Annotated in this window: 55 protein-coding genes and 1 riboswitch (2 of these 56 only partly in view); of the genes, 33 read left to right on the top strand and 22 right to left on the bottom strand. The window is 60.0% G+C overall.

Annotated features, from left to right (window positions below; translation table 11 throughout):
• From rpsE to rplQ, 9 genes are all read left to right on the top strand, one after another.
• Nucleotides 1-206: the end of a 30S ribosomal protein S5 gene (gene rpsE, locus GSF67_RS08805; RefSeq protein WP_003495208.1), read on the top strand. The gene continues 364 nt to the left of window position 1, outside the view; 206 of the gene's 570 nt are visible here — the last part of the coding sequence; its start codon lies beyond the left edge, outside the window; its stop codon occupies nt 204-206.
• Nucleotides 207-217: 11 nt separating this feature from the next.
• Nucleotides 218-424, top strand: coding sequence for a 50S ribosomal protein L30 (gene rpmD / locus GSF67_RS08800; RefSeq protein ID WP_003495212.1), 207 nt, complete (start codon nt 218-220; stop codon nt 422-424).
• A gap of 16 nt (nt 425-440) precedes the next feature.
• Complete coding sequence (gene rplO, locus GSF67_RS08795) at nt 441-920, top strand: 50S ribosomal protein L15 (RefSeq protein ID WP_006313981.1); 480 nt, start codon at nt 441-443, stop codon at nt 918-920.
• Between the two features lie 333 nt (nt 921-1,253).
• A complete protein-coding gene (secY, locus tag GSF67_RS08790) occupies nt 1,254-2,594 on the top strand; it encodes a preprotein translocase subunit SecY (protein WP_006313982.1) in 1,341 nt (446 codons plus the stop codon).
• Nucleotides 2,591-3,181: an adenylate kinase gene (locus GSF67_RS08785; protein WP_006313983.1), complete on the top strand. Its 591-nt coding sequence runs from the start codon at nt 2,591-2,593 to the stop codon at nt 3,179-3,181. Before secY ends, GSF67_RS08785 begins: the two co-directional genes overlap by 4 nt.
• A 303-nt stretch (nt 3,182-3,484) precedes the next feature.
• Entirely contained in the window at nt 3,485-3,853 is a 369-nt protein-coding gene (gene rpsM, locus GSF67_RS08780; protein ID WP_006313984.1) for a 30S ribosomal protein S13, read from the top strand.
• 138 nt (nt 3,854-3,991) lie between these two features.
• Complete coding sequence (gene rpsK, locus GSF67_RS08775; RefSeq protein ID WP_003495225.1) at nt 3,992-4,381, top strand: 30S ribosomal protein S11; 390 nt, start codon at nt 3,992-3,994, stop codon at nt 4,379-4,381.
• A gap of 195 nt (nt 4,382-4,576) precedes the next feature.
• Nucleotides 4,577-5,587, top strand: a complete 1,011-nt coding sequence (locus GSF67_RS08770) for a DNA-directed RNA polymerase subunit alpha (protein ID WP_003516121.1) — start codon at nt 4,577-4,579, stop codon at nt 5,585-5,587.
• Nucleotides 5,588-5,705: 118 nt separating this feature from the next.
• Nucleotides 5,706-6,131: a 50S ribosomal protein L17 gene (rplQ, locus tag GSF67_RS08765; RefSeq protein ID WP_006313985.1), complete on the top strand. Its 426-nt coding sequence runs from the start codon at nt 5,706-5,708 to the stop codon at nt 6,129-6,131.
• Nucleotides 6,132-6,286: 155 nt separating this feature from the next.
• Here rplQ and GSF67_RS08760 read toward each other — a convergent pair whose 3' ends face one another.
• Nucleotides 6,287-7,159, bottom strand: coding sequence for a DUF817 domain-containing protein (locus GSF67_RS08760; protein WP_035215929.1), 873 nt, complete (start codon nt 7,157-7,159; stop codon nt 6,287-6,289).
• A gap of 57 nt (nt 7,160-7,216) precedes the next feature.
• Here GSF67_RS08760 and GSF67_RS08755 point away from each other — a divergent pair, with 57 nt between their 5' ends.
• Nucleotides 7,217-7,645, top strand: coding sequence for a DUF2809 domain-containing protein (locus GSF67_RS08755; RefSeq protein WP_006313987.1), 429 nt, complete (start codon nt 7,217-7,219; stop codon nt 7,643-7,645).
• Here GSF67_RS08755 and msrQ read toward each other — a convergent pair.
• Nucleotides 7,599-8,246 carry a protein-methionine-sulfoxide reductase heme-binding subunit MsrQ gene (gene msrQ / locus GSF67_RS08750; protein ID WP_006313988.1) on the bottom strand — a complete coding sequence of 216 codons (648 nt, stop codon included), beginning with the start codon at nt 8,244-8,246 and terminating at the stop codon, nt 7,599-7,601. The two genes, GSF67_RS08755 and msrQ, sit on opposite strands and share 47 nt — an antisense overlap.
• Before the next feature lie 2 nt (nt 8,247-8,248).
• Entirely contained in the window at nt 8,249-9,190 is a 942-nt protein-coding gene (gene msrP, locus GSF67_RS08745; protein WP_006313989.1) for a protein-methionine-sulfoxide reductase catalytic subunit MsrP, read from the bottom strand.
• Nucleotides 9,191-9,498: 308 nt separating this feature from the next.
• Between msrP and ilvD the strand changes: the two genes are divergently transcribed.
• Nucleotides 9,499-11,334, top strand: a complete 1,836-nt coding sequence (ilvD, locus tag GSF67_RS08740; RefSeq protein WP_035215829.1) for a dihydroxy-acid dehydratase — start codon at nt 9,499-9,501, stop codon at nt 11,332-11,334.
• Between the two features lie 434 nt (nt 11,335-11,768).
• Entirely contained in the window at nt 11,769-12,770 is a 1,002-nt protein-coding gene (locus tag GSF67_RS08735; RefSeq protein WP_035215931.1) for a serine hydrolase, read from the top strand.
• A gap of 15 nt (nt 12,771-12,785) precedes the next feature.
• Here GSF67_RS08735 and GSF67_RS08730 read toward each other — a convergent pair whose 3' ends face one another.
• On the bottom strand, nt 12,786-13,136 hold the full coding sequence (locus tag GSF67_RS08730) for a lysozyme inhibitor LprI family protein (protein ID WP_006313992.1): 351 nt from the start codon (nt 13,134-13,136) through the stop codon (nt 12,786-12,788).
• Between the two features lie 172 nt (nt 13,137-13,308).
• Here GSF67_RS08730 and GSF67_RS08725 point away from each other — a divergent pair, with 172 nt between their 5' ends.
• The gene (locus tag GSF67_RS08725) at nt 13,309-14,715 is read left to right on the top strand and encodes a DegQ family serine endoprotease (protein ID WP_006313993.1); all 1,407 of its coding nucleotides are present in this window, start codon (nt 13,309-13,311) and stop codon (nt 14,713-14,715) included.
• Nucleotides 14,712-16,028, top strand: coding sequence for a replication-associated recombination protein A (locus GSF67_RS08720; RefSeq protein WP_006313994.1), 1,317 nt, complete (start codon nt 14,712-14,714; stop codon nt 16,026-16,028). The genes GSF67_RS08725 and GSF67_RS08720 overlap by 4 nt, the downstream gene beginning before the upstream one ends.
• A 106-nt stretch (nt 16,029-16,134) precedes the next feature.
• On the opposite strand, the gene GSF67_RS08715 is transcribed toward GSF67_RS08720, so the two are convergent.
• Nucleotides 16,135-16,449: a DUF1883 domain-containing protein gene (locus tag GSF67_RS08715; RefSeq protein WP_006313995.1), complete on the bottom strand. Its 315-nt coding sequence runs from the start codon at nt 16,447-16,449 to the stop codon at nt 16,135-16,137.
• 242 nt (nt 16,450-16,691) lie between these two features.
• Between GSF67_RS08715 and GSF67_RS08710 the strand changes: the two genes are divergently transcribed.
• From GSF67_RS08710 to GSF67_RS08690, 5 genes are all read left to right on the top strand, one after another.
• The gene (locus GSF67_RS08710) at nt 16,692-18,506 is read left to right on the top strand and encodes a methyl-accepting chemotaxis protein (protein WP_035215831.1); all 1,815 of its coding nucleotides are present in this window, start codon (nt 16,692-16,694) and stop codon (nt 18,504-18,506) included.
• 348 nt (nt 18,507-18,854) lie between these two features.
• On the top strand, nt 18,855-20,168 hold the full coding sequence (locus GSF67_RS08705) for an extensin family protein (RefSeq protein WP_006313997.1): 1,314 nt from the start codon (nt 18,855-18,857) through the stop codon (nt 20,166-20,168).
• 452 nt (nt 20,169-20,620) lie between these two features.
• Complete coding sequence (locus tag GSF67_RS08700; RefSeq protein WP_006313999.1) at nt 20,621-21,442, top strand: sulfite exporter TauE/SafE family protein; 822 nt, start codon at nt 20,621-20,623, stop codon at nt 21,440-21,442.
• 104 nt (nt 21,443-21,546) lie between these two features.
• A complete protein-coding gene (locus GSF67_RS08695; RefSeq protein WP_006314000.1) occupies nt 21,547-22,473 on the top strand; it encodes an ABC transporter ATP-binding protein in 927 nt (308 codons plus the stop codon).
• Nucleotides 22,470-23,231, top strand: coding sequence for an ABC transporter permease (locus GSF67_RS08690; protein WP_006314003.1), 762 nt, complete (start codon nt 22,470-22,472; stop codon nt 23,229-23,231). Before GSF67_RS08695 ends, GSF67_RS08690 begins: the two co-directional genes overlap by 4 nt.
• A 152-nt stretch (nt 23,232-23,383) precedes the next feature.
• Here the strand turns inward: GSF67_RS08690 and GSF67_RS08685 are convergent, their stop codons facing one another.
• The 5 genes from GSF67_RS08685 to GSF67_RS08665 all read right to left on the bottom strand — a co-directional run bounded on the left by GSF67_RS08685 (nt 23,384) and on the right by GSF67_RS08665 (nt 28,529).
• The gene (locus GSF67_RS08685; RefSeq protein WP_006314004.1) at nt 23,384-24,169 is read right to left on the bottom strand and encodes an SDR family oxidoreductase; all 786 of its coding nucleotides are present in this window, start codon (nt 24,167-24,169) and stop codon (nt 23,384-23,386) included.
• Between the two features lie 24 nt (nt 24,170-24,193).
• Nucleotides 24,194-25,153: a sugar-binding transcriptional regulator gene (locus GSF67_RS08680; protein ID WP_006314005.1), complete on the bottom strand. Its 960-nt coding sequence runs from the start codon at nt 25,151-25,153 to the stop codon at nt 24,194-24,196.
• 20 nt (nt 25,154-25,173) lie between these two features.
• Nucleotides 25,174-26,643 carry an FGGY family carbohydrate kinase gene (locus GSF67_RS08675; RefSeq protein ID WP_006314006.1) on the bottom strand — a complete coding sequence of 490 codons (1,470 nt, stop codon included), beginning with the start codon at nt 26,641-26,643 and terminating at the stop codon, nt 25,174-25,176.
• A 120-nt stretch (nt 26,644-26,763) separates the two neighbouring features.
• A complete protein-coding gene (locus GSF67_RS08670; RefSeq protein WP_006314007.1) occupies nt 26,764-27,720 on the bottom strand; it encodes a transketolase family protein in 957 nt (318 codons plus the stop codon).
• Nucleotides 27,720-28,529 (bottom strand): transketolase, encoded by an 810-nt coding sequence (locus tag GSF67_RS08665; protein ID WP_006314008.1) that lies wholly within the window; start codon nt 28,527-28,529, stop codon nt 27,720-27,722. The genes GSF67_RS08670 and GSF67_RS08665 overlap by 1 nt, the downstream gene beginning before the upstream one ends.
• 440 nt (nt 28,530-28,969) lie before the next feature.
• Here GSF67_RS08665 and GSF67_RS08660 point away from each other — a divergent pair, with 440 nt between their 5' ends.
• The 4 genes from GSF67_RS08660 to GSF67_RS08645 all read left to right on the top strand — a co-directional run bounded on the left by GSF67_RS08660 (nt 28,970) and on the right by GSF67_RS08645 (nt 33,413).
• Nucleotides 28,970-29,950, top strand: a complete 981-nt coding sequence (locus GSF67_RS08660; protein ID WP_006314009.1) for an ABC transporter permease — start codon at nt 28,970-28,972, stop codon at nt 29,948-29,950.
• A gap of 132 nt (nt 29,951-30,082) precedes the next feature.
• Complete coding sequence (locus tag GSF67_RS08655; RefSeq protein ID WP_006314010.1) at nt 30,083-31,012, top strand: sugar ABC transporter substrate-binding protein; 930 nt, start codon at nt 30,083-30,085, stop codon at nt 31,010-31,012.
• A 119-nt stretch (nt 31,013-31,131) separates the two neighbouring features.
• On the top strand, nt 31,132-32,610 hold the full coding sequence (locus tag GSF67_RS08650; RefSeq protein ID WP_006314011.1) for a sugar ABC transporter ATP-binding protein: 1,479 nt from the start codon (nt 31,132-31,134) through the stop codon (nt 32,608-32,610).
• Nucleotides 32,611-32,624: 14 nt separating this feature from the next.
• Nucleotides 32,625-33,413: an SDR family oxidoreductase gene (locus GSF67_RS08645; RefSeq protein WP_006314013.1), complete on the top strand. Its 789-nt coding sequence runs from the start codon at nt 32,625-32,627 to the stop codon at nt 33,411-33,413.
• Nucleotides 33,414-33,726: 313 nt separating this feature from the next.
• On the opposite strand, the gene ribB is transcribed toward GSF67_RS08645, so the two are convergent.
• The 4 genes from ribB to GSF67_RS08625 form a co-directional block, all read right to left on the bottom strand.
• Entirely contained in the window at nt 33,727-34,368 is a 642-nt protein-coding gene (gene ribB, locus GSF67_RS08640; protein ID WP_006314017.1) for a 3,4-dihydroxy-2-butanone-4-phosphate synthase, read from the bottom strand.
• Between the two features lie 120 nt (nt 34,369-34,488).
• Nucleotides 34,489-34,639: riboswitch (FMN riboswitch) on the bottom strand.
• A gap of 161 nt (nt 34,640-34,800) precedes the next feature.
• Nucleotides 34,801-35,508 carry a TIGR02281 family clan AA aspartic protease gene (locus GSF67_RS08635; RefSeq protein ID WP_006314021.1) on the bottom strand — a complete coding sequence of 236 codons (708 nt, stop codon included), beginning with the start codon at nt 35,506-35,508 and terminating at the stop codon, nt 34,801-34,803.
• Nucleotides 35,505-35,696, bottom strand: a complete 192-nt coding sequence (locus GSF67_RS08630) for a DUF1289 domain-containing protein (RefSeq protein WP_006314023.1) — start codon at nt 35,694-35,696, stop codon at nt 35,505-35,507. Before GSF67_RS08630 ends, GSF67_RS08635 begins: the two co-directional genes overlap by 4 nt.
• A 19-nt stretch (nt 35,697-35,715) precedes the next feature.
• Nucleotides 35,716-36,501, bottom strand: a complete 786-nt coding sequence (locus GSF67_RS08625; protein WP_035215933.1) for an adenosylcobinamide-GDP ribazoletransferase — start codon at nt 36,499-36,501, stop codon at nt 35,716-35,718.
• Between the two features lie 152 nt (nt 36,502-36,653).
• Between GSF67_RS08625 and cobT the strand changes: the two genes are divergently transcribed.
• Nucleotides 36,654-37,688 carry a nicotinate-nucleotide--dimethylbenzimidazole phosphoribosyltransferase gene (gene cobT, locus GSF67_RS08620; protein WP_006314026.1) on the top strand — a complete coding sequence of 345 codons (1,035 nt, stop codon included), beginning with the start codon at nt 36,654-36,656 and terminating at the stop codon, nt 37,686-37,688.
• An 8-nt stretch (nt 37,689-37,696) separates the two neighbouring features.
• Nucleotides 37,697-38,101, top strand: coding sequence for a diacylglycerol kinase (locus GSF67_RS08615; protein WP_006314027.1), 405 nt, complete (start codon nt 37,697-37,699; stop codon nt 38,099-38,101).
• A gap of 13 nt (nt 38,102-38,114) precedes the next feature.
• Here GSF67_RS08615 and pdhS2 read toward each other — a convergent pair whose 3' ends face one another.
• Nucleotides 38,115-39,650 carry a two-component system sensor histidine kinase PdhS2 gene (gene pdhS2 / locus GSF67_RS08610; RefSeq protein ID WP_006314029.1) on the bottom strand — a complete coding sequence of 512 codons (1,536 nt, stop codon included), beginning with the start codon at nt 39,648-39,650 and terminating at the stop codon, nt 38,115-38,117.
• A 107-nt stretch (nt 39,651-39,757) separates the two neighbouring features.
• On the opposite strand from pdhS2, the gene GSF67_RS08605 reads away from it, so the two are divergent.
• The 4 genes from GSF67_RS08605 to GSF67_RS08590 all read left to right on the top strand — a co-directional run bounded on the left by GSF67_RS08605 (nt 39,758) and on the right by GSF67_RS08590 (nt 42,806).
• On the top strand, nt 39,758-40,351 hold the full coding sequence (locus GSF67_RS08605) for a thermonuclease family protein (protein ID WP_035215837.1): 594 nt from the start codon (nt 39,758-39,760) through the stop codon (nt 40,349-40,351).
• Nucleotides 40,344-40,997 carry a uracil-DNA glycosylase family protein gene (locus GSF67_RS08600; protein WP_176072022.1) on the top strand — a complete coding sequence of 218 codons (654 nt, stop codon included), beginning with the start codon at nt 40,344-40,346 and terminating at the stop codon, nt 40,995-40,997. The genes GSF67_RS08605 and GSF67_RS08600 overlap by 8 nt, the downstream gene beginning before the upstream one ends.
• A 70-nt stretch (nt 40,998-41,067) precedes the next feature.
• Nucleotides 41,068-41,556 carry an Lrp/AsnC family transcriptional regulator gene (locus GSF67_RS08595; RefSeq protein ID WP_003507846.1) on the top strand — a complete coding sequence of 163 codons (489 nt, stop codon included), beginning with the start codon at nt 41,068-41,070 and terminating at the stop codon, nt 41,554-41,556.
• Between the two features lie 284 nt (nt 41,557-41,840).
• Complete coding sequence (locus tag GSF67_RS08590) at nt 41,841-42,806, top strand: aliphatic sulfonate ABC transporter substrate-binding protein (protein ID WP_035215936.1); 966 nt, start codon at nt 41,841-41,843, stop codon at nt 42,804-42,806.
• A 139-nt stretch (nt 42,807-42,945) separates the two neighbouring features.
• Here GSF67_RS08590 and GSF67_RS08585 read toward each other — a convergent pair whose 3' ends face one another.
• From GSF67_RS08585 to GSF67_RS08565, 5 genes are all read right to left on the bottom strand, one after another.
• Nucleotides 42,946-43,770 carry a class I SAM-dependent methyltransferase gene (locus GSF67_RS08585; RefSeq protein ID WP_006314054.1) on the bottom strand — a complete coding sequence of 275 codons (825 nt, stop codon included), beginning with the start codon at nt 43,768-43,770 and terminating at the stop codon, nt 42,946-42,948.
• An 84-nt stretch (nt 43,771-43,854) separates the two neighbouring features.
• On the bottom strand, nt 43,855-44,121 hold the full coding sequence (locus GSF67_RS08580) for an usg protein (protein WP_003516070.1): 267 nt from the start codon (nt 44,119-44,121) through the stop codon (nt 43,855-43,857).
• Nucleotides 44,122-44,290: 169 nt separating this feature from the next.
• Complete coding sequence (locus tag GSF67_RS08575; protein ID WP_006314056.1) at nt 44,291-45,121, bottom strand: ABC transporter permease; 831 nt, start codon at nt 45,119-45,121, stop codon at nt 44,291-44,293.
• Nucleotides 45,118-45,921: an ABC transporter permease gene (locus tag GSF67_RS08570; RefSeq protein WP_006314057.1), complete on the bottom strand. Its 804-nt coding sequence runs from the start codon at nt 45,919-45,921 to the stop codon at nt 45,118-45,120. Before GSF67_RS08570 ends, GSF67_RS08575 begins: the two co-directional genes overlap by 4 nt.
• A gap of 112 nt (nt 45,922-46,033) precedes the next feature.
• Nucleotides 46,034-46,807, bottom strand: a complete 774-nt coding sequence (locus tag GSF67_RS08565) for an ABC transporter substrate-binding protein (protein WP_006314058.1) — start codon at nt 46,805-46,807, stop codon at nt 46,034-46,036.
• 345 nt (nt 46,808-47,152) lie between these two features.
• On the opposite strand from GSF67_RS08565, the gene GSF67_RS08560 reads away from it, so the two are divergent.
• The gene (locus tag GSF67_RS08560; RefSeq protein ID WP_035215939.1) at nt 47,153-49,381 is read left to right on the top strand and encodes an OmpA family protein; all 2,229 of its coding nucleotides are present in this window, start codon (nt 47,153-47,155) and stop codon (nt 49,379-49,381) included.
• A gap of 282 nt (nt 49,382-49,663) precedes the next feature.
• On the opposite strand, the gene GSF67_RS08555 is transcribed toward GSF67_RS08560, so the two are convergent.
• Nucleotides 49,664-50,587 (bottom strand): pseudouridine-5'-phosphate glycosidase, encoded by a 924-nt coding sequence (locus GSF67_RS08555; protein ID WP_006314061.1) that lies wholly within the window; start codon nt 50,585-50,587, stop codon nt 49,664-49,666.
• Between the two features lie 28 nt (nt 50,588-50,615).
• Nucleotides 50,616-51,557, bottom strand: a complete 942-nt coding sequence (locus tag GSF67_RS08550; RefSeq protein WP_006314062.1) for a carbohydrate kinase family protein — start codon at nt 51,555-51,557, stop codon at nt 50,616-50,618.
• 246 nt (nt 51,558-51,803) lie between these two features.
• Here GSF67_RS08550 and recA point away from each other — a divergent pair, with 246 nt between their 5' ends.
• The 3 genes from recA to GSF67_RS08535 form a co-directional block, all read left to right on the top strand.
• Nucleotides 51,804-52,895 (top strand): recombinase RecA, encoded by a 1,092-nt coding sequence (gene recA / locus GSF67_RS08545; RefSeq protein WP_006314063.1) that lies wholly within the window; start codon nt 51,804-51,806, stop codon nt 52,893-52,895.
• Between the two features lie 230 nt (nt 52,896-53,125).
• Nucleotides 53,126-55,789: an alanine--tRNA ligase gene (gene alaS, locus GSF67_RS08540; protein ID WP_010971929.1), complete on the top strand. Its 2,664-nt coding sequence runs from the start codon at nt 53,126-53,128 to the stop codon at nt 55,787-55,789.
• A 112-nt stretch (nt 55,790-55,901) separates the two neighbouring features.
• Nucleotides 55,902-55,964 carry the beginning of a VOC family protein gene (locus tag GSF67_RS08535; RefSeq protein ID WP_006314065.1) on the top strand. Its footprint extends 321 nt past the window's final position, so the window shows 63 of its 384 coding nt (coding positions 1-63); its start codon is at nt 55,902-55,904; the stop codon falls past the right edge of the window.

Raw genomic sequence — 55,964 nt, 5'->3', positions numbered from 1 at the left:
CGATGCGCGCCGTTTTCGAAACGCTCGGCGTTCATGACGTTGTTGCGAAGTCGACCGGTTCGTCGAACCCGTACAACATGGTTCGCGCCACGTTCGACGCTCTGAAGCATCAGGTTCATCCGAAGGACATCGCTGCACAGCGTGGCCTGAAGTATGCGACCCTTCAGGCTCGCCGTGCCGCTTCCGGCAACGCTTCTGAAGAATAAGGAGCTGGATCATGGCCAAGAAAACTACTGAAGCCAAGAAGACTGTCACGGTCGAACAGATCGGCAGCCCTATTCGCCGCCCGGCAATCCAGCGTCAGACGCTGGTCGGTCTGGGTCTCAACAAGATGCATCGTCAGCGCACCCTGGAAGATACTCCGGCGGTTCGCGGCATGATCCGTGCGGTCCAGCATCTCGTTCGCGTCGTTGACGAGAAGTGAGACGGAGTAACCTATCATGAAACTCAATGAAATCAGAGATAACGAAGGCTCCTCCAAGGACCGTATCCGCGTAGGTCGCGGTATCGGTTCCGGCAAGGGCAAGACCGGTGGTCGCGGTGTGAAGGGCCAGAAGGCTCGTTCGGGCGTCGCCATCAACGGTTTTGAAGGCGGTCAGATGCCTATCTACCGTCGCCTGCCGAAGCGTGGCTTTAACAACATTTTCGGTTCCGAATTTGCTGTTGTGTCGCTCGGCCGCATTCAGACCGCCATCGACGCCAAGAAGCTTGATGCTTCCGCAACGATCGATGCTGCTGCTCTCAAGGCTGCCGGCGTCATCCGTCGCGTCAAGGACGGCGTACGCATTCTCGCTGACGGCGAACTGACGAGCAAGGTTGCTTTTGAAGTTGCCGGCGCTTCCAAGCCTGCACTCGAAAAGATTGAGAAGGCTGGCAGCTCTATCAAGCTTCTCGCAGTTGCAGTTGAAGCTTCCGAGTAATATATAGACTTCAGACGCCCGGGGCATAGTCGCCCCGGGCGTTTGCGCTCCCTGGCTTATGGTGCTGTCGATTTAAATCGATTTATGGTGGCATCGTGGCAAACTCTTCGCGGTGCAGCTGTTATGCGCGCCACATGCGGCATAAAGTGCCGCAGGGAGAGCCTCACAGTTCTTGAACTTCCCTAGGGGAGGGGATAGGACATAAAAAAACAGGGTGAGGCATGATGGCGGCGCAAAGCCGTATTCGTCCGAAGCCCGTTTTTGAACCGGTATTTTTAGACCTTTCCGCATTGGCCGGTTTCGCTGGCCGGCAAGGGTCATTCGGAGAAATTTATGGCTTCAGCAGCGGAACAACTGGCTTCGAACCTGAATTTTTCGACCTTCGCTAAGGCGGAGGATCTGAAAAAGCGTCTCTGGTTTACTCTTGCCGCACTTCTCGTCTACCGTCTCGGCACCCACATTCCGCTTCCGGGTCTGAACCCAGAAGCCTATGCGCAGGCCTTCCGTGGCCAAGCCAACGGTATTCTCGGTCTTTTCAACATGTTTGCGGGTGGCGCCGTCGAACGCATGGCGATCTTCGCCCTCGGCATCATGCCTTACATCTCCGCTTCGATCATCGTGCAGCTCATGACCTCGGTCGTGCCCTCGCTCGAAGCGTTGAAGAAGGAAGGCGAAGCCGGCCGCAAGATCATCAACCAGTACACCCGCTACGGCACGGTGCTGCTCGGCACGCTGCAGGCCTATGGCATTGCGGTCGGCCTTGAAAGCGGCAACGGTCTCGTGGTCGATCCGGGCATGTTCTTCCGCGTTTCCACCGTCATCACGCTGCTCGGCGGTACGATGTTCCTGATGTGGCTCGGCGAGCAGATCACCTCGCGCGGTATCGGCAACGGTATTTCGCTGATCATCTTCGCGGGCATTGCCGCAGGCCTGCCCAAGGCTCTGGCCGGCACGCTGGAACTTGGCCGCACCGGCGCGCTGTCGACCCCGCTCATCCTGATGGTTGTCATCGTGGCGATCGGCGTCATTGCCCTCATCGTCTTCGTGGAGCGCGCCCAGCGCCGTCTCCTCATACAATATCCGAAGCGACAGGTCGGCAACCGGATGTTCCAGGGCGATACCTCGCACCTGCCGCTGAAGCTCAACACGGCCGGCGTCATTCCCGCGATCTTCGCATCGTCGCTGCTGCTTCTGCCGGCAACGGCTGCAGGTTTTGCCGGTAACACCAACCTGCCGACCTGGGCGACCTCGATCATCGCGTCGCTGCAGCACGGCCAGCCGTTGTTCATGGCGCTCTACGGTCTGCTGATCGCGTTCTTCGCGTTCTTCTACACGGCAATCGTGTTCAATCCGAAGGATACAGCCGATAATCTCAAGAAGCATGGTGGCTTCATTCCGGGTATCCGTCCGGGCGAGCGCACCGCGGAGTACATCGATTACGTTCTGACCCGCATTACCGTGGTCGGCGCGATTTATCTGGTCTTCGTGTGTATCCTTCCTGAGACACTTATTGCACGTACGGGCATTCCGTTAGCCCTTGGTGGTACTTCGCTTTTGATCGTTGTCAGTGTAACTCTGGATACGGTTGCGCAGATTCAGGGTCACCTGATCGCCCAGCAATATGAAGGTCTGATCAAGAAGTCGAAGTTGCGTGGAGGAAAGAGGGGACGATGAGACTGATATTTTTGGGTCCGCCGGGTGCGGGCAAGGGAACCCAGGCCAAGCGGCTGACTGACAAGTACGGGATCCCGCAGCTTTCCACCGGTGACATGCTTCGCGCTGCGGTCAGCGCGGGCACCGAAATCGGCAAGCGCGCCAAAGCCGTCATGGACGCCGGCGGGCTCGTTTCCGACGATATCGTCAATCAGATCGTTTCCGAACGCATCGAAGCACCGGACTGTGCCAAGGGCTTTATTCTCGACGGCTATCCGCGCACCGTTCCGCAGGCCAAGGCGCTTGCGGACAATATGCGCAAGAAGAATCAGGTCCTGGATGCCGTCATCGAACTGAAGGTGGATGAAGAGGCGTTGATTCGCCGAATCGAAAACCGCGTGGCTGAGACCATTGCCGCCGGCGGCACGGTTCGCTCGGATGACAATCCGGAAGCTTTCCGCAAGCGTCTGACAGAATATCGCGAAAAGACCGCGCCGCTGTCTGCCTATTACAGCGAACAGGGCGAGCTGGTGACGCTTGATGGCATGGCTGATGTCGATGCCGTCACTGAGGCCATTGAGCGCGTTCTCGAGAAAGCCTCTGCCTGATCGACGGAGCGGATGGGCAGGCGCTGTTGCGTTCTTGCCCATATCGCGCTTCCGCATGACGGCTGATCCTCTGGATCGCAAAAGAATCTTGGCGGAGCCGGTTGCTTTTTTGCGCTGATTCCGTTAAACACCGCGCCAACTCGCGACATCCCAAGCGACTGGCGCGGATTTCCCTCAGGGAAGGGAGATCCGGGTTCGGTCGTTTTGACTTGTCACGGACATCAATTTGAACTGGCGGTCTTGTTGGCCGCTCGAATGGAATCACCACTTGCCGGATGGCAACTGGAACCAAGGAGAAAAGACGTGGCACGTATCGCTGGCGTCAACATCCCGACTGCAAAGCGCGTTGTTATTGCGCTGACCTACATTCACGGGATTGGTCCGAAATTCGCGCAGGAAATCATGGACAAGGTCGGTATTCCGGCTGAAAAGCGCGTTCATCAGCTGACGGATGCTGAAGTTCTTCAGATCCGCGAAGCCATCGACCGCGACTACCAGGTCGAAGGTGACCTGCGTCGTGAGACCTCGATGAACATCAAGCGTCTGATGGACCTCGGTTGCTACCGTGGCCTGCGTCACCGTCGTGGCCTTCCGGTCCGCGGTCAGCGCACGCACACCAACGCCCGCACCCGCAAGGGTCCGGCGAAGGCTATCGCTGGTAAGAAGAAGTAATTTTCCGGTTCTCCGGAAAGGGGAGGCTGGTGCAGTCCGCGCCAGCCTTTCTGAGTTTGGCGAAAAGCTCGGCTACGAGCTGATTGCCGGTGTAGCCGCTGGTGTTACGGCGGTGAAGAGATCAATGAAAGGTATAAAATGGCCAAGGAAGCCGCACGCGTCCGTCGTCGCGAACGCAAAAATATCACGTCTGGCGTCGCGCACGTCAATTCGACCTTCAACAACACGATGATCACCATCACCGACGCACAGGGCAATGCTATTGCCTGGTCGTCCGCTGGTGCCAAGGGCTTCAAGGGTTCGCGCAAGTCGACCCCGTTCGCTGCCCAGATCGCTGCTGAAGATTGCGCGAAGAAGGCTCAGGAACACGGCATGAAGTCGCTTGAAGTCGAAGTTTGCGGTCCGGGTTCCGGTCGTGAATCGGCACTTCGCGCTCTGCAGGCTGCCGGTTTCATGATCACTTCCATTCGCGACGTGACGCCGATCCCGCACAACGGTTGCCGTCCGCGCAAGAAGCGCCGCGTCTGACGCGACCGTGGTTCGGAAATTCCGCCTTTCCTTCGGTCTGGCGGAATTTTCGTGTATCTGGCGTGTGCGCGTCGATTTCGATCGACGGACTTGCGCTCAAGAACCCACTGATGAACCACTGAATTAGGTTCCTCTCGGTGTTTTCATGCTCGGTCCGTCACGATTGGATGGTGGCGGCGAACGGAAGGTTTAAAGATGATTCAGAAGAACTGGCAGGAACTTATCAAGCCGAACAAGGTCGAGTTCACCTCGTCCAGCCGCACCAAGGCAACTCTGGTTGCCGAGCCGCTGGAGCGTGGTTTCGGTCTTACCCTCGGCAACGCGCTGCGCCGCGTTCTGTTGTCTTCTCTGCGTGGCGCCGCTGTAACGGCCGTGCAGATCGACGGTGTCCTGCACGAATTCTCCTCCATCCCCGGCGTTCGGGAAGATGTGACGGATATCGTGCTCAACATCAAGGAAATCGCCATCAAGATGGATGGTGACGATTCCAAGCGCATGGTCGTGCGCAAGCAGGGTCCTGGTTCGGTAACCGCTGGTGACATCCAGACGGTTGGCGACATCGAGATCCTGAACCCCGACCACGTGATCTGCACGCTCGATGAAGGCGCTGAAATCCGCATGGAATTCACCGTCAACAACGGCAAGGGTTACGTACCGGCTGAGCGCAACCGCGCGGAAGATGCCCCTATCGGCCTCATTCCGGTGGACAGCCTCTATTCTCCGGTCAAGAAAGTGTCCTACAAGGTGGAAAACACCCGTGAAGGTCAGGTTCTCGACTATGACAAGCTGATCATGACGATCGAGACCAACGGTTCGGTTTCCGGCGAAGACGCCGTTGCCTTCGCCGCTCGCATTCTTCAGGACCAGCTGGGCGTCTTCGTCAACTTCGACGAGCCGCAGAAGGAAGCAGAAGAAGAATCGGTTACTGAACTCGCGTTCAACCCGGCGCTTCTCAAGAAGGTCGACGAGCTCGAACTGTCCGTTCGTTCGGCAAACTGCCTGAAGAACGACAACATCGTTTATATCGGCGACCTGATCCAGAAGACCGAAGCCGAAATGCTCCGCACGCCGAACTTTGGTCGCAAGTCGCTGAACGAAATCAAGGAAGTTCTCGCTTCCATGGGTCTGCACCTCGGCATGGAAGTGCCGGCATGGCCGCCTGAGAACATCGAAGATCTCGCCAAGCGTTACGAAGACCAATACTAACAAACAAGAAGGCAGACCTTAAAGACTGCCTTTCCCCGTCAAACAGCAGATAAGTCATCTGCATGTGCCAGGAAACGGCAGGCCTTAAAGAAGGCACCTGCGTAGAAGGAGAATAGCAATGCGCCACGGTAATTCAGGCCGCAAGCTCAATAGAACCGCCAGCCACCGCAAGGCAATGTTTGCCAACATGGCTGCTTCGCTCATCACCCATGAGCAGATCGTCACCACCCTTCCGAAGGCGAAGGAAATCCGTCCGATCGTCGAGCGTCTCGTGACGCTGGGCAAGCGCGGCGACCTGCACGCTCGTCGTCAGGCGATCTCGCAGATCAAGGATCAGGACGCCGTTCGCAAGCTGTTCGACGCGATCGCTTCGCGTTACGCAACCCGCAATGGCGGCTACCTGCGTATCATGAAGGCCGGCTACCGCCAGGGCGACAACGCGGCTCTCGCCGTCGTTGAATTCGTCGAGCGCGACGTTGACGCCAAGGGCGCAGCCGACAAGGCTCGCGTTGCCGCTGAAGCTGCTGCTGCCGAAGCCGCATAAGGTCTGACGCCTTCAGGCGTCATAAGTTAAAAAGCCGGGTGAGAGATCGCCCGGCTTTTTTTGCGTTTGGGTATTGGGAAATTGAGCAGGCGAGGTGCTACCTCTGCAAATCCTTTGGCGTGCCTGCCAGACGCTCGGCTGAAGTTCTACTTCTCTCACTCCGGAACGTGAATACGGGCCTTGATGTGCTTGAGCTGCGCGACGATCGTAAACGTCATGATGACCAGCAGCGACCAGGAACTCCACTTGCCGATATGCACCACGGACCAGGCGCCGATCTGATCGGGGTATTTCCAGATACCGAAGAATGTGGAGATGTTTTCCGCCAGCCAGACGAAAAACCCTATAAGGACGAATGAGAGAAGCAGCGGCATCTTTCGGTCGCGGTCATAGGGGCGATAGACCACCGTTGCGCGGGAATAGAGGCCGATGGCGCAGGCGGCGATGTACCAGCGGTAGTCACCGATAAAGTGGTGGGTGAAGAAGTTGGCGTAGATGGCGATGCCGATCAGCGTTGCCATCCAATAGGTGGGATAATGGCGAATGCGCACATCCAGCAGGCGCCACGCCTGAATGATGTAGCTGCCGACGGCGGCGTACATGAAACCGGAAAAGAGCGGCACGCCGAGGACCTTGCTATAGGCAAAATCGGGGTAGGACCAGGACTGGATGGCGCTTGACGTCTTGAACACCTCAAGCGCGAAACCGACGATATGGAACAGCAGGATGGCCTTGGCCTCGTCAAGCGTTTCCAGCCTGCTCCAGATCATGAAGAACTGGATGCCGAGCGCGATGATCAGCAGCACGTCGTACCGCGGAACGCCAAATAGCCCACCATGCGGCACCACGAAGATGGAAATGAAGAACAATCCCGCAAACAGGCAGGCACGGGCTTCCTTGATGCCGAAATAGAGAAATTCGATAACAAAGCGCCTGATGCCCTTGAGTTCGCCCCAAGGATAGGTATCGCACAGAAGATTGTCCAAAACCGAGAGGCGGGTTGCGGCTGGGCCTGTTGCTGTGCTCATGTTCGCGCCTCGATTTACATCCATTAAATTTTCATACGAAAACCGGAAGGAACTCGCATGGGTCCGTCACGCCTTTCCCCGCCTTATTTTGCCCGCATCCGGCTTTTGGCGGCGGCCGTGATGGTGATCATTGGCGGTCTTTGCTTACGGGCGTTCGGCTACGAGGTGGGATTGCCGTTCGTGGCGGTGAAATACGGCGGATCCGTGCTCTGGGGGGCGATGGTCTATCTGCTGCTTGCGGCCATCCTCCCGTCCCGCTGGCACGGCTATGAGGGTCACATCGCCGTCGTCGTCGTTGTCGTCGTGGAACTGATCCGGCTCGTTCATTTCCCGGCGCTGGACGCGTTTCGCGCAACGGCGGCCGGAGCTTTGCTGCTCGGCCGCGTTTTCTCCGTGTGGAATATCGTCTGTTATATCGGCGGGATCGCGGTGGCGTCCTTTACGTCCGGACGGGCCTTGCGCGCTTATTCCTCTTCATCGTCATGATCGAGGGCCGCACCAGCCGATAGCCCAGCAATACAACCATGGTGCTGATATAAAATACCGGCTCCAGCGTGATCGATTTCCGGGCCAGCACGAAATGCAGCACGCCGACGATGAGGACGAGATAAACGAGCTTGTGCAGTGTGTTCCAGCGACTACCGAGCTTGCGGATGGACCAGCGGTTAGAGGTCAGCGCCAGCGGAATGAGCATGATGAGCCCCGCCATGCCGAGCATGATGTAGGGGCGTTTGAGAATGTCGCCGGCGATGGAGCTGAGGATCAGGCCACGATCCAGCACCAGATAGACGGTGAAGTGGGCGAGCACATAATAAAAGGCGATCAAGCCCAGCGCCCGGCGATAGGCGATGAGGTTGATATTGAACAGATCGCGCAGCGGCGTCACCAACAGGCCGAGGCACAAAAACCGCAGCGCCCAGATGCCGAGCAGGTGCTCGAAATCCTTGACCGGGTTGAAGCCGAGGCCGCCGGTTGCGGCGAGGTAAAAATACCAGAGGCCGGGACAGAGGCCGATGACATACAGCGACCAGATGGCCGCCGGCTGGTAACGCTTGGGCAGCGACGGAAGCGACAGGGCAAAGGCCATGATCAGTAATTCGCTTTCAGATCCAGCCCGGTATAGAGGCTCGCGACGTCGTCATAACCGTTGAACATCAGGGTAGGGCGGTTTTGCGTGCCGAAAAAGCCTCCTTCGCCGATGCGCTGTTCCGTCGCCTGGCTCCAGCGTGGATGGTCCACATGCGGATTGACGTTGGAATAGAAGCCATATTCGCGGGCGTTGGAGTTCTTCCACGTCGTTTCCGGCTGTTTTTCCACAAGCGAAATCCGCACGATGGATTTGATGCCTTTGAAACCGTATTTCCACGGCACGACAAGCCGGATCGGTGCGCCGTTCTGGTTCGGCAGGGTTTCTCCGTAAAGCCCGACGGCGAGGATGGTCAGCGGATGACGGGCTTCATCGAGGCGCAGGCCTTCTACATAGGGCCAGGACAGAGGCTGGAACAGGCCGCTCTGACCGGGCATTTCCTCCGGGCGGACGACCGTCTCGAAGGACACGTATTTCGCGCTGCCAAGCGGCTCCACCTTGTCGAGCAGGGCAGACAGCGGAAAACCGATCCAGGGAATGACCATCGACCAGCCTTCAACGCAGCGCATGCGATAGGTGCGCTCCTCAAGCGGATATTTCATCAGCTCTTCGATACCGAATTCCTGCGGCTTGGAAACGAGGCCATCCACCTTCACAGTCCAGGGCGTTGGCTTGAACTTGCCTGAATTTTCCTTCGGGTCGGACTTGCCGACACCGAATTCGTAGAAATTATTGTAGCTGGTGACGGCGTCGAGCGGGGTAAGTTTCTCATCCAGCTTGTATGCACCGGGCTTGGCGGAGAGTGGTGCGGCAATGGCTTCGCGTCCGGCCAGCCCTATGGCAGCAAGGCCAGCCGCCGTTCCGAGGAAGTTGCGTCGGGACAGGTAGAAGGATTTGGGCGTTATCTCTGAAGACGCGATATGGGGCGGACGATAAGCGGGCATAAAAACCTCCACAAAAGCCGGGTGCATCGGCGATAAATCGATTATGATAGCCAATACGGTCGCTGCACAGATATGTTTCAGCACTCTGCGGAAAAACAACGATGAACCGCTGATAATCGCGCATTTGTGATGGCGTGTCCTTTAAAGATGGCGCTGAATAGAAAGCGTACCGTACCGAACCGTACTGTTTTGCCTGAAGGTGACAGTGACAGCGTGTGCGGTTTGCGCTAGAAAAACTGCAAAATGGGGAAAGGCGGTTTGTCTGTGTTGTGGACAAACGCCTTCGCCGAGAGATCGAGGAAAACACCATGCCAGCCTATCGCTCCAGAACGACAACCCACGGCCGCAACATGGCGGGCGCGCGCGGCCTTTGGCGCGCCACCGGCATGAAGGACAGCGATTTCGGCAAGCCGATCATCGCGGTGGTCAACTCCTTCACGCAGTTTGTGCCGGGCCATGTGCATCTGAAGGATCTCGGCCAGCTGGTTGCCCGCGAAATCGAGGCGGCCGGCGGCGTTGCCAAGGAATTCAACACGATTGCGGTCGATGATGGCATCGCCATGGGCCATGACGGCATGCTCTATTCGCTGCCATCGCGCGAGATCATCGCTGACTCGGTCGAATATATGGTCAATGCCCATTGCGCCGATGCGATGGTCTGCATTTCCAACTGCGACAAGATCACGCCCGGCATGCTGAATGCCGCGATGCGCCTCAACATTCCCGCCGTTTTCGTGTCCGGTGGTCCAATGGAAGCGGGCAAGGTGGTTCTGCACGGCAAGACCGTTGCGCTCGATCTGGTCGATGCGATGGTGGCTGCTGCCGATGACAAGATTTCCGATGAGGATGTCAAGATCATCGAGCGTTCCGCCTGCCCGACCTGCGGTTCCTGTTCCGGCATGTTCACGGCAAATTCCATGAACTGTCTGACCGAGGCGCTCGGCCTGTCATTGCCCGGCAACGGCTCGACGCTTGCCACCCACTCCGATCGCAAGCGCCTGTTCGTTGAAGCCGGTCACCTGATCGTCGATCTGGCCCGCCGTTATTACGAGCAGGACGACGAGACCGTTCTGCCGCGCACCATCGCCAACAAGGCGGCATTTGAAAACGCCATGTCGCTGGATATTGCCATGGGCGGCTCCACCAACACGGTTCTGCATATTCTGGCCGCAGCCCACGAGGGCGGCGTCGATTTCGGCATGGAAGACATCGACCGGCTCTCCCGCAAGGTTCCCTGCCTTTCCAAGGTCGCGCCTGCCAAGCAGGACGTGCACATGGAAGACGTGCACCGCGCCGGCGGCATCATGCGTATTCTCGGTGAGCTGGAGCGTGGCGGTCTCATCAACCGCGATACCTATACCGTACACGAAGCGACGCTTGGCGATGCCATCGACCGCTGGGACATCACGCGCACCAACAGCGAAACGGTGCGGCAGTTCTTCAAGGCCGCTCCGGGCGGCGTACCGACACAGGTGGCCTTCAGCCAGTCCTCGCGCTGGGATGATCTGGACACCGACAGCGACAACGGCGTCATTCGTTCGGTCGAGAAGCCTTTCTCCAAGGATGGCGGTCTGGCCGTGCTTTACGGCAACATCGCACTTGATGGCTGCATCGTGAAGACGGCGGGTGTTGATGAATCCATCCTGAAATTCAACGGATCGGCAGTCGTTTACGAAAGTCAGGACGCGGCCGTGAAGGGCATTCTCGGCAACGAGGTCAAGGCGGGCGACGTCGTCGTCATCCGCTATGAAGGACCGAAGGGCGGCCCGGGCATGCAGGAAATGCTCTATCCGACCAGCTACCTCAAGTCCAAGGGCCTCGGCAAAGCCTGCGCGCTCATCACCGATGGTCGCTTCTCCGGTGGCACGTCAGGCCTATCCATCGGCCATGCCTCGCCGGAAGCGGCGCAGGGCGGCGCCATCGGCCTCGTGCGTCAGGGCGACCTGATTGAGATCGATATTCCGAACCGTACCATCAACCTCAAGGTTTCCGATGCGGAACTAGCCGCGCGCCGGGCCGAGCAGGAAGAAAAGGGCTGGAAGCCGGAAGCACCACGCAAGCGCAATGTCACGACGGCACTGAAGGCCTATGCGGCCTTTGCGTCAAGCGCGGACAAGGGTGCTGTGCGGATACTGCCGGAGTAAGCTGTCGCAGAGTGGGGTGGGAGTTAATTAACCGCCCCGTTTGCGCTGTGGCTGGAGCTTGCTGACCAGAACCGAAAAGCTCTCATCCGTCATGCTCGGGCTTGTCCCGAGCATCTGCAACCGACCGATACGACGCGACGTGGATAGATCCTTGGGACAGGCCCGAGGATGACGTCGAGAGTGATGTGCGATCTGCAATTGTTCGATCAGCCGCCCTTTGGGGCGGCTTTTTGCTGTCTGAATTTGGTGTGAAGCCCAGCTCATAAACAGATTCAATTGCCTCACAGGGTGATTCTTCTACCGCCTTCAACATTCTGTTTTTCCATCGGAAATACGAAACTACTTACAGGCTGCTTCCTATCCAGCAGTCACATTGGAGTGATGTTCGTCCAGCGACCCTTTTCCAGAGCGCGGCGATGCCTAACTTCATCACCATGAAAAGACGAACCGCACTCGCCCTCATCGCCTCGCTGCCTTTTGCTCCGCTGGCCCGCGCGCAAAGCGCCGGCAACAACATCCGTTTCGATCCGTTGCTGAGGCAGGCGGATGCACTTTCCAGCCTCAAGGCGGTGATTGTCAGCATCGATGGCGAGGAAGTCGCCAGCCGCGCTTATCATGGTGCCAGCCTCAACGGTTCCACCAATATCAAGTCGGCGTCGAAGTCGGTCATTTCGGCGCTGGTGGGCATGGCGATCGATCGCAAGATCATTGAGGGCGCAGATCAGCCGATCGCGACCATCCTGCGCGGTGATTTTCCGCCTAACCCCGATCCGCGGCTGGAGCGGATTACCGTGGGCAATCTTCTTTCCATGCAATCCGGTCTGGAGCGCATGTCCGGCCCGAATTATGGCCGCTGGGTTGCCAGCCGCAACTGGGTAAGAATGGCGCTGGGGTCCGGTTTCGCGGGCGAGCCTGGTGGCGGCATGCTTTATTCCACGGCCTCCACACATCTGCTCTCGGCGATATTAACGAAGGCATCCGGCCGCTCGACGCTTTCTCTTGCCCGAGACTGGTTCCGCCCGCTGGAAGGGTTCTCCATTGGCGGCTGGGAGCGTGATCCGCAGGGCATCTATCTCGGTGGCAACCAGATGGCGATGACGGCGCGTTCCCTGTTGGCCTTTGGTGAGCTCTATCGTCTTGGCGGCGTGACGCCTGATGGTGAGCGGCTTATTTCTCAGGAATGGATCAGCCAGTCCTGGCAGCAGCGCACCAATTCCGTCTTCAACGGCGATGGTTACGGCTATTGCTGGTTCATCAAGGAAATGGCGGGGGAGACGGTCTATTACGCCTGGGGTTACGGCGGGCAGATGCTCTATATCGTGCCCGCCAGACGGCTTTCAGTGGTCATGACCTCGCGTGAGGATGCGCCGTCGGCCAGAACCGGGTATCGCGACCAGCTGCATGGCCTCATGGAAAACATCATCCGTGCGGTGTGAGGCAGGCGATAACGCTCAGAGCGGACGGTTGATGCTCTGGAACGCTTCGCCGAGGCGCTTCATGCGTTCCTCATAGGCGCCCGTCAGGCAGGCGACATCGGCTGCGCATTCCTGACGTTTCTTCAGCCATTTGCTCTGTTCGTCGCGCAAGGTGTCGCGTGCGCCCATCGCCATCAGCTGGGTCAGAATATCGAAGGTGGTGGCCATCTTCACATCCTGATCGTTCAGCGCGCGGTTGTCGCAGATCGCTTTTTCATCGGCTGCCAGATCGGTCTTGGCGCAATCGAAGCTTGCGGCGCTGGCCGGTGAAGCGAGGGAGGTGGCGAAAAGGATGCCAGAGGCGAGGAGGGTGGGTTTCAGATGCATGGATCGTCTCTTCTAAGGACACTCTTGTCGGCTGAAACCAAAAATGGATGCTGTTGGTTCCAATTGCGCCGGCCGATCTCTACCGGGATAAGTGTGGCCATCATCTTGCCGCTCTTTGCTTTACAGGCTTTGGCGTTATAACTCCATCATACTGATGACGATGAGGAATCACATGCGAAGCGTGTTGAAGTATCTCTCCACCGGCTTTCTTGCTGCGCTCGTTCTCCTGCCCGTGGGCGCAAGAGCGCAGGACAACAAGACCGTGCCGGCAAGCCACACGGAAATGCAGCTCTCCTTCGCGCCGCTGGTGAAGCGCACCGCAGGTGCTGTGGTGAATGTCTATGCCGAGCGCGTCGTGCAGCGGCGTGTTTCCCCTTTTGCCGGTGATCCCTTCTTCGAGCAGTTTTTCGGCCAGCAGATGCCGAACCGCACGGAAAAGCAGTCATCGCTCGGTTCGGGCGTGATCGTAACGGCGGGCGGCCTCGTGGTGACGAACAATCACGTCATCGACGGCGCTGATGACATCAAGGTGGCGCTGGCGGATGGTCGCGAGTTTTCCTCTAAGGTGCTGATGAAGGACGATCGGGTTGATCTCGCCGTGTTGCAGATTGACGCCAAGGAGCAATTCCCCGTGCTGTCGCTCGGCGATTCCGACAAGATCGAGGTTGGTGATCTGGTGCTCGCCATCGGCAACCCCTTCGGGGTCGGCCAGACGGTGACGAGCGGCATCGTCTCCGGTCTAGCGCGCAACCAGGTGACGCAGGGTGATTTCGGCTTCTTCATCCAGACCGACGCCTCCATCAACCCCGGCAATTCCGGCGGTGCGCTGATGAACATGGCGGGCGAGCTGATCGGCATCAATACCGCGATCTTTTCCAAGGGCGGCGGGTCGAACGGCATCGGTTTTGCCATTCCTGCCAATCTGGTTCGGGTTTTCGTGGCGGCCGCGGAACGTGGCGACGCTAACTTCCAGCGGCCCTATATCGGTGCGACGTTCGATCCGGTTACATCAGATGTCGCGGAAGCGCTCGGCTTGCATCGCGCGCGCGGCGCCCTCGTCGTCGGCGTCACCAAGGGTGGTCCGGCGGAGAAGGCTGGTATCGAGCCCGGACAGGTGGTGACTGCGGTCAATGGCCTGGAAGTGGAGCATCCCGATGCGCTGGGTTATCGCCTGACGACGGCCGGCATCGGCAAATCGGCCGAATTGACGGTGGTGGAAAAGGGCAAAGAAAAGAAGCTGACTATCGCTCTCAATACGGCACCGGAAACCGCGCCGCGTGACGAACGGCTGCTCGAAGGCCGCAATCCCTTCGCAGGTGCTACCGTCGCCAACCTCTCGCCGAAGCTTGCGGATGAATTGCGCATGCCTTCGCAGGTGACGGGTGTCGTCATCACCGATGTAAAGCGTGGCTCACCGGCCTATCGCGTCGGTTTCCAGCCAAAGGATGTCATCCTGTCGCTGAATGGTGCGGATATCGGCTCCACCGCTGCGGTTGAAAAGGCGCTGGACGACAATCCCGGCTTCTGGCGCGTGGAAATCCTGCGTGACGGGCAGCGTATCCGGCAGTTCCTGCGATGAGCGACGACCTCTTCGCCCCACAAGTGCCTGTCGAGGTCGCCAACCGGCGGCCTCTTGCCGATCGTCTGCGTCCGAAAACGCTGGCGGAGGTGAGTGGGCAGCCACATCTGACGGGCGAAGAGGGCGTTCTGCGCCGCATGATCGACAGCGGCTCGCTCGGATCGATGATCTTCTGGGGGCCGCCAGGGACGGGCAAGACCACGGTTGCCCGCCTGCTGTCTGGCGAGGCAGGGCTGGCCTTCGAGCAGATATCGGCGATCTTTTCCGGTGTCGCTGACCTCAAGAAGGTATTCGAGGCAGCGCGCACGCGCCGGATGAATGGCCGGCAGACGCTGCTTTTTGTTGACGAAATCCATCGTTTCAACCGCGCCCAGCAGGATAGTTTCCTGCCGGTCATGGAAGACGGCACCATCATTCTCGTCGGCGCCACCACCGAAAACCCGTCCTTCGAGCTAAACGCCGCTCTTTTGTCGCGCGCACGTGTCCTGACATTCGGTTCGCACGACGAGGATAGCCTGAGCGAACTTCTGAAGCGCGCCGAGGAGGCCGAGGGTAAACCACTGCCGCTGACGGAAGAGGCGCGCGCAAGCCTCATCCGCATGGCCGATGGCGATGGCCGCGCCGTGCTGACGCTTGCCGAAGAGGTCTGGCGGGCGGCGCGCAAGGATGAGACCTTCGATACCGAAGGGCTGACCCGCATCGTGCAGCGCCGCGCCCCGGTTTACGATAAGGGCCAGGACGGCCACTACAATCTCATTTCCGCGCTGCATAAGTCCGTACGCGGTTCGGACCCGGATGCGGCACTTTATTATCTCGCCCGCATGTTCGATGCCGGTGAAGACCCGCTTTATCTCGGGCGGCGGCTGGTGCGCATGGCGGTGGAGGATATCGGCCTTGCCGACCCACAGGCGCTAGCGGTCTGCAATGCGGCCAAGGATGCCTATGATTATCTAGGCTCGCCGGAAGGGGAACTCGCGCTGGCGCAGGCCTGCGTTTATCTCGCCACCGCACCGAAATCGAACGCCGTTTATACCGCCTTCAAGGCGGCGATGCGGGCGGCCAAGGAGAACGGCTCCCTGGTGCCGCCGAAACATATTCTCAACGCACCGACCAAGCTCATGAAGGGCGAAGGGTATGGCGACGGTTACCGTTATGACCATGACGAACCCGAGGCCTTTTCCGGGCAGGATTATTTCCCGGAGAAAATGGGACGTACGACCTTTTACGATCCGCCGGACAGGGGTTTCGAGCGGGAAATACGCAAACGTCTCGACTGGTGGGCGAAGCTGCGCCGCGAGCGCGGGTCGCGCTAGTCTCTATGCGGCCGGGGGTACATGCTTCGGTGATCTTGAGAAAAAGAATCAAGCCTCTGGCAAAGTGAATCGCGAAATCGCGGCAACACACTGTTTTTAAAAGAAATCAGGATGCCTTGCGAGTGAGTGTTGCCTGCGGCTGCGCCGGTAGCATCTTGACCGAGGATTCTGCCAGGCCGCTATGACCCTCGGCATCGATGATCAGGTGCCAGTGCATGGTTTCCGGAACGGCGATGCGGATCGGTGATTTTTTGGCGACGCCGCCGAGGTATTTGAAGTCGAGCAATTCAGTGAAACGCTGGAAATTTGCGCCTGTCATCAGCCGGACATTGTTGACGGACGACAACGATATTTCAAGCGTGGTGCCAGCCCGCAATTCCTTCAGGTCATAATGCGTATAGCGGAAATTCGGCCGGGCCATCGCGCGCCTCCCTGTAGAGTCATTTCGGACAGGAAGGATAGGGGCGGCACGGTTAACGCTGTCTTTAAATGACGGTGGCGGGTCTGAAATTTCACGCCTGATGTCGTAATTCGGAACGATGGAATGATGTTTTCATCGAGCCATGGGATAAGACCATCGTATAATATTCGTATTTAATAATAATAAATTTCTTGCCTTTAACATCGCCTGGTCGAAGTGCATTCGGCGATGTTGGGGGGAACATGAAAAACGTAACAATTTCTATGCGCCTTTATGCGCTCGTCGCATTGTTTCTGGCAATACTGGCCGCGGCTCTCACATTCAGCCTGTTTGAAAGTTATCGCGAGATGGAGCGCGAGCGCAAAGCCGGGCTGGCAGCGATGAACGAGACGGCCGTCGCCATTATCAAGCAATATTACCAGCTGGAGCAGGGCGGAAGCCTGACGCGGGAGGCGGCGCAGCAGCAGGCGAAAACAACGATCGCGGCGATGCGTTATGGCAACGGCAGCGGCTATTTCTGGATCAACGACATGCATCCCACCATGGTGATGCATCCGATCAAGCCTGAAATGAACGGCACGGACCTCACCGCTAACAAGGATCCGAACGGCAAGGCGCTGTTCGTGGAATTCGTGAATACGGTGAAGGCGGGCGGTCAGGGTTTTGTCGATTATTACTGGCCGAAGCCCGGCGCGCCAGATCCGGTCGAGAAATTTTCCCACGTCGCTGGCTTCGCCCCCTGGGGCTGGATTGTCGGCACCGGCATTTATGTCGATGACCTCGAGGCTGTATTCTGGCGTGACGCGTATTTTAACGGTGGCCTTTGTGTCGTGGTGGGCCTTCTGGTCGTTGGCGTCGCCGCCTTCGTGGTGCGAAGCGTGACGCGGCCGATCGATCTTATCCGCCAGAGCATGAAGCGGATCGCCGACGGTGACGGCGCGGCCGAAATCCAGTTTGCTGACCGCGGCGATGAAATCGGTGCGATTGCCAAAACACTTCTGGTATTGCGTGACAGCGTCAATGAACGCAGCGCGCTGCAGGCCCGCGAGGCCGATCAGCAGCGGGCGCTGGAGGAGGCGCGACACGGCAACGAGATGGTTCTGCGTTCCGCATCCGAGCGCCAGGCCCATGCCATGGAGCGGCTTGGCCATGCGCTCGAGGCGCTGGCCAATGGCGATCTGACGGTCGAGCTTGCCGATATAGGCTCGGACTATGAAAAACTGCGTGTGGATTTCAATCGTGCCGTCGGCGCGCTGCATGGCGCGATCGAGGCGATTGCGAGAACCGGCCACGTCGTCAATGACAGCGCCTCCGACATCAGCGGTGCGACCGGCAATCTTTCCCGCCGCACCGAACAGCAGGCGGCGGCGCTGGAAGAGACGGCGGCCGCTCTCGATGAGATCACCGCGACGGTACGCACCGCCTCCGAGCGCGCCAATGAAGCCCGGCAGATGGTGCAGGACACAAAAACCAGCGCCGGCCGTTCGGGTGAGATCGTCCGCAACGCCGTCGACGCCATGGGACGTATCGAGGATTCCTCGAAACGCATCGGTCAGATCATCTCGGTCATCGACGAAATCGCTTTCCAGACCAACCTTCTGGCGCTGAATGCCGGTGTCGAGGCGGCGCGTGCCGGCGAGGCGGGGCGCGGTTTTGCCGTGGTGGCGCAGGAGGTGCGTGAACTGGCGCAACGCTCTGCCAATGCCGCCAAGGAGATCAAGACCCTTATCAACCGCTCGGCCGAGGAAGTTGGCGGCGGCGTGGCGCTGGTGCGTTCCACCGGCGATGCGCTGGACGAGATCGTGGCGCTGGTCAACCGCGTCGATGGCCATGTGAACTCCATCGCCACAGCGGCGCGGGAACAGGCGACCGGCCTGCAGGAGATCAACACCTCCGTCAACCACATGGATCAGATGACCCAGCAGAATGCCGCCATGGTGGAAGAAACGACCGCGGCCAGCCAGACGCTCGCCGAAGAAAGCCAGCAGCTGCGGGCGCTGCTTTCACGCTTCGAACTGGGGCAGGGCGCAGGACGCGCGGTTTCGCGGGCGGCTTGATTTGATCCGTTTTGAATAAGTGGAGGGCGCGGCTTTGGCTGCGCCCTTTGCGTGTTGACGGACCTTCACCCACACTCGACGTCATCCTCGCGCTCGTCCCGAGGCTCCAACCATGCCTCGTAAAATCAATCGGTTGCAGATGCTCGGGACAGGCCCGAGCATGACGGCGGGGAGGTCTTCAAACTTTCTCCTCTCCACGGATGCGGCTGGGCCGGGCTTTTGCATCAGATGGACCGCAAAACTTGCCATTCGTTATTTCCCGCAACCAATAAGGTTTCATTTACCTCATTTCTTTAAAATTTGTCCTGTATTGCCGCGATTGCGGCCGCTGAAGGTACAGGTTCTCGTATGGCGTATGTTTCCCTTCCGCGTCGTCTTGTGACGTTGCTGATGATTTCCACGGTCATGGTGTCGTGTTCGGCGGAGGGTCTCGTGCCTCCGGCCGAGGTGGACGGCACCACGCGCGTCAGTGCCATTCGCTCGTCGCGGCAGCAGGGCTACAGCGCTCCATCAGGCGCGGTCAATCAGGTCGAACGAGCCGGGCAGGGCACCGATTACCCCTCCACCATGTCGCAGCCGATGCCGGAACCTTACGCCTCGCAGGATCCGCTGCTGCAATCGCCGCAGGGCGGGCAGGGGTATTCCACGCTCGATTCTCAGCATCAGGCGCGCATGGCGGCCAGCGGTCATACCAATATGCCGGCGCAACCCATGCAAAGCCAGACCATGCAGAGCCAGACCATGCAAGCCCAGACCATGCCCGGGCAGCAGATGGCCAGCAACCAGAACGCCGAAGGCGAGGGCGGCGTGAACATGGATTCCATGCTGGGCGTGGAGCCGGTTCGCGGACTTGCCGAAGAACAGGATGCGGATATTGCCGAAGGCGCTTCGGCACAGCCTGTGGTCGACGGCATCGGCACCGATAATCCGATTGCCGTCTCTCCTCCTCGCCGGCAACAGGGCGCCAGTCAATCGCGGCTGATACCGCCGCCGCCAGTTGGCTCCTCTTCCCGCCGCCAGCCGGTGGAGGAAGTCGCAATGCTGATGCCGAACGATCCGATGGCGGGTGGCCCGATGCAGAGCAACCGGTCGATGCCGCCAGGCGTCATGCCATCTTCTGAAGTTGCCTGCCGCAGCGAATTGCGCCGCCTCGGTGTCGCCTTCCGCGACGTCGCACGTATTGCCGACGGCCCGACCTGCGGCATCGATTATCCGATTGAACTTAGCGGTCTTGCCAGTGGCGTTGCCATTCGTCCGGCGGTGAAGCTCAATTGCCAGGTCACGCTTGCCTTCGCCAAATGGGTGAAGTTCGAACTCGTGCCGTCCTCGCGCTTCCGTTATCTCTCCGGCGTTGGCCGCATCACGCCGATGGGCGGTTATTCCTGCCGCAAGATGAATTCGCGTTCCAGCAATCCATGGTCCGAACATGCGCGCGGCAATGCCATCGATATCGGCACGATCACGCTGAAGAACGGCAAGGAGATCGACGTCCGCAGCAAGAGCTTCTTCGCCTTCCGCGAAAAGGCACTGCTGAAGGCGGTGAGGTCCGACAGCTGCAAATATTTCTCCACCGTTCTCGGGCCGGGCAGCGATCCCAATCACTGGAACCATTTCCACTTCGACCTGCGCACCCGCAAGTCCGGTTACAGGCATTGTGACTAAGTCGCGTCGGTGGAGGTTTTCGGCTGGGTTTGAAAGTGTTTCCTCCGTCATGCTCGGGCCTGTCCCGAGCATCTGCAACGTCGCGATGGGCGTTACGTTGACAGATCCTCGGCACAAGGCCCAGGATGACGTTGAGTACGGAGAGCGGCTTTTTATCAACTTGCTGCCGCTGGCTGTGGATCCCGGGCGCGCCAGCGATAGCCGCTCGTACCACGCCCACAAAAAAAGACCGGCCCGAAGGCCGGTGAAGAAGACGGCCTTATCGGGGGGATATCGGCGTCTTTGCAAGGGCATGCAATGGGAAAACGATCCCACGGAGTGGTCCATCCGGCGCGGATATGCGGCAAAAGACATCGCGCCGTACTGACCTGCGGCCAACATGGCTTGCCGCGCTTTTCTGATACGCTATGAGCGTCACATGTTTGTGACAACGGCCCCCGGAGACCGCTCTCATGCCCCCTGTTTCAGAGATACTGGTCTTTGCCGCCGCCCTAGCGGCCGCGGGTGTTGTGGCCGGACTTCTGGCAGGGTTGTTCGGCATTGGCGGCGGCGCGGTGCTGGTGCCGGTCTTCTATCATGTCTTCGGGCTTCTGGACGTGCCGGAGGCGGTGCGCATGCATCTTTCGCTAGGCACCTCGCTTGCCATCATCGTGCCGACCTCCATCCGTTCTTTCCTGACGCATCGCCAGAAGGGCGCGGTCGATATCGATCTGCTGAAGGGGTGGATTATCGCCGTGCCGCTCGGCACCATCCTCGCCTCCGTTGTGGCGGCATATGCTTCCAGCGTCGCGTTGCGGCTGATCTTCGCCTTCATCGCACTCGCGCTCGCCTTCCGGATGATCGTCAACCGGGCGAGCTGGCAACTCGGGTCCGACCTGCCGAAAAACCCGGCCCGGTTTCTGGTCGGCACGGGCATCGGCCTTCTGTCCGGCCTGATGGGCGTGGGCGGCGGGGTGATGAACAATACCTTCATGACGCTTTACGGGCGAACGATCCATCAGGCCGTCGCCACCTCCTCCGGCGTCGGTGTGCTGATCTCGCTGCCGGGTCTTCTCGGTTACGTCTGGGCCGGCTGGGGTGATGCGGGCCTGCCGCCGTTTTCGACCGGTTTCATCAACTGGATCGCCGTGGTGCTGCTCATTCCCATCACGCTTCTCGTCGCCCCCTATGGCGCGCGGCTTGCCCATGCACTCAGTAAAAAGCAGCTGGAACGGGCCTTCGGCGTGTTTCTGGTCTTCGTCGCCGCGCAGTTTTTCTATAGCGTTTACGGCTGATTTTCCGTCTGTGCCGAACGCAGTGTTCAGTCCACCGGGCTGGCTTTTGCAACCTCTGCGGCCTATATGGCGTTCATCTCACTCGATTTCCAAAAGAGTTCGTCATGAATGCCATTGTTTCCATACGGAATCTGACAAAATCCTACGCAAATGGCTTTCAGGCGCTCAAAGGCGTCAGCCTCGATATCAAAGAGGGGGAAATCCTTGCCCTTCTCGGCCCGAACGGTGCCGGTAAGACGACGCTGATTTCCATCGTCTGCGGTCTTGTCAATCCGGGGGAAGGTTCGGTGCTTGTAGGCGGCCACAATGTGGTGAAGGATTTTCGGCAGACCCGCGCGCTTATCGGCCTCGTGCCCCAGGAACTGACGACGGACATGTTCGAGACCGTGTGGAACACGGTCAGCTTCTCGCGCGGCCTGCACGGGCAGAAGAAGAATCCGGCGCTGATCGAAAGCATTCTGAAGTCCCTGTCGTTGTGGGACAAGAAAGACAACATGCTGCGGGAGCTTTCCGGCGGCATGAAGCGTCGCGTGCTGATCGCCAAGGCGCTTGCGCATGAGCCTAAGGTGCTTTTCCTGGATGAGCCGACCGCCGGCGTGGACGTGACCTTGCGCCGCGACATGTGGAATGTCGTTTCCGAGCTGCGCGCCAAGGGCGTCACCATCATTTTGACGACGCATTACATCGAGGAGGCGGAAGAAATAGCCGACCGGGTGGGTGTCATCAACGGCGGCGAATTGCTGCTGGTGGAAGAAAAGACCGCGCTTATGAAGAAGCTCGGCCGCAAACAGCTCTTTCTTGAACTGGCGCAGCCGGTGGAACGGTTGCCTGATAGTCTCGCCCCGTTTGCCCTGACGCTTTCGGACGACCGCAGCACGCTCACCTACGAAATCGAGGGAAATGGCGAGCAGGGACGCATCGCCGATCTCCTGGGCGCTCTTTCCGCCGCCAACATCCATTTCAAGGATATTTCGACGCGGCAAAGCTCGCTCGAGGATATCTTCGTTTCGCTGGTCGGAGGCCAGAAATGAATTTCGAAGCCATCAAGTCCATCTACCTGTTCGAAATGGCACGCACCCGCCGCACCCTGCTGCAGAGCGTGGTGTCGCCGGTTATTTCAACCTCGCTTTATTTCATCGTGTTCGGAACGGCGATCGGTTCGCGGATTCAGGAGGTTGGCGGCGTTTCCTACGGTGCGTTCATAACGCCCGGCCTCATCATGCTGACCCTTCTGACGCAATGTATCAGCAACGGCTCCTTCGGCATTTATTTCCCGAAGTTCACCGGCACGGTCTACGAGATATTGTCGGCGCCCGTGTCGATGACGGAAATCGTCGCGGGTTATGTCGGCGCTGCGGCGACCAAGGGGCTGATGATCGGCACGATCATCCTGATAACCGCGTCATTCTTCGTGGATATCACCATTGCCCATCCGTTCATGATGATCCCGTTCTTCGTGCTGACGGCTGTCAGTTTCAGCCTGTTCGGCTTCATCATCGGCATCTGGGCGACGAATTTCGAGCAGCTGAACCTCATTCCCATGCTGGTGGTACCGCCGCTGACCTTCCTTGGCGGCAGCTTCTATTCCATCGACATGCTGCCGCCCTTCTGGCAGACGGTCAGCCATTTCAATCCGGTGCTTTATCTCATCAGCGGCTTCCGCTGGAGTTTTTATGAGATCGCCGACGTCAATCCGGTGATCAGCCTTGCGATGATCACGCTGTTTCTGGCGGTTTGCCTCGGTGTTGTCGCCTGGATGTTTAAGACGGGTTATCGGTTGCGCAACTGACGGCTCAAATCGTCAGAGATCGCGGGAAGCTTTCCTCATACGCGACGTCATCCTCGGGCTTGTCCCGAGGATCTGCAACCGATTGATTTAATTGAACGTGATTGGATCCTCGGGACAAGCCCGAGGATGACGAAGGAGAGGCTAATAAGCCCTCAAGACATGATCAACCCGCCATCGACGTTGATCGTCTGGCCGGTGATATAGGCCGCATCCTCTGATGCCAGAAATGCCACCAGCGCCGCCACTTCGGCGGGCGTTCCGGCGCGACGCATGGGGATGTTGCGCACCCATTCGGCCATCAACTCGCCGGGCTTGTAGTCGCCCAGCATCTGGCCCCATACGCGGTCGTTATAATCCCACATTTCGGTGTGGATGATGCCGGGGCAAATGGCGTTGACGGTGATGCCCTCCGGTGCCAGTTCCTTTGCAAGGCTTTGCGTCAGGCCGACAACGCCGAATTTGGAGGCGGCGTAATGCGGTGTGTAGATGAAACCCTGCCGTGCCTGACCGGAAGCGGTGTTGACGAGGCGGCCTTTCGTGCCGCTTGCGCGGAAGCGACGGATTGCCTCCTGGCAGCAGAGGAACGCGCCCTTGGTGTTAACGTCGAGGTTCAAATCCCACTGTTCCTGCGTCAGATCCTCGATCTTTGAGATAGTGATGACGCCGGCGTTCTGGACGGAGATGGAAAGCGCGCCGATCGCCTCTTCCGCAGCGCCATAGGCGTCGCGCACCGCCGCCGCATCCCGCACATCGAGGATGACGCCATGGGTGACGGTGCCGGTTTCGTCCGCCAGTTTTTTCGCGGCGTCATGGGTGTCCTTGTCGACAGAGGCGATGGCGACTTTCGCGCCTTCCTCGGCAAAACGGCGGGCGATGCCGTAACCGATGCCCTTATTGCCTCCGGTCACGAATACGGATTGACCTTCAAAGCGCCTCATGTCTCCTCCTTTATGGGATTTTGGCTATGTTTCCTGGCCGACCAGTCGTTCGGCGGTGAATTTATCGGTGACGAGCACGTCGATGACGCCGGTGCGGAGCGCGCCGGCAATCGCCTCGGTCTTCTTCAAGCCGCCGGCGAGCGCAATGACGCGATCGACATTCGAAAGGTTTTCCAGCGGCAGGCCGATGACCCGATCATCGAGCGGCGTCTTGACCGGCTTGCCGTCCTTGTCGAAGAACCGCAGCGATATGTCGCCCACCGCACCCGCCTGTGCGAGATCGGCAAGCTCCTTGGCAGAGAAGATGTTGCCGGACCGGGCGAGAAGCTCCGACGGTTCGACTGCGCCGACGCCGACGATGGCGAGCGTGATGGAGCCGAAGAGATCGATGGTTTCGCGCACGAAGGGATCGGCCAGCATCAGAAGCTTGGCTTCCCGCGATGTGGCGACGCCCGGCACCGGCAGCAGCTTCGGTTCGGCCTCGGTGAGCCGCGCCAGCCGGGTGGTGATCTGGGTCGCATGCGTCTGCACGGAAGGATCGCCCATGCCGCCCAGTGTCTGGACGATATAGCGCGCCTTGGCTCCCTTCAGCGGATGGATGTTTTCCACCATCTTGAAGATCGTCTGGCTCCAGCTGGATACGCCGATAATCTCGTTCTGCGACAGGGTCACCTCGAGAAAATGTGCGGCAGCCTCACCGATGCGGGCCATGATCGCGCCGTCGCGATCCTCGCTGCAATCAACGACGATGGCTTCCGGCAGGTCGAAACGCTCGCGCAGCTGCGCTTCCAGATCGCTATAGGTGCCGGGTGGGGGGATGATGCTGGTGCGGACGATGCCTTCCGCCTCCGCACGTTTCAGCATGCGCGAGACGGTGGCCTGCGACAGGTTGAGATGCTGCGCAATTTCCGCCTGCCGTTTGTGCTCGCTGAAATACATCTGCGCCACGCGGGATATCATCCGAAGTTCGTTGATCCTGCCCATAAGCCCTCCATGGTGAATTTTTATTCACCATTACCCGAGGTTACGGGCAAGGTCGAGCGGGCAATCGCATCGCGCCAGATGCCGAGGCGCTGGCTTTCATCGCCGTTCGAAGGTGCGATGGCATTACCATGGTTATTCAACGCTGCAATGGCGTCGAGGCCGATCCAGAGGCCAAGTGCAAGGCCGGCGAGATAGGCAGCACCCAGCGCGGAAGCTTCCGGCGCATCGCGCTGAATGACGGGGTGTTCCAGCATATCGGCGACGCATTGCATCAGGAAACGGTTCTGGCTCGGCCCGCCATCCACGAAGAGGCGCCCGAAACCGGAAGGCGACTGCGCGCGCATGGCGGCGAAGACGTCGCGGACCTGAAAGGCGATGGAATCGGTGACCGCCCGGGCCATCTGGGCGCGGGTGGTGCTGAAATTGATTTGCGAAAACAGCGCGCGCGCGTTGGTATCCCAATAGGGTGCGCCAAGGCCGACAAAGGCCGGCACGAAACCGGGGCCGTTTGGCTCGGCAGTGGCGGCGAGTTCCACCAGCGCGGCGACATCCGGCAAGCCGAGAATGTCCGTCATCCATGGCAGGGAGGCTGCCGAAACGAGAATATTGCCTTCAAAGGCGAAGGTCGGTTTGCCGCCTAGTCGCCACGCAACGGTGGTCGTGATGCCACGCTCAGGCGCGATGAAATGCGGCAGCGTCGTCATGACCGACGAGCCGGTGCCGAAGGTCACTTTACCGTCTCCGGGGTTGAAAGCGCCATGGCCGAAGAGGGCGGCGTGGCTGTCGCCGATGGCCGCGAGGATCGGCGTGCCATCCTTGATGCCGGGAACGCCTGATGTCACGCCGAAGTCGCCGCTGCTGTCGCGCAGGTCCGGCAGGGCATTGATATCGATGCCGAAGAGGTCACAGAGCTCGTCGCTCCAGACCTGCCGGTTGAGATCGAGCACCTGGCTGCGGGCTGCGTTTGAGGCGTCGCAGGCATGAACCTTGCCGCCGGTGAAGCAATGGATGAGCCAGCTATCTATGGTGCCGAGGCGAAGCTTGCGGCCTTTCGGCGCCCGTTCCAGCAGCCAGCGCATCTTAGCGCCGGGAAACATCGGGTCGATCGGCAGGCCGGTCAGGGCCATGACGCGTTCTGATTGTCCCTTTGCGATCAGGTCTGCGCAGTCCTGTGCGGTGCGGCGGCATTGCCAGCTTAGCACCGGGCCAAGCGGCTCGCCGGTTTCACCATCCCAGATGGTTACGGATTCGCGCTGGTTGGAAATGGCGATGGCGGCAACGTCGATGTCAGAGGCTGCGGCTGCGAGGCAGGTGGAGATCGCTTCACGGACCGAGGCCCAGATACGGTTAGGGTCCTGTTCCACCCAGCCGGGCTGCGGATAGGTAATGCCGACAGGCGACGATCCACGCGCAAGAAGCTCGCCGGTTTCCGAAACAAGAATGGCCTTGGAATTGGTTGTGCCCTGATCGATGGACAATATGGCGCGCATTGCTGTGTTCTCTCGTCTGCGGCAGTCACTCTCACACGATGTTCTTTGTTTAAGAAGCTGCGTGCGTACTAAAAGAAGTCGCCGCGCATCCGGAGACACGCGACGACCTGGGAGGAGACTTTATTTTCTCTTGATCAGCGCCTGCGCTGCGTCGGCAATGGCTGTGGGTGCCATGCCGAACTCATCGAGCAGCCATTCGGCGGAGCCGGTATGGGCGAAGACACCGGGAACGCCGAGGCGTTTCATTGGCACGGGCGAATGGTCGACCACGACTTCCGCGATGGCCGAACCCAGGCCGCCGAAGATCGAATGTTCTTCGGCCGTCAGGATTGCGCCGGTTTCCTTCGCCGCAGCGATAATGGCCGCTTCATCGATGGGGCGAACGGTCGCCATGTTCAGAACGCGCGCCTTGATGCCGCGGCTCAACAGAATATCGGCGGCCTTGACGATGCGGTGCGTCAGCGTGCCGTTGGCGATCAGCGTCAGGTCGGAACCCTCACGCAGAAGATTGGCGCGGCCGAGTTCGAAGACGTGGCCTTCCGGCAGAAGATCCGGCACGCCGACGCGTGACAGACGCAGGAAGCAAGGGCCGGCATAGTCCGCTGCCCATTTGACGGCGGCTGCCGTCTCGATGCGGTCGCAGGGGGCGATGACCGGCAGATTTGGCAGAACGCGGGTCCAGGCGAAATCCTCGATGGAGTGATGCGTCGGGCCGAGTTCGCCATAGGCCATGCCTGAGGATATGCCGATCAGCTTCACATTGGCGTTGGAATAGGCAAGGTCAGCCTTGATCTGCTCCAGCGCACGGCCGGTGAGGAAGCAGGACGCGCCGCAGACGAAGGGCAATTGCCCGCCATTGGCGAGACCGGCGCCGACGCCGACCATGTTCTGTTCGGCGATACCGACATTGACGAGGCGCTCGGGGAATTTCGATTTGAAGCCGCCGAGCTTCGAGGAGCCGACCGAATCGTTGCAGACGGCGACGACCTTGTCATTGGCGGCGGCCAGCGCTTCCAGCGTTTCGGCGAAGGCGTCGCGGCAATCATACAGTTTGGCGGCGGTTACGGGCGCGTTCATTACAATGCCTCCGAAAGTTCTTTGACGGCAATCTCGTATTGTTCCTTGCTCGGAACCTTGTGATGCCAGTCGACGCGGTCCTGCATGAAGGAAATGCCGTGACCCTTGTTGGTGTGGGCGACGATGCAATGCGGGCGATCGCCGCGATGCTCCAGCGCCGGAACGACTTCCGCCATGGCGTTGCCGTTGATTTCAGTCACTTCCCAGCCGAAAGCCTCAAGCTTGGGGCGAAGCGGCGCGACATCGTTGGTGTCGGCAATGGCGGCGCCCTGCTGGAAACGGTTGTGGTCGATGACCAGCGTCAGATTGTTCAGCTTGAATTGCGCCGCCGACATGATGGCTTCCCAGTTGGAGCCTTCCTGCATCTCGCCGTCGCCGGTCATCACGTAGGTGTGGTAATCCGCGCCGGAAAGCTTGGCCGCCGTGGCCATGCCGACGGCGACTGGAAGCCCGTGGCCGAGCGGGCCGGTATTGGTTTCGACGCCCGGCACCTTGTTGCAGTTCGGATGGCCATTGAGGCGCGAATTCGGCTGCAGGAAGGTCGAGATTTCCTCTTCCGGAATGAAACCGCGCTTGGCCAGCGTCACGTAAAGCGCGCAGGCTGTGTGGCCCTTGGAAAGTACGAAACGGTCGCGGGCAGGGTTCTTCGGATCATTCGGCCAGATGCGCAGGACGCGGAAATAAAGGGCCGTCATGATGTCGATGGCCGACATTTCGCCGCCGACATGGCCCGCACCCGCTTCAAAAACAGCCTGTACGTCGCGAAGGCGAATCTGGCGCGCAATGCGCTCTAGCTCCTGGGACTGCATGGAATCCTCTTCAAAACATGCGTGTGAATATTTATACAGCTATTTATATAATTGCAGAGATGGCGTTTCTGTCAAGCCGGAATCGTGAATTGTTCTGTCTGGGGCCGCACAAGTGCTCATAGAGATGGTGTAAGATCTCAAGCGGTAATTGCCCGCGCAGCCCTCATTCCTGTGCTTGTCAAAAGATTCCAGTCAGCCCAGGTCCTTGGGCTTGAAGAGCTTTTTTTTTACCGCCCAGACGCGCGTTGACTGGATTCCTGTGCCGAACACAGGAATGAGGGAGAGGCAAATATCAAGAGCCTCCAGTCTTCGTTCCCTCACGGCCTTGCGGTTAACGCCCTATTGACAAGCTTCTCAAAACTGGCTTATGCATGTTTCACCGATGATGAATAATTATTCTAATCGGTTTAAAAAATGCAAGACAGTCATCGGGAGGAGCCATGTCCGCGCTTGAACGCAATGAGGGGGTCACGCACACCAAAAGCCCGCTTGCCTGGTTAAGCGGTGCGACCGGACCTCTTTTGGGCCTGTTGCTGCTGTGTGTGTTTCTGACTTTCACCAGCGAAAACTTCCTGTCGCTTCGAAACGGCCTGAACATTCTCGACCAGATTACCGTGCTCGGCATCATGGCCGTTGGCATGACCTTCGTGATCCTGCTCGGCGGTATCGATCTTTCGGTCGGTTCGGTTCTGGCGTTGTCGATGATGATCATGGGCTGGACGGCCAATGTCGCCGGCATGCCGATGGGCATGGCCATCGTGCTGGCGCTGATCGCCTCTGCCGCCTGCGGTCTTGTGGTCGGGATTCTCGTTACCGCTTTCCGGGTCCCGGCCTTTATCGCGACACTGGCGATGATGTCGGTCGCTCGCGGTCTTGCCAATATGATTACCGATGGCCAGCAGATCGTCGGGTTTCCCGACTGGTTCATGATGCTGGCGATTGAGCGCCATTTCGGCGTGTTGACGGCAACCGTGTTGCTGATGCTGGTCGTGGTACTTGTTGCCTGGCTTTTCCTGCGTTTCCGCTCCGAAGGCCGCACAGTCTATGCGGTGGGTGGCAATCCGGAAGTGGCGCGTCTTGCCGGCATCAACGTGCCGCTGGTGACGATCTGTGTATATGTCGCCTGTGCGGTTCTGGCCGGTCTGGCGGGCATCGTTCTTGCCGCACGTCTCGACTCAGTACAGCCCTCCAGCGGTTTCGGCTACGAGCTGGATACGATTGCGGCCGTTGTGATCGGCGGAACCTCGCTTTCGGGCGGTGCTGGCGGCATCGGCGGAACGATGATCGGCGTGCTGATCATCGGCGTGCTGCGCAACGGCCTCAACCTGCTCAACGTCTCTCCCTTTCTTCAGCAGGTCATCATCGGTGTCGTCATCGTGCTGGCCGTGGGTGCTGAAACGCTGCGCCGTCGCAGAAGCTGAATTTGCCTGCGGACGGGGATGAGCCGTCCGCGCAATAAACGACCCTCCCGATACGGGAGGCGTGAAAAACGACCGGAGGGGAGGAGGTTCGATCTGCCCGAGGGTCAAAAATCAACAAATGGAGGAATAATCATGAAATTTTCACGCATTCTGCTGACATCCGCCGCCCTTCTCGCCCTGTCGCTCGGCCAGGCCAACGCCGCCGAAGTCAAGAAGATCGGCCTTGCCGTCGCCAATCTGCAGGCGAACTTCTTCAACCAGATCAAGCAGGCCGTCGAAGCCGAAGCCAAGACGCGCGGCATTGCCGTCGTTACTGTCGATGCCAAGGGCGACGGCCCGACGCAGGTCAACCAGATCCAGGATCTTCTGACCCAGAATATCGACGCGCTGATCTATATTCCTGCTGGCGCCGCTGCCGCCACCGTTCCGGTGAAGCTTGCGAAAGCTGCCGGCGTTCCGGTCATCAACATCGACCGCAATGCCGATGGCGCGCCGGGCGATACCTTCCTTGCCACCGATTCCGTCGCTTCCGCCAAGTCGGTTTGCGATTACATCATCAAACAGGCCGGTGGTGCCGGCAAGATGGTCATCATCCACGGCCAGAAGGGCACTACACCTGAAGTCGACCGCACGAAGGGCTGCATGGAATCGGTCAAGGCCAATTCCGGCGTGAAGATCGTTGCCGAGCAATGGTCCAACATGTGGAGCCAGGATGAAGGCTTCCAGATCATGCAGAACATGCTGCAGGCCAATCCCGACGTCTCCATCGTCTTTGCACAGGCAGACGGTCTGGCGCTCGGCGCGGCGCAGGCGATCAAGGTTGCCAACCCGTCGCAGAAGATCGTCGTTGGCGGCTTCGATGGCGATACGGCAGCGCTTGAGGCACTGAAGAATGGCGTCTTCGACGTGACCGCGACGCAGCAGACCCAGAAGATGGGCCGCATGGCTGTCGAGATGGCCGTCAAGATCGTCGGCGGCGAGAAGGTTCCGGCCGTCCAGCTCTCCGACGCGACGCTGACGACCAAGGAAAATGTCGCAGGCTTCATCGCCAACCATCCCTGATCCTTCTGCCCCGCGCGTCCAACCGGATGCGCGGGGCATTCATTGGTTTGTCTTTAGGCAATTTTGGACACAAAGCCGTGGTGTATCGCCACTGCGTTTACGTCCCTGGAGGTCCCGTCATGCGCGAGCCGGTTCTTTCGCTCCGTGGCATCAGCAAACGCTATGGTCCGCTCGAGGTTCTGAAGGCCGTCGATCTCGAGGTCTATCCGGGCGAAGTGGTAGCGTTGCTGGGTGAAAATGGCGCGGGCAAGTCCACGCTGTCAGGCATCATCGCCGGTTCCCGCGAACCTTCAGAGGGTAAGATGACCTGGCTTGGGCAGCCGTATCAGCCGGCATCGCCGCGCGAGGCGATCGACAAGGGCATCGTCCTCATCCATCAGGAACTGAAGCTTCTGCCGGAGCTTTCCATCGCTGAGAATGTCTTCATCGGCCGATGGCCCATGAAAAACGGCATTGTCGACCGCGCCGAGATGGTGCGGAGAGCCCAGCAGCAGCTGGCGCGCCTCAATCTGCATATCCCCGCAACGCGCAAGGTGGCAGGCCTTTCCACCGCCAACCAGCAGCTGATCGAGATCGCCAAGGCGCTCGCGCTCGACGCCAAACTCCTCATCCTCGACGAGCCGACGGCCGCACTTGGCGGCGCGGAAACGCAGGCGCTGTTCGAGCAGGTGCGCAAGCTGCGTGCCGAAGGCGTGGGCATCATCTACATCTCCCACCGCATGGAAGAGATCAGACAGATCACCGACCGTATCATCGTGTTGCGCGACGGCGAGCGAGTGCATGAATTTGCCGACAGTGCGACACCGGTACGCACCATCGTCGAAAGCATGGTCGGCCGCTCGCTGGAGCGCCTGTTCCCGGCGCTGCCTGAACCGCAGGAGAAGGTGGTACTCGAGGTCAAGGGGCTGACGGGCGCGACCAATGCCTTTCGCGACATCAGCTTCGGCGTCCGCGCCGGTGAAATTCTCGGCATTGCCGGCCTGATCGGCGCGGGACGAACGGAATTGGTGCGCGCCATCTCCGGTGCCGATCCGACGAGCGCGGGTGAAGTACGACTGGATGGCGAGGTGCTTTCGCTGAAAAGCCCGGCGGATGCCATCGCCAAGGGCATCGTCATGGTGCCGGAAGACCGCAAATTGCAGGGGCTGGTGGTGGAACACGAGATCGGTGAAAACCTGATCTATGCCAATCTCGACCGCGTGGGCACGGGCTGGATCACGCCGGCTATCAAGCGCGCTTTCACCCGGGACGCCATCGCCAAATTCGGGGTGAAGGGCCGTAGCGAACAGCCGGCCTCCGATCTCTCCGGCGGCAACCAGCAGAAAGTGGTCATCGCCAAATGGCTTGCCCGCAATCCGCGTGTGGTGGTGCTGGATGAACCGACGCGCGGCATCGATGTCGGTGCGCGGGCAGGCATTTACGATATCATTGTTGGCCTGGCGAAGGACGGCGTGGCCGTCATCGTCGTCAGTTCCGATCTGGAAGAGGTGCTGGGCGTTTCGAACCGTATCCTCGTGCTCGCGCAGGGAAAACAGGCTGGCATCCTTAACCGCGACGAGGCAAACGACGTCTCGGTCATGGAACTGGCAACCATCTGAAGAAGGAAATAGCGATGTCCACCATCACCCTTAACGCCCCGAAACTGTTCGATCTTTCCGGTCAGGTGGCGCTCGTCACCGGTGCTGGATCCGGCATCGGCCAGCGGATCGCCATGGGGCTTGCCCAGTCCGGCGCCAATGTCGCGCTGCTCGACCGCCGCACCGATGACGGTCTGGCGCAGACGGCCGATTTCATCGCCAGGGCCGGCCGCAAGTCGATCCAGATCGCCGCCGACGTTACCAGCAAGCAGGCGCTGACGGATGCGGTTGCCCGCACGCAAGCCGAACTCGGCGCACTTTCGCTCGCCGTCAATGCGGCCGGCATCGCCAATGCCAATCCGGCCGAGGAGATGGAAGAAAGCCAGTTCCAGACGATGATGGACATCAACCTGAAGGGCGTGTTCCTGTCCTGCCAGGCCGAAGCCAACGCCATGCTGAAAAATGGCCGAGGTGCCATCGTCAACATCGCGTCGATGTCCGGCGTCATCGTCAATCGAGGCCTGATGCAGTGCCATTACAACGCCTCGAAGGCGGGTGTCATCCACATGTCGAAATCCATGGCGATGGAATGGGTGGGTCGCGGCATCCGCGTCAACACCATCTCGCCGGGCTACACGGCGACACCGATGAACACGCGGCCTGAAATGGTGCACCAGACCAAGCTGTTCGAAGAGCAGACGCCGATGCAGCGCATGGCAGGCGTCGATGAAATGGTGGGACCGGCGATCTTCCTGCTGTCCGACGCCGCGAGTTTTGTGACGGGTGTGGATCTCTTGGTGGATGGCGGGTTCTGCTGCTGGTAAGGCTTGGCATGGTCGCCCAGCTTCAACGACTGATGAAGTCTGAAAAGTTCACGGCCGTCATCCTCGGGCTTGTCCCGAGGATCTGCAACGTATTGATTTCATTCGACGTCATCCTCGGCACAGGGCCGAGGATGACGTCGAGGGGATGTGCGTCCTTTGCCACTTACTTCGAGGTGACAGCAAATTCCATGAAAATCCAAACGAGGCAGCGGTAGAGTCTGAGGACGATGTCGCATAAAAGTAATGTCTGCCTCCAAATTCACGCCCGGCCTACGCCGGGCGTTTTGGTATTCGCACCACAGGTTTGCGCAGCTCAAGCCACCTGCTTCTGCACCATTTCCTCCACAACCTCACCCTTGAGATAGGAAACGAGGTCCTTGATCGTCACGACGAGCAGGCCGTGGCGTTCGGCGAAGATTTCGAGCTGGGGCAGGCGGGCCATGGTGCCGTCATCGTTGGCGACTTCGCAGATGGTGCCGGACGGGAATTTCCCGGCAAGACGGCAGAGGTCTACGGCTGCTTCCGTGTGGCCGGTGCGGCCGAGAACGCCTTCCGGATTAGCGCGGAGCGGGAAGATATGGCCGGGACGGGCGAAATCTTCCGGGCGTGAGCCTTCCGACACCAGCGCACGCACCGTCTTTGCCCGGTCGGCGGCGGAGATGCCTGTCGTGGTGCCCGGAATATAGTCCACCGAGACGGTGAAGGCCGTCTTGAGGGATTCGGTGTTGCGCGACACCATCAGCGGAATGTCGAGCGCATCCAGACGCTCGCCCGGCATGGCAACGCACACCAGCCCGCGCGCATGGTTCATCATGAAAGCGATCTGCTGCGGCGTGATGCTGTCGGAGGCGGCGATGATATCGCCTTCATTTTCGCGGTCTTCGTCGTCAACCACAATCACCATTTCACCACGGGAAATGGCTTCGATGGCGTCTTCAATTTTAGCAATGGTCATTTTATTTCAAGCCTTTCAAGGGTTATGCCGGTTTGCGGCATTTTCGCGCTTCAAGAAGCGCCAAATATCCCTTGGGCGAACAATGCAATGCGAAGCCCACAGAGTGCGGGCGTCTTTATGCCTTGTCCTCTTCCATCCGGACTATACCGTCGGCTCCGGCCTCTCACCGGATCTGCTGACCTTCCGGCTTTGGAGACCGGAAGCGCTCGCGGGCTCCGGGACAAATCCCGATACCGCCGGTGGGGAATTGCACCCCGCCCTGAGAACAACCACAACATAAATTATCAAATGGGAAGGAATCAAGGGGCAATGCTCTGCGACGACCGGTCAGTGCGAAAAGAACATTCTGATTGTGCCCGAAACCGGGTATTTCCTTTCCGCGGCCGATGACGAATGCGGAGTGCCGGGACGTAGCCCCCTGATGCCTGCGTTTTATCGATCCCGCAACCGCAATTCATCCGTCTGCATCTGCAGCGAACCGAGCGTCGACAGGAAGCTCATGCCGAGCAGGCTCTGGCCCAATTGGCCATCCTGGGCGACGAGGGCGGGGATGTTGCGGCGCATGATCGGGCCGATGCCGATTTCCGACAGGGTTACGGGGGCGGCTGCCGTGCGGCCGTTTGCGGTCATGACAGGAACGGTATAGCGCAGACTGCCCGTGTCGATACCGATTTCGGCGGCATCGGCATTGGCGAGTACCACGGAGCTTGCGCCGGTATCGACGAGCATATGGATGGTCTTGCCATTGACGCCGACATTCGCCTCGAAATGGCCGCTCATCGATTTGTGCAGGACGATTTCCTGTTCGCCGCCAGCCGTCGTCACCACCACGGCGCGGCCGGGCATCAGGCCGCTCAGCAGCCGGTCGCCGAAGGATTGCAGATCGTAGCGGTAGAGATAGAGCGAGACGAGGCCGAGGATGATGACCAGCCAGACGGCGAGCTGGCGGATGACGGTGCCGAAGCCGCCACGTCTTCCGGCGAGGATGCCGACCGACAGGAGGCCGGCTATGGGTACCAGATAGAGAGCCTGTGCGAATTGATCATTATCGATGCCGAGCGTGCGGCCACCATCGTGATTGATGAGAAGCAGGCCGAGGCCCACGGCAAGGATAAGGAGCACGATGGTCAGCCTGTTCATGCGGTATGCGTCTCCTTGGCGGTCTCGCTCAAATTTGCCAGTCTCTGCGGCAGCGCCCGCATGATCCTGCGGCGCTTTTCGTCGCTATAACCTGCCCAGCCGCCGATTTCATCCAGCGTGCGTCCGCAGCCGATGCAGAGGCTATGGGTCACATCGAGGCGACAGATATGGATGCAGGGTGTTTCCATGATGATCTATATCAGGCCGTCATGCCGCAAGAGCAAGTGCGACGAGAGTAACGATCTCCGTGATCTGCTGGCAGGCGCCGATGGTATCGCCGGTGTGGCCGCCGATCTTCCTGTCGCAGAGCCGGCCGAACAGCACCGTCGCCAAAATGGCTGCCGCCATCACAAGTGCAATCGACAGGATGGGCAAAGCGTGCAGCGTGAAGAGGATGAAGACCAGTAAACCCGTCACCAGTGCGATGTTGCGGTCGCTTTCTCCGGGCTGGCCCGCGCCGGCGGCGATGCCTGATGTCTTGGCAGCGGGCAGGGCCTGCCAGTGCCACACCATCAGGGCGCGGCTCATGACAAGCGTGGCAATCAGGCAGGCGGCGGCAGTTTTTCCGGGCAGGGTCTCGATCAGCGATGCGAGCGCCGTAGCGCGCAGCGCGAAGGAAAGAACCATGGCGATGGTGCCATAGCTGCCGATGCGGCTGTCCTTCATGATCTCAAGCATGCGGGCCTTGTCCTTGCCGCTGCCGAAACCGTCGGCCATGTCGGCCAGCCCGTCCTCATGCAATGCGCCCGTGATGGGCGCCGTCAGGCCGATGGCGAGCCAGCCCGTGAGCTGCGGCGATGCATCGAAGGTGGCGAAAATCACCACCAGAAAAGCGGCGGGTAGGGCGATCAGCAGGCCGGCGGCGGGAAAGGCGCGGGCGGTGCGGCGCATCGAGGCGCCGTCACCTTCACCGAAAAACCGCGAGGGAACCGGCAGGCGGCTGAGAAAGGCTACGGAATGCATGACATCTGTTATAAAATCCCCGGCCTTCATGCTCTCTCCGCTGCAGTCAATGCATTTCCGGTTGTTCCGCGGCGTTTCCGCGATTATGAGAGGCGCAACAAAGACCGATTTGCCGGAAAACACAAGTTCCGGACGCATGAGCCGATGCGACAGCCAACCCGGCTACGAAAGAGACCGACACCATGAGCATGAGCGGATTGCCCTTCGACGATTTTCGCGCGCTGTTGCGTGAGCTTCCCGGCCCGGATACGCATGCGCTTGTGGCGGCCAAGGAGCGCAACGCGCAGCTGACCAAGCCTGCGGGCTCGCTCGGCCGTCTGGAAGAGATCGCCATGTGGCTGGCCGCGTGGTCCGGCCGTTCGCCCGCCGTCACCCGTCCGCTGGTGGCGATTTTCGCTGGCAATCACGGCGTCACCCGGCATGGCGTTACCCCTTATCCGACATCGGTTACCCAGCAGATGGTGGAGAATTTTGCCGCCGGCGGTGCTGCCATCAACCAGATTTGCGTTGCCAATGATCTCGGCCTGAAAATCTTCGATCTGGCGCTGGACTATCCGACCGGCGACATCACCTGCGAGCCGGCGCTTTCGGAGCGTGACTGCGCCGCCACCATGGCCTTCGGCATGGAGGCGATTGCCGGTGGTACCGATCTTCTCTGCGTCGGCGAAATGGGCATCGGCAATACCACGATTGCCGCCGCCATCAATCTGGCGCTCTACGGCGGCACGGCGGAAGAATGGACCGGTCCCGGCACCGGCTCGGAAGGCGAAGTCATGGCCCGCAAGATCGCGGCGGTGAAGGCTGCGGTGGAGTTCCACAAGGACCATCTGTCCGATCCGCTGGAAATCATGCGCCGCCTCGGCGGACGTGAGATTGCGGCGATTGCCGGCGCGATCCTCGCTGCCCGCGTGCAGCGCATTCCCGTGCTGATCGACGGTTATGTGGCAACGGCCGCTGCCGCTCTGTTGAAGGCGGCCAATTCTTCGGCGCTCGACCATTGCCTGATCGGCCACGTCTCGGGTGAACCTGGCCATCTCGCCGCCGTCGAGAAGCTTGGCAAGACGCCGCTTCTGGCGCTCGGCATGCGGCTTGGTGAAGGCACAGGTGCAGCGCTTGCCGCCGGCATCGTCAAGGCCGCTGCCGCTTGCCATTCCGGCATGGCAACGTTCGAGGCGGCGGGTGTGGACACCCGCATCAGCCCGCGCACCGAGCATTGAGGTCAAAGATGGACGCGACGCCGCAGAAGCCGCAACCGGAACCCGCCTTTCGCAAGGAAAAAGGCTGGCGGCATCTTTTCGCCGCCGCGCGTTATTCCGTTCAGGGGCTTGGCCGGCTGTGGCTGGAAGCGGCGTTCCGCCACGAGGTTCTGGCTTTTGGCGTGGGACTCGCCCTGCTTCTGGTGGTCGGCGCGCCATTCGCGCATCTTCTCGTCTTCACGGTGTTGATGCTGCTCCTGTTTTCGGTTGAGGCGCTGAATACGGCGATCGAGGAGCTGGTGGACCGCATTTCGCCAGAAATTTCATCGGTCGGGCGGCATGCCAAGGATCTCGGCTCCTTTGCCGTCTTCTGTCTGTTGCTGGCGAACGGATTTTTCGTGCTGTATTCGCTGGTGACGACGCTGTTCTTCTGAGCTTTGGTGCGCTCTAGGCGAAAGACCGCCGGCGCGGCTGGATGGCGTGAGTTTCTTCCACCGCCGGCAGGCTTTGCAGAACGCGTTTTGCCGGCAGGATGGCGATGCCTTCGGTGCCTTCGCGCAACTTCGATTTCAGGATGAACTGGCCGTCGTGCTTGGCGAGAATGGCCTGAACGATGGGCAGGCCAAGGCCCGTTCCCTGTTCCGCGCTCTTGATCGCGATCGATCCCTGGCCGAAGGCCGAGAGCACCACGGGGATTTCATCTTCCGGAATGCCGGGGCCGTTATCCCTGATCGACACATATTGCCCACCGCCCGCCGTCCAGCCCGCCTTCACGAGAATCTCGCCGCCCTGCGGGGTGAATTTCACGGCATTGGAGAGCAGGTTGAGTATGACCTGGCGGATGGATTTCTCATCGGCCCAGACTTGCGGCAGACTGGCTTCGAACTGCTGGGAAATCCTGATGTTCTTGGCGCGGGCGCGCAGCTGGATCATGCCGATGCAATCCTCGGCGATTTCCAGCATGGAGATGGATTCCTCGTTGAGATCGTAGCGGCCGGCCTCGATGCGTGAGAGGTCGAGGATTTCGTTGATGAGATCGAGCAGATGCTGGCCGGAGCGGTGGATATCGCCGGAATATTCCTTGTAGAGCGGGTTGTTGAGCGGACCGAGCACCTCTGACGACATGACCTCGGAAAAGCCGAGAATGGCGTTGAGCGGCGTGCGCAGCTCGTGCGACATGGAGGCGAGAAAACGCGATTTCGCCAGATTGGCCTCTTCAGCACGTCGCCGCGCTTCGTCGGACACGGAATTGGCGACCTCGAGTTCGGCGATCAGGTCGTCCTTTTCCGTCTGAGAGGACAGGAGCTTGATGCTGGTCTGGTAAAGCCGGCTGGTGATGCGATGACAGAAGAGGATCGCCATGCCGAACATCAGCGCCAGACCGACATCGAAGGGATCGCGCGAAATCGCCGAGGTTATGCACAGCGCCGCCAGCACTGGCAGAAAGGTCATGAAGGTTGCCCGCCGCAGCATGAAATTGGCCATGGCGGTCAGCGAAAGGGCGATCAGCAGCGTCGATCCCTTGAAGAAAAGAACGAGCGTCGGGTCGTTGCGCACCGGTTCGGCCAGTGCGAACATGGCCCAGGCGCAGCCGATGAGGATCTGCATGCCGAGAAAGAGGTTTTTCCAATGCTGGAGATTGTCGTCGGTGATCGCCTGTTTGGCGGCCCGTTTCGCCAGCACCAGCGACATGGCGTGAAAACTCAGCGCAATCAGCGACCAGATGATCAGGCTGATATCGCCGGTTATGTAAAGGCCGATGATGGAGGCAAGCACGATGAAAAGCGGCATGATCATCGCGCCCTGCAGGGCTTCGGCGATGTGCATGGTCAGCATTTCGCGTTCATAGGCTTCGTTTCCGCCGGCACCCTGCTGCAGGCGTTCACGCGTCGTCTTCACCGTGTCGAAAACCGCCTTGTTGCGGTGTTTCTTCGATCGGTCGACGATGATCTTGTCGGTGGACGTGCTGACGCTTTTACTCATTGTTACAACGCAGGTGACATGAACCCTTGCAGGCTACGCCCAAAATCTTAAGAAGATGCTGCCGTGAAAGGATTTGTTTGCCATTTCTGACAAGGGTTTGTTGTGACATGAGACGAAATGGAGGCAGGCGCGGGCGTTTTTCGGCAATGCGCGATGGCGGGCTTTTTCTCGCCACGGTTTTTCTCGGTATTCTCATTGCCGCCAAGCTCGACCAGATCAACAGCGAGACCCATGTCGGCCGTTTTTTCGTGATCGATGGCGATACGCTTTCCAAGGGCGACGAACGTTTCCGGCTGCTCGGGATCGATGCGCCGGAGCTTGCGCAGACATGTCTGCGCGGTGGTGAGAGCTGGCCGTGCGGGGTAGAGGCGCGCGGAGCGCTGCAACGGCTGGTGACGGCACGGGATTTTTCCTGTTCCGGCAGCTCGAGGGACCGTTACGGGCGACAGCTCGTTTATTGCACGGTGGATGGCAAGGATGTGTCCTCGGAAATGGTCTCGGCGGGGTTTGCCGTCGCATCAGGTTATTTCCAGTTTTCCGCCGAGCAGGCGAGGGCACGGCGGGAGGAGCGGGGTATCTGGGCGGGAGAATTCGAAAAGCCCTCCGAGTGGCGTCGTGAGCACCGGGCAGCGGATCTGGAAACGCCAGCGGCGGGCTTTTTGACCGTCATCCGCCATGTTCTCGGGTGGGATCATGGCTGAGGCGGAGCGATCCCCGCGGTTGCGGGATGACGGGCTGGATTGCCTGCGCGGCGAGATCGCCCGCTGTCGTCTCTGCCGTGACGCGCCGCTGAAGGGAATGGCCAATCGCCTGCCGCATGAACCGCGGCCGGTGGTTGTGATCTCGACCAAGGCTAGGATTCTGATCGCCGGGCAGGCACCGGGGCTGCGTGTGCACGAAACCGGCATACCCTTCAACGATGCCTCGGGCGACAGGCTGCGGCAATGGCTCGGTGTCGACCGGGAGACGTTTTACGACCCTGAGCGTTTCGCCATCGTACCCATGGGGTTCTGTTTTCCCGGTTATGACGACAAGGGCAGCGATCTGCCGCCACGGCGGGAATGCGCGCCTTTATGGCGTGAGCGGGTGATGACGGCGATGCCGCACGTGGAGCTGATCCTCGCAGTTGGCCAATATGCGCAGGCTTTTCACCTCGGTGAGAGGCGCCACAAAACCATGACCGAAACGGTCGAGAACTGGCGCAGCTACCTCCATGCCAATTCCGGCCCCGGCATTTTGCCCCTGCCGCATCCAAGCTGGCGCAACACGGGGTGGCTGAAAAAGAACCCGTGGTTCACGGAGGAGCTGCTTCCGGTTCTGCGACAACATGTGGAAATGCGGATTTAGTGAAACAATTTTCTGTTTTTTTGCAGAAATTAGTGTATTGAAAGGAAATTAATTCAGGAGGGTAGACGCATTGGATCGCCTAGACCGTAAGATTTTGCGCATTCTGCAAGAGGATTCCACGCTGGCTGTTGCCGATCTGGCGAAAAAGGTCGGCCTTTCCACGACGCCCTGTTGGCGGCGTATCCAGAAGATGGAGGAAGACGGCGTTATCCGCCGGCGTGTGGCGTTGCTCGATCCGGTCAAGGTCAACACCAAGGTCACGGTTTTCGTCTCCATCCGCACCGCCTCGCATTCCATTGAATGGCTGAAGCGTTTCTCGGAAGTGGTTTCCGAGTTTCCTGAGGTCGTGGAGTTCTATCGCATGAGCGGTGATGTCGATTATCTGCTGCGCGTCGTCGTGCCTGATATCGCGGCCTATGACGCCTTCTACAAGCGGATGATCGCCAAGATCGAAATTCGCGACGTATCCTCCGCCTTCGCGATGGAACAGATCAAATATACGACGGAACTGCCGCTCGATTATATGCTGCTGGATAATCCCAAATCCGGCGAAGAGTGATCCGCCGTCCATCCTGTCTTTGAACGATGCCCTTTCCCGCCGCCGGGGAGGGCGTTTTTATTTGGGGATTGCCTTTCTCCGGCGGTCTGGACCGTCAGCTAGTCCTGTCCGAAGGTCCATCCGGTATGCACGGCCAAGGCACGACAATCTTATTCCGCCCTATCGGGCAAATTCGCACATTCAATTCTCTCTGCGCCGTCTCCGCGCAACATGGGAATTTGATAAAATCTCTCGAATATCTACGCTTTAAATATCTGATGATGGCAACAGCGAGGGATATCGATATGATCACACGACGCGGAACATTGGGACTGCTTGCAGGTGCGACGGGGGCGGTGTTCCTGCCGCATATCCGCCGGGCTGGGGCTGCAACGACCACATTGCGGATCGGCTGGCAGAAGAATGGCGTGATCGCGCTGGCAAAAAGCCAGGGGGCGCTGGAAGCGCTGTTGAAGGATCGCGGCATCGAGGTCAAATGGTCGGAGTTTTCCTCGGGGCCACCGCTTCTCGAAGCGCTGGGCGCAGGTGCGCTGGATATCGGGCCGACCGGCGATGTGCCACCGCTTTTCGCACAGGCCGCCGGTGGCAATCTGCGTTACGTCGGCACCTACAAGGCAGCGGCCGGCGGATCGGCCATCCTCGTGCAGAAGGACTCGCCGCTGAAGACGCTGGAAGACCTGAAAGGCAAGAAGGTCGCCTTCAAGCGCGGCTCCAGCGCCCATAATGTCACCGTTAAGGCGCTGCGAAAGGCGGGGTTGACGTTGAGCGACATCACGCCGGTTGATCTTGCGCCTCCGGATGCCGCCGCCGCCTTCCGCAGCGGCAGCATCGATGCCTGGTCGATCTGGGATCCCTATTTTGCCGTGGCGGAAAAAGAGCCGACGACGCGGGTTCTTTCCACCGCCGAGGGCATCGTCGATCCCTGGAGCTATTTTCTCGCCAATGGCGATTTCGTCGAGGCCAATCCCGATCTCGTGCCGCTGATCCTGAAGGAACTCGCAAATGTCGGCGCCAAGGCGCAGGCCAATATCGATGCGACCGCAAAGTCTCTGGCGGCGATCACCGGTGTTCCGGAGGACGTCACCAGGGTTTCGCTGACACGGCCGGGCGCCGATCTCGGGCGGGTGTCGCTGGTTCCGGATGAAGCCATCGCTTACCAGCAGGCGCTGGCCGACGAATTTTACGATCTGAAGATCGTGCCGAAGAAACTCAAGGTGACGGATATCGTCTGGCGGCCGAAGGCGAGCTGATGGTGCCTGAAAGCTGAATCTCTTCAGCTGGCTGGCGGATGTTGTTGAGAGGTTGATTCAGGCCGTTGGTGTTAAATGTGAGGCGATTGGATGCCGCTTGTTTCTTCTCCCCGGCGGGGAGAAGAAAGACGCAGTTACCTCAGCCCTTGAGTTTCGCAATCACCAGATGGCCGGGCGTCGGATTGCCGTCCTGCATGCGCACGTTGATGTCGGTGACTTCGATGACCTCAAAACCGGTGGCGGCCAGCCGGTCCCGCACATAGGTTTCGGCATGGGCGAAACGCTGGTGCGGGCCGACCATATAGGGACGTCCGGCCATGATGTCTTCAGGCAGGGTTTCCGAGGAGAAGATCAGCAGGCCGCCGGCATTGAGATTTTCGGCGGCGCCGAAGAACAGCGGTTCCAGCGCGCCGAGATAGGGCAGCACATCGGTGGCGGTGATGATGTCGAAGGGCTCGTCGTCATTGTCCTCGAGAAAATCCTCGGCTTCGGCGACGTAGAGCGTCTCGTAGAGGTCCTTCTCATGGGCGATCTCGACCATGTTTTCGGAAATGTCGATGCCGGTGATGTCGTCGGCCATATCGCGAAGTGCCTCACCGGTCAGACCGGTGCCGCAGCCGAGATCGAGCAGGCGCTTGAAAGGACCAAGGTTCAGTGTCTGCAGCCGCTGGCGCACCATCATCGGCACGGCGTAACCCAGCTGCTCGACAAGAATATCCTCGAAGGCTTCGGCATGCTGGTCGAACAGGGTTTCGACGTAAGCGTCTGGCGCCTTTGACGGCTGTTCGCCGCGCCCCATGGCTGCGATGCGCACGGCCGCGCCGCCGTGATCGTCCGGGTCGATGGCCAGAACTTCCTCATAGGCCTTCACCGCTGCATCCACATCGCCGGCCTTTTCGAGCGCCAACGCGCGGTTATAGGCCTCGGCAAGCGCCTCTTCGTCGATCTTCTGGTTTTTCGTCATCGTGCAGTATCCGTCAGCGTCATCAGTTGACGTTTGCTGTAAGCCGCAACGGTGGCGGGCGCAATGTTTATGTGGCCAGATGCATCAGTGGAGGATGAACTCTCCCTTCAGCGCGCGCCATTCCTGCGCGGAGATCACCTGTCGGTGCACGTAGCGGACGGAATGCAGGGGACCGTCGAGCTTTTCCTGCCAGAATTTGAGGAAACCATGCATTTCGGGGAAGTCCGGGGCGAGATCATAGTCCTGCCAGACATAGGTCTGGAGAACCAGTGGATGGTCCGGCATGCGATAGAATATTTGCGCGGTGGTGAGGCCGTAGCCTCTCAGCATCATTTCCATTTCCTTGTTCATGACGGCGGTTCCCGTATTCATGATTGCGATCACAGCATTGCCGCTGTATCTGACATGGGAACACGACAGGGTTAATCCAAGCTTGCCAAAGGCACGGACCCGTCACAAATTTGTTATATTTTTCAAAACGTTGGCAGCCTCCGTTGATGAGTGCTGCCAACGTTGCCGTTCAGCGCTTGAGGTGTCGTGTCAGACGCGCTTCCAGCCACGCCCAGATATGCCGCAGCGTCTCGACGATCGTCAGGTAGAAGATCGCGGCCCAGAGATAGGCCTGATAGTCGAAGGTGCGGGAAAAGGCGTAACGGGTCTGTCCCATCAGGTCGAAGACCGTGACGATGGAAACGACTGCCGAGCCTTTGATCATCAGGATGATCTCGTTGCCATAGGGACGCAGTGCCACGATCAGCGCCTGCGGCAGGATGACCTTGCGGAAGGTGATGAATTTCGAAATGCCGAGGGAGGCGGCCCCCTCATGCTGGCCGCGCGGCACGCTCCGGATGGCGCCGCGCAGGATTTCGGCCTGATAGGCGGCGGTATTGAGCGTCAGCGACAGGAGGCCGCAATACCAGGCTTCGCGGAAGAACCACCACAGATCGACGGCCTCCAGCGCCGGGCGGAAGCTGCCGAGGCCGTAATAGATCAGGAAAAGCTGCGCCAAAAGCGGCGTGCTGCGGAACACATAGACATAGGCATAAGCGAACGCGCCGATGACGCGGTTTTCCGACATGCGGGCAAAGGCAATCGGCACGGACAGGATTGCGCCGAGAATGATTGAGCTGCCGACCAGCGTGATGGTGGTGATGAGGCCATCGACGTAACGAGGGCCATAACGTTGGAATTTATCCCAGTCCCAGCCTTCGATCATGGCGAAGATCAGCCCGGCGGCGAGCAGCAGCCAAAGCGTGATGACGGCAATGCCGACGACGCGGGAAAGATTGAGCGGCTTGTCGGCGACAACGGGGGCGGGCCGCGGCGGAATGAGTTCCTGGATGTGGCTCATCGTCTGGCCTCCGATTTGCGAGACCAGCGGTCGATGAAACCGATGCCGACCGACGAGATGAGCGCGAGAATGAGATAAAGCAGGCAGGCAATGCCGTAGAAGAAGAAGGCTTCCTTGCTGACGCGGGCGGCAATGCCCGTCTGGCGGATGATATCGGCAAGGCCGATGATCGAGACGTAGGACGTGTCCTTCAGGAGGATCACCCAGAGATTGGTCATGCCGGGCAGGGCGATCCGGACAAGCTGCGGAATGATGATGAGCACCATGGTGCGGCTGCGGGAAAGACCAAGCGCGTCACCCGCCTCGTATTGCCCCTTCGGTATGGCCTTGAAGGCGGACAGCAGCACTTCCGACGCATAGGACGAAAACACCACCGAGAGGGCCAGCATGCCGGCCACGAAGGCATTGATTTCGACGGGGCCGCTGAAACCGACATAACCGGCCACCGATTGCAGCAGCATCTGGACGCCGTAATAGACGATGAAGAGCGTCAGCAGTTCCGGCAGGCCGCGGAAGATCGTGGTGTAGATGCCGGCAGCCAGCCGCAGCGATTTTTCCTCGGATTGGGCGGCAAGCGCGATGAAGAAGCCGATCAGCAGACCGACGGGCAGGGTGGCGAGCGCCAGCGAGATCGTGACCTTGACGCCGAAGGCGATTTCATCGCCCCAGCCCGCATCGCCGCAGGCGACCAGAGTGCCGTTTCCGAAAAGCGAGAAGAGACCGACCGGTCCACAGAAGGGATCGAGAAGTGTCGAGACATAGGTCCAGAACGCACCTATGGCGGAAAATGCTCCGCTCATGCCAGTTTTCCCCTGCGGTCTTAAGCCGCCGTGATTGTTATAGTGACGTTTTCAAACAAAAATGGCGGAAGGGCAAGCCTTCCGCCACGAGATTTCAACAGATCGAACCGGCTTAATCGCCGTAAACGTCGAAATCGAAGTATTTTTTGTTGATCTCCTGATACTTGCCGCTGGCGCGAATACCGGCGATTGCGGCCGTGAACTTGTCGGCCAGCGCCGTGTCGCCCTTGCGCACGGCAATGCCTGCGCCATTGCCGTTGATCTCGGGATCGACCTTGAGCGGCGTCAGGATCTTGCAGCACTTGCCGGCGTCGGTCTTCAGCCACTCCGACAGCACGACGATATCGTCGATGACGGCGTCGATGCGGCCATTGGCGATGTCGAGCTTATATTCGTCGGCGGTCGGATACATCTTCACGTCGGCATCCGGGAAATGCTTTTCGGCATAGTTGGAGTGTGTGGTGGAACCCTGCGCGCCGAGCGACTTGCCCTTCAAATCGTCGATGGACTTGATCGGCGAATCCTTCGGCACGGCGATTGCCGGCGGGGTGTTGTAATATTTCTTGGAGAAATCGACCTTCTGGAGGCGTTCCGGCGTGATCGACATGGACGCGATGATGGCGTCGAACTTCTTGGCCTGCAGGGCGGGGATGATGCCGTCCCAGTCATTGGTGACGAAGGTGCATTCGGCCTTCATTTGTTCGCACAGCGCCTTGGCGATGTCGATGTCGAAGCCGGTCAGCGTGCCGTCGGCTTCGAGATTGTTGAAGGGCGGGTAGGCGCCTTCGGTGCCGATGACGATCTTGTCCTGCGCAAGGGCTGCGCCTGACAACAGCGAGATGGCGGCAATCGATACGGCTGCGAGCAGACGGGTGGAAATAGGCATTTCGATCCTCTCTGTTGGTCGTTCATCCGCTGTCTGTTGTTGTTTTCAGTGCGGATGCCATGGGCGCTGGGCGCGGCAGAACGGGGGATACCGCCTGTGGCCTTCAGCGCGGATCAGATTATTCATCCGGTTGGTCAAAAAATGCAACTGCAATATTAGGGGTCGCGTTTGTGCCGCAGAGCTTCCACGAAAAGGCCTTGATCTGTTCATTTCCGGTACAGAAGGCTTTGGTCATCATGGGAACCGGAGCGTGTGTAAGGCGTTGAACAGCGCCTGCGTGCCAAGCCGGGCCCACGATGTCGCATAATTTGCGACCCATAAATGACGGCAGATGAGGAAGCACTGATGCTGAAGAAAAAAAACACATTGCTGACCGGGGTGGTTTTTCCGCTCATGTCTCTCGCGATCGCGGTTGAGCCAGCAGCCGCGGGCTTTGCCGGCGCAGCCCGCGCACAGGCGCCGATCTCCCAGACACTTCCCGGCCAGGTGATCTTGGCGCAGGCGGAACCGGCAGCGGAAAACCCCGAAGAAGAGCTGCGCAAGAAGCGCAAGCAGGCAGAAGAGGCACAGCCGCAGGCCGAGCCGAAACGTGAGGAACGCGCGCCTGAGCCGCAGCGCGAACCGGAGCCCAAGCGTGAGGCGGCTCCTGCCGAACCTCGCCCTGAACCCAAGCGCGAAGCGCCGCCGGAGCCGCAGCAGCGCGAGGCCCGCCCGGAACCGGCGCCGGCACCTGCCGAACAGCCGCAGGAGCGTCCGCGCAAACCCGAACGGGCACAGGAGCCTCAGGGCGAGGGCGAACAGCGCCCGGCACGCCAGCGGGAAGCAGCACCTGAAGCAGCGCCTGCCGAACAGCAGCCGCAGGAACGTCCGCGCAAGCCTCAAAAAGCGGAACAGCCGGCCGGCGAAGGCGAGCAGCGCCCGGAGCGTCCCCGCAAGGAGAAGGAACCCGCTGCCGAACAGCAGCCCGCCGCACGTCCGGAAAATGCCGAGCAGCCCGCCAAGTCGCGCGAACCGGCACCCTCGAAGAAGCCGCAGGTAGAGGAAAAGGCCCCGGAACAAAAAGCCGAGCCGGCTGAAAAACCCGTTCCGGAGAAAAAGCCGGCAGCCCCCGAGCCCGCCGCAAAGGAAGCACCGGTTCCGACCGAAGCACCGACGCCCGCGCGTCCGCCGGCTCCCGAAGCACAGCCCAACCCTGCACCCGGCCGGCAGCCTTCCGAACAGCCGCCGGTGAAGTCCGAACCCGCAGCGCCGCTTCCCGGTGCCCCCACGCCGCCGCCGAGCGGTGCAACGACCGGACAGGCTCCGGCTGGCGAAGCCGTGCCCAGTCAGGTCGCCGTTCCGCAGACGGAAGCACCGCCGACGACGAAGGAAGAACTTGATAAGGCCAAGGCAATCGCCAAGGACCCGTCCAAGACCGCCGACACCGTCATCCTGCCGGTTGACAAGGGTGCTGCCGTTCTCGACAGCGACAAGGAAGTGGAACGCTCCGGCAACCGCCAGACCCGCGAGGAACGTCGTCGCGAGCGCGAGCAGGCCGGAGACGTCAAGGTCCCGACCTCCGATGCCGAGGCACAGCGCGCCGGTGCCGCCGAGGGCAAGGCCCCGCCGCCACCCGTCAAGCTGGAGGCGATCACCTCCCAGCAGGGCGAGCGCATCGACCGTCGTCCGCAATATGAGCGGCCTGACGGCGTGCGGGAATGGCAGCCGCGCGAAGGCCGCCCGCGCGACCGGGACATGGATGCGCCGATCATCCTGCAGTTCGGCGACCGTGTCGTGGTGCGTGGCGATGACAATCAGCGCTTCATCCGCGATGGCGGCGAGCCCTATTACGAGCGCTTGCCGGGCGGTCGCGTCCGCGAAACCGTGGAACGTCGCGATGGCACGCAGGTAGTGACGATCCGCAACCGTTACGGCGATGTGATGCAGCGCTCGCGCATCGACGATCGCGGTCGTGAATACGTATTGTTCTACGCACCGGAACTGATGGATGATCCCGATCGTGATTACGTCTATCGCGATCCGGGTCTCGACCTGCCGCCGATGCGCCTGCGCATCCCCGTGACGGACTACATCATCGACACATCGAGCGATCCGGATCGCGATTATTATCGCTTCCTGGAGCAGCCGCCGGTCGAGCCGGTGGAGCGTGTCTACTCGCTGGATGAAGTGCGTTATTCGGCCCGTATTCGCGACAAGGTGCGCCGTATCGACCTCGATACGATCACTTTCGCCACTGGCAGCGCCGACATTCCGATGGCGCAGGCCCGTTCGCTGCGCAAGGTGGCCGACGCGATCAACAAGGCGCTGCAAAAGAACCCGGCGGAAACCTTCCTGATCGAAGGCCACACCGATGCCGTCGGTTCGGATGAAAGCAACCTGGTGCTTTCCGATGAACGCGCCGCCTCCGTCGCCAATGTGCTGACCGACGTTTATGGCATTCCGCCGGAAAACCTCGCGACGCAGGGTTATGGCGAGCGTTACCTGAAGGTCCAGACGCTGGGTCCGGAACAGCAGAACCGCCGCGTCACCATCCGCCGCGTGACGCCGCTGGTGAAGCCGATCGCGCAGAACTGATTGGGTTCTGGAAGAAAAAGAAGGCCCGGAAGCGCAAGCTGTCCGGGCCTTTTTGTTGTCGGTGACGGGTCTTTCCTGCAACTCGAGGTCATCCTCGGGCTCGTCCCGAGGATCCAATCACGTCTCACCGGGCGAGGCGTCGCAGATGCTCGGGACAGGCCCGAGCATGACGGAGGGGAAGTTTGCGACCTCCCACGTCCGGGAAGTCAAAAGCTCGCGGCTCTTCTTTATTTTGACGAAGCCGCTCTGCTGTCGAACGGAACGAAGAGGGCAGGCATGGCCTCAGCTCAACGCCACGGCGATTTCCGCAGCCAGCTGCGCATTGTTGCGTACCAGTGCGATGTTGGTCTCGAGGCTCCTGCCATCCGTCAGGCGGAAAATATCGCCGAGCAGGTAAGGCGTGACCGCCTTGCCGGTGACTTCGTCGCGTTCTGCATGGGAGATGGCGCGGTTGATGTAGATCTCCATCTCCTCGCGCGGAATTTCGTCTTCTTCCGGCACGGGGTTGGCCACCAGCATGCCGCCATCGATGCCGAGCTGTTCGCGGGTCGCCTGGAAATTGGCGATTGCTGCCGGGCTGTTGAGCGAGAGTGGGCTGGCCAGGCCGGAGGAGCGCGACCAGAAAGCCGGGAATTCTTCGGAGCCGAAGGTAACGACAGGCACGCCGTTGGTTTCGAGAACCTCGAGTGTCTTTGGAATGTCGAGGATCGCCTTGGCGCCGGCGCAGACGACGATCACGCCTGTCTTGGCAAGCTCGGTCAGGTCGGCGGAGATGTCAAAGGTTTCTTCCGCGCCCTTGTGCACGCCGCCGATGCCACCAGTGGCGAAAACGCGGATGCCGGCGCGGGCGGCGGCGATCATCGTGGCGGCGACCGTGGTGGCACCCGTGCGGCGCTCGGCGATCGCGAAGGCGATATCGGCGCGCGACACCTTCATGGCGTCGGTGGTCTGGGCGAGCGCCTCGAGCTGGTCTTTCTCAAGGCCGATATGCAGCGTGCCGTGAATGACGGCGATGGTGGCCGGAACCGCACCCTGATCACGGATGATCTGCTCGACGCTTTCCGCCATCTCGATATTGCCTGGATAGGGCATGCCGTGGGTGATGATGGTCGATTCGAGCGCGACGATCGGCGCACCGCGCTGCTTGGCGGCGGCGACTTCCTGAGAATAGACGATGGGCAGGAGCGGGGAGATGGGGCGGGTCATTTCATCTGTTCCAGTTTTTAAAAGCGGTTCATGCCAGCATTTCGGCCTGGGGAACAAGCCCCAACATGGCTTCGACACTGTCTTTTGATAGGTCCTGGGAGGTGGCGAAGGATGACTGCACGGTAATGGCCGCCGCCGCCGCCCCCTGTCTCAGGGCCTCCCTGATTGTTTTTCCCTCGGCAATGGCGGCGAGATAACCGGAGGCCATGGCATCGCCGGCGCCGGTGACATCCTTCACCTCGCGGATGAGGGGCGGGTGGAGGATGGCTTTTTCCGTCCCGTTGAAGGCCACGACTTCGCTTGCGCCGCGGGTGACGACGCCGCCGGAAAGCCCAGCCTTGCGCAGGATATTTGGCCAGTCACGGACATTTTCCGCCGTTTCGCCGGTGAGCGCGCGGGCTTCCGCCTCGTTCATGAAGAGGATGTCGATATCGCCGAGCGCCGCTTTCAGCTTCACCGCCTTGGCCGGCGAAATGGCGATGGCGGCGAGCGGCTTTTCGCAGGCGCGGGCAATGAGGCCAAGCGCCGTCAGCGTATCCTCGGGCAGATTGGCATCGCAGAGTAGAAAGTCGCTTGCGATAATCGCCTCGCGCACCGCGCGTACCTTCAGGCGGCGCGGGGTAAAGAGCTTGTAGAGGTCCATGTCGGCCAGTGCGATCACCAGATTGCCGTCACGCTCCAGAATGGCGGTGTAGCTCGGCGTGCGGCGGTCGAGGAAGGTAAACGGCGTGTCTTCCACCCCCGCCTGCCTTGCTGCTTCCGCCACCACTTCGCCGGTGACGTCGCCGCCGCGCGGGGCGATGATGCGGACTTCAAAACCGAGGCGGGAAAGATTGCGCGCGGCGTTGAAACCACCGCCGCCGGCCTCTTCCATCCACGAGCCCGGATTGCTGGCACCGGGCGCCGTGTCGGTCTCGATCATGCCGCGCCTGTCGATATGCGCGCCGCCCAGAACGAGTATTTTCTTCACGCTTGCGTTTCCCTCTCTGGCGCATGGAAAAGTCGGACGATTCGGCCTAAACTGACGTCATCCTGACCTCGCATCCGGTTTGCGGCGATGGGCCGGGCACGGAAAAACGAAAGCAGAACAAACTACTTATCGTTATTTGTTTTCAATATGCTGGCTCAGCCTTGCGAAATGAGAACAAATAGAGTACATACCGTTTCCATACTGCTTCGTTGCCTGTGCGGCTTCAATAACCTAAAGGTGGTTCGGATGGCACAAAATTCTTTGCGTCTCGTAGAGGATAAATCGGTGGATAAAAGCAAGGCACTGGAAGCGGCGCTCTCCCAGATCGAACGGTCGTTCGGCAAGGGATCGATCATGAAGCTCGGTTCCAATGAAAATGTGGTTGAAGTGGAAACCGTTTCGACGGGCTCGCTCAGCCTGGATATCGCGCTCGGCATCGGCGGCTTGCCGAAGGGGCGTATCATTGAGATTTACGGCCCGGAAAGCTCCGGTAAAACGACGCTTGCGCTGCAGACGATCGCGGAAGCCCAGAAGAAGGGCGGCATCTGCGCCTTCGTGGACGCCGAACACGCGCTCGATCCGGTTTATGCCCGCAAGCTCGGTGTGGATTTGCAGAGCCTTCTGATCTCGCAGCCGGATACCGGCGAGCAGGCGCTTGAGATCACCGATACGCTGGTGCGTTCCGGCGCGGTTGACGTTCTTGTCATCGATTCGGTTGCGGCCTTGACGCCGCGGGCGGAAATCGAAGGTGAAATGGGCGATAGCCTGCCGGGCCTTCAGGCCCGTCTGATGAGCCAGGCGCTGCGCAAGCTGACCGCCTCGATCTCCAAGTCGAAGTGCATGGTGATCTTCATCAACCAGATCCGCATGAAGATCGGCGTCATGTTTGGTTCGCCGGAGACGACGACGGGCGGTAACGCTCTCAAGTTCTATGCGTCCGTCCGCCTCGACATCCGCCGTATCGGCGCCGTCAAGGAGCGCGAAGAGGTTGTCGGCAACCAGACGCGCGTCAAGGTCGTCAAGAACAAGATGGCACCGCCCTTCAAGCAAGTGGAATTCGACATCATGTATGGCGAAGGTGTTTCCAAGACCGGTGAGCTGGTCGATCTCGGCGTGAAGGCCGGTATCGTCGAGAAGTCCGGCGCATGGTTCTCCTATAACAGTCAGCGTCTGGGGCAGGGGCGTGAAAACGCCAAGACCTTCCTGCGCGACAATCCGGATACGGCCAATGAGATCGAACTGGCGTTGCGCCAGAATGCCGGTCTGATTGCCGACCGCTTCCTGCAGAATGGTGGCCCGGACGCCGGTGAAGGCGACGACGGCAGCGACGAGGGCTGATAGATACCACGAAGGTCCGGGCATCAATGCCCGGGGGCTTTGCCGAACCGGTAAGGATCAAAAGGGTCGTACGATTTTTCTTCGTGCGGCCCTTTTTCCTTACCTATATGTCTTGCTTCGCCTCCATGGCTGGACAGGGCCGGATGTGGACGATAAAAGCCATTGATTTTGCAATATAGCCATCCTTTGCGGTGGCGGTGATGGACTCCAGCTGTGAGCGGTGTGTGGGCATGAGCGGTGTGAATGAAATTCGGTCGACCTTTCTCGACTACTTCAAGAAGAACGGACACGAGATCGTGCCCTCCAGCCCGCTGGTGCCGCGCAACGATCCGACACTGATGTTCACCAATGCCGGCATGGTGCAGTTCAAGAACGTCTTCACCGGTCTTGAAAGCCGTCCCTATTCCACGGCGGCATCTGCGCAGAAATGCGTGCGTGCCGGCGGCAAGCATAACGACCTCGACAATGTCGGTTATACCGCCCGCCACCATACCTTCTTCGAAATGCTCGGTAACTTCTCCTTCGGCGATTATTTCAAGGAAGAAGCGATCACCCATGCCTGGAACCTGATCACCAAGGAATTCGGCATCGACCGCAACCGCCTGCTGGTCACGGTTTATCATACCGACGATGAGGCCTTTAATCTCTGGAAGAAGATCGCCGGTTTTTCCGATGACCGCATCATCCGCATTCCGACCAGCGACAATTTCTGGGCGATGGGCGATACCGGTCCCTGCGGTCCCTGTTCGGAGATCTTCTACGACCATGGTGATCATATCTGGGGTGGACCGCCCGGTTCGCCGGAAGAGGATGGCGACCGGTTCATCGAAATCTGGAACCTCGTCTTCATGCAATATGAGCAGCTGACGAAGGAAGAGCGCATCGACCTACCGCGTCCGTCGATCGATACCGGAATGGGGCTGGAGCGCATTTCGGCGCTGCTGCAGGGCAAGCACGACAATTACGATACGGATCTGTTCCGGGCGCTGATTGCCGCCTCCGTTGAGGCGACCGGCGTTCCGGCTGAGGGCGAGCATCGCGCCAGCCACCGGGTCATCGCCGATCATCTGCGTTCATCCGCCTTCCTGATTGCCGATGGCGTTCTGCCGTCGAGCGAGGGTCGCGGTTATGTTCTGCGCCGCATCATGCGTCGCGCCATGCGCCATGCGGAGCTTCTGGGTTCGCGTGATCCGCTGATCTACAGGCTGCTGCCAGCGCTCATCCAGCAGATGGGCCGCGCCTATCCGGAACTGGTTCGTGCCGAAGCGCTGATCTCGGAAACGCTGAAACTCGAGGAAACCCGTTTCCGCAAGACGCTGGAACGCGGCCTGTCGCTGCTGTCCGATGCTACTTCGACGCTGCACAAGGGTGACATGCTGGATGGCGAAACCGCCTTCAAGCTCTACGACACCTACGGCTTCCCGCTCGATCTGACGCAGGACGCGCTGCGCGCCCGCGAAATCGGTGTCGATATTTCCGGCTTCACCGATGCCATGCAACGCCAGAAGGCGGAAGCCCGCTCGCACTGGGCCGGCTCCGGCGACAAGGCGACCGAAACCGTGTGGTTCGAGCTGAAGGAAAAATTCGGCGCGACCGAATTCCTGGGATACGACACCGAAAGCGCCGAGGGCGTCATTCAGGCAATCGTCAGGGATGGCAAAGAGGTGGACAGCGCTGCCGAGGGCGAGACGGTGCATATCGTCGTCAACCAGACACCTTTTTATGGTGAGTCCGGCGGCCAGATGGGCGATACCGGCGTGATCGTCGGCGATGCCGGCACCTTTGACGTTTCCGGCACCCAGAAAAAAGGCGAAGGCCTGTTCGTGCATTCCGGCACCGTCTCCAAGGGCGGGTTGAAGGTCAACGAGGCCGTGCAGCTGACGGTCGATCATGATCGCCGTTCGCGCCTGCGCGCCAACCACTCCGCCACCCACCTGCTGCACGAGGCGCTGCGCGAAGTGCTCGGCACCCATGTTGCACAGAAGGGTTCGCTGGTCGCGCCCGAACGCCTGCGCTTCGACGTGTCGCATCCAAAGCCGATGTCGGCCGAGGAGCTGAAGGTCGTCGAGGATATGGCCAACGAAATCGTGCTGCAGAATTCGCCTGTTGTCACCCGCCTGATGAGCGTTGACGACGCCATTGCCGAGGGTGCGATGGCTCTGTTTGGCGAGAAATATGGCGATGAGGTCCGCGTTGTCTCCATGGGCACCGGCCTTCATGGCGCAAAAGCCAACCGTCCTTATTCCGTCGAGCTTTGCGGCGGCACCCATGTGGCCGCCACTGGCCAGATCGGCCTTATCCGCATTCTCGGGGAAAGCGCCGTCGGTTCAGGTGTGCGCCGTCTTGAAGCCGTCACCGGTCAGGGTGCGCTTGCCTATCTCGCCGAGCAGGACGAGCGGGTGAAGGCGCTGGCGTCGTCGCTGAAGGTTCAGCCGGGTGACGTGCTGTCGCGTGTCGAAGGGTTGCTTGATGAGCGCAAGAAGCTGGAGCGTGAGCTTGCAGATGCCCGCAAGAAGCTCGCCATGGGCGGCGGTTCGTCGGATGCCGGTGCAAATGATGTCCAGCAGGTTGCGGGCGTCAATTTCCTCGCAAAATCGCTGTCCGGCATCGATGCCAAGGACCTGAAGGGTCTTGCCGATGAGGCCAAGGCCAATCTCGGCTCCGGCGTTGTGTTGCTGATTGCGGTTTCTGACGATGGCAAGGCAAGCGCCGTCGCTGCCGTGACCGAAGATCTGACTGGCCGTTTCAGCGCCGTCGATATCGTCCGCACCGCATCGGCAGCACTTGGCGGCAAGGGTGGCGGCGGTCGCCCGGATATGGCGCAGGCCGGCGGCCCTGACGGCACCAAGGCGAAAGAAGCCATCGAAGCGGTGGCCGCGGCGCTGGCGGCTTGATCCAGAACAATTCATGAAGGCGGGGTTTTGCCCCGCCTTTTTTCTTGGCCCTCTAGGGCAACGAACGGAAGGCGCGGATTGCCGAGTGCCGGAAACATGAACGGGGAGTGCGATGCGCTTTGTAAATCCCATCCCTTTCGTGCGCGATATCAACCGGTCCAAGTCGTTTTATCGT

The organism is Agrobacterium sp. CGMCC 11546 (genome assembly GCF_013365515.1).
GTDB lineage: Bacteria > Pseudomonadota > Alphaproteobacteria > Rhizobiales > Rhizobiaceae > Agrobacterium > Agrobacterium fabrum.
The sequence above is the reverse complement of the archived record's forward strand: the minus strand, read 5'-3'. Positions and strand labels throughout refer to the sequence as shown.

Bases quoted from the DNA above. Each gene is read 5' to 3' on its own strand.
- GSF67_RS08645 (WP_006314013.1), top strand. From the start codon at position 32,625: ATGTCCACCATCACCCTTAACGCCCCGAAACTGTTCGATCTTTCCGGT.
- recA (WP_006314063.1), top strand. From the start codon at position 51,804: ATGGCACAAAATTCTTTGCGTCTCGTAGAGGATAAATCGGTGGATAAA.
- GSF67_RS08555 (WP_006314061.1), bottom strand. From the start codon at position 50,587: ATGACCCGCCCCATCTCCCCGCTCCTGCCCATCGTCTATTCTCAGGAA.
- GSF67_RS08690 (WP_006314003.1), top strand. From the start codon at position 22,470: ATGAATTTCGAAGCCATCAAGTCCATCTACCTGTTCGAAATGGCACGC.
- GSF67_RS08680 (WP_006314005.1), bottom strand. From the start codon at position 25,153: ATGGGCAGGATCAACGAACTTCGGATGATATCCCGCGTGGCGCAGATG.
- GSF67_RS08770 (WP_003516121.1), top strand. From the start codon at position 4,577: ATGATTCAGAAGAACTGGCAGGAACTTATCAAGCCGAACAAGGTCGAG.
- GSF67_RS08665 (WP_006314008.1), bottom strand. From the start codon at position 28,529: ATGCAGTCCCAGGAGCTAGAGCGCATTGCGCGCCAGATTCGCCTTCGC.
- msrQ (WP_006313988.1), bottom strand. From the start codon at position 8,246: ATGGCCTTTGCCCTGTCGCTTCCGTCGCTGCCCAAGCGTTACCAGCCG.
- ilvD (WP_035215829.1), top strand. From the start codon at position 9,499: ATGCCAGCCTATCGCTCCAGAACGACAACCCACGGCCGCAACATGGCG.
- msrP (WP_006313989.1), bottom strand. From the start codon at position 9,190: ATGCCCGCTTATCGTCCGCCCCATATCGCGTCTTCAGAGATAACGCCC.
- GSF67_RS08585 (WP_006314054.1), bottom strand. From the start codon at position 43,770: ATGACGAAAAACCAGAAGATCGACGAAGAGGCGCTTGCCGAGGCCTAT.
- GSF67_RS08625 (WP_035215933.1), bottom strand. From the start codon at position 36,501: ATGAAGGCCGGGGATTTTATAACAGATGTCATGCATTCCGTAGCCTTT.
- GSF67_RS08670 (WP_006314007.1), bottom strand. From the start codon at position 27,720: ATGAACGCGCCCGTAACCGCCGCCAAACTGTATGATTGCCGCGACGCC.
- cobT (WP_006314026.1), top strand. From the start codon at position 36,654: ATGAGCATGAGCGGATTGCCCTTCGACGATTTTCGCGCGCTGTTGCGT.
- GSF67_RS08650 (WP_006314011.1), top strand. From the start codon at position 31,132: ATGCGCGAGCCGGTTCTTTCGCTCCGTGGCATCAGCAAACGCTATGGT.
- GSF67_RS08600 (WP_176072022.1), top strand. From the start codon at position 40,344: ATGGCTGAGGCGGAGCGATCCCCGCGGTTGCGGGATGACGGGCTGGAT.
- GSF67_RS08615 (WP_006314027.1), top strand. From the start codon at position 37,697: ATGGACGCGACGCCGCAGAAGCCGCAACCGGAACCCGCCTTTCGCAAG.
- GSF67_RS08755 (WP_006313987.1), top strand. From the start codon at position 7,217: ATGGGTCCGTCACGCCTTTCCCCGCCTTATTTTGCCCGCATCCGGCTT.
- GSF67_RS08730 (WP_006313992.1), bottom strand. From the start codon at position 13,136: ATGCATCTGAAACCCACCCTCCTCGCCTCTGGCATCCTTTTCGCCACC.
- pdhS2 (WP_006314029.1), bottom strand. From the start codon at position 39,650: ATGAGTAAAAGCGTCAGCACGTCCACCGACAAGATCATCGTCGACCGA.
- secY (WP_006313982.1), top strand. From the start codon at position 1,254: ATGGCTTCAGCAGCGGAACAACTGGCTTCGAACCTGAATTTTTCGACC.
- GSF67_RS08575 (WP_006314056.1), bottom strand. From the start codon at position 45,121: ATGAGCCACATCCAGGAACTCATTCCGCCGCGGCCCGCCCCCGTTGTC.
- GSF67_RS08580 (WP_003516070.1), bottom strand. From the start codon at position 44,121: ATGAACAAGGAAATGGAAATGATGCTGAGAGGCTACGGCCTCACCACC.
- GSF67_RS08605 (WP_035215837.1), top strand. From the start codon at position 39,758: ATGAGACGAAATGGAGGCAGGCGCGGGCGTTTTTCGGCAATGCGCGAT.
- rplQ (WP_006313985.1), top strand. From the start codon at position 5,706: ATGCGCCACGGTAATTCAGGCCGCAAGCTCAATAGAACCGCCAGCCAC.
- GSF67_RS08590 (WP_035215936.1), top strand. From the start codon at position 41,841: ATGATCACACGACGCGGAACATTGGGACTGCTTGCAGGTGCGACGGGG.
- GSF67_RS08695 (WP_006314000.1), top strand. From the start codon at position 21,547: ATGAATGCCATTGTTTCCATACGGAATCTGACAAAATCCTACGCAAAT.
- GSF67_RS08715 (WP_006313995.1), bottom strand. From the start codon at position 16,449: ATGGCCCGGCCGAATTTCCGCTATACGCATTATGACCTGAAGGAATTG.
- GSF67_RS08675 (WP_006314006.1), bottom strand. From the start codon at position 26,643: ATGCGCGCCATATTGTCCATCGATCAGGGCACAACCAATTCCAAGGCC.
- alaS (WP_010971929.1), top strand. From the start codon at position 53,126: ATGAGCGGTGTGAATGAAATTCGGTCGACCTTTCTCGACTACTTCAAG.
- GSF67_RS08560 (WP_035215939.1), top strand. From the start codon at position 47,153: ATGCTGAAGAAAAAAAACACATTGCTGACCGGGGTGGTTTTTCCGCTC.
- GSF67_RS08720 (WP_006313994.1), top strand. From the start codon at position 14,712: ATGAGCGACGACCTCTTCGCCCCACAAGTGCCTGTCGAGGTCGCCAAC.
- GSF67_RS08760 (WP_035215929.1), bottom strand. From the start codon at position 7,159: ATGAGCACAGCAACAGGCCCAGCCGCAACCCGCCTCTCGGTTTTGGAC.
- GSF67_RS08735 (WP_035215931.1), top strand. From the start codon at position 11,769: ATGAAAAGACGAACCGCACTCGCCCTCATCGCCTCGCTGCCTTTTGCT.
- ribB (WP_006314017.1), bottom strand. From the start codon at position 34,368: ATGACCATTGCTAAAATTGAAGACGCCATCGAAGCCATTTCCCGTGGT.
- GSF67_RS08565 (WP_006314058.1), bottom strand. From the start codon at position 46,807: ATGCCTATTTCCACCCGTCTGCTCGCAGCCGTATCGATTGCCGCCATC.
- GSF67_RS08635 (WP_006314021.1), bottom strand. From the start codon at position 35,508: ATGAACAGGCTGACCATCGTGCTCCTTATCCTTGCCGTGGGCCTCGGC.
- GSF67_RS08630 (WP_006314023.1), bottom strand. From the start codon at position 35,696: ATGGAAACACCCTGCATCCATATCTGTCGCCTCGATGTGACCCATAGC.
- rplO (WP_006313981.1), top strand. From the start codon at position 441: ATGAAACTCAATGAAATCAGAGATAACGAAGGCTCCTCCAAGGACCGT.
- rpsK (WP_003495225.1), top strand. From the start codon at position 3,992: ATGGCCAAGGAAGCCGCACGCGTCCGTCGTCGCGAACGCAAAAATATC.
- GSF67_RS08725 (WP_006313993.1), top strand. From the start codon at position 13,309: ATGCGAAGCGTGTTGAAGTATCTCTCCACCGGCTTTCTTGCTGCGCTC.
- GSF67_RS08655 (WP_006314010.1), top strand. From the start codon at position 30,083: ATGAAATTTTCACGCATTCTGCTGACATCCGCCGCCCTTCTCGCCCTG.
- GSF67_RS08570 (WP_006314057.1), bottom strand. From the start codon at position 45,921: ATGAGCGGAGCATTTTCCGCCATAGGTGCGTTCTGGACCTATGTCTCG.
- GSF67_RS08660 (WP_006314009.1), top strand. From the start codon at position 28,970: ATGTCCGCGCTTGAACGCAATGAGGGGGTCACGCACACCAAAAGCCCG.
- GSF67_RS08700 (WP_006313999.1), top strand. From the start codon at position 20,621: ATGCCCCCTGTTTCAGAGATACTGGTCTTTGCCGCCGCCCTAGCGGCC.
- GSF67_RS08705 (WP_006313997.1), top strand. From the start codon at position 18,855: ATGGCGTATGTTTCCCTTCCGCGTCGTCTTGTGACGTTGCTGATGATT.
- rpmD (WP_003495212.1), top strand. From the start codon at position 218: ATGGCCAAGAAAACTACTGAAGCCAAGAAGACTGTCACGGTCGAACAG.
- GSF67_RS08785 (WP_006313983.1), top strand. From the start codon at position 2,591: ATGAGACTGATATTTTTGGGTCCGCCGGGTGCGGGCAAGGGAACCCAG.
- GSF67_RS08710 (WP_035215831.1), top strand. From the start codon at position 16,692: ATGAAAAACGTAACAATTTCTATGCGCCTTTATGCGCTCGTCGCATTG.
- GSF67_RS08685 (WP_006314004.1), bottom strand. From the start codon at position 24,169: ATGAGGCGCTTTGAAGGTCAATCCGTATTCGTGACCGGAGGCAATAAG.